Here is a 57,671-nt window from a genome sequence, read left to right as displayed (position 1 = left end):
CCGCCGCCCTGCGCCGCGACGACATCGGCCGCATCACGCCGGGCGCCCGCGCCGACCTGATCCTCCTCGACGCCCCCAGCCACGTACACCTGGCCTACCGGCCCGGCGTTCCCCTGGTCGAGGAGGTGTGGCGGCGCGGCGTACGCGTGGCCTGACGCCCGTCCCCGCCGCCCGCCCGGACGGCGGGGACGGCCCGCCGGAGCTGGTCCGTCCGCCTCCTCGCGCCCCGTGCCACCGCGGGCACCGGTCGACCTGCCGGCCGGTAGGGGTGGCCCGTAGTGGGGGAAGGACGCGGGAGGAAAGAGTTCCCGCGGGTGACAGGAGGCGCGGGACCCGAAGGGGGCGGCCCGGTCCCGGGCCGCCCCCTGGAGGACAAGCGTCACGCGGTGAGGATCACTCCTCGACCGTGAGCCCCTTGCGCAGCCGTACCAGCGTCCGCGACAGCAGCCGGGACACGTGCATCTGCGAGATGCCCAGTTCCTCGCCGATCTCCGACTGGGTCATGCCCGCCACGAAGCGCAGGGACAGGATCTTCCGGTCCCGCGGCGGCAGTTCGGCGATCAGCGGCTTGAGCGACTCGACGTACTCGATGCCCTCGAGTCCGTTGTCCTCGTAGCCGATGCGGTCGGCGAGGGCGCCCTCGGAGTCGTCCTCCTCCGGCTGGGCGTCCAGCGAGGAGGCGGTGTAGGCGTTGGACGCGGCCATGCCCTCGACGACCTCGTCCCTGGACAGGCCGAGGTGCTCGGCCAGCTCGGAGACGGTCGGGGCGCGGTCGAGCCGCTGGGCCAGTTCGTCGCCGGCCTTGGCCAGGTCGAGCCGCAGCTCCTGGAGGCGGCGCGGGACCCGCACGGACCACGAGGTGTCGCGGAAGAAGCGCTTGATCTCGCCGATGATGGTAGGCATCGCGAACGTGGGGAACTCGACCCCGCGCGACATCTCGAAGCGGTCGATCGCCTTGATCAGGCCGATGGTGCCGACCTGGATGATGTCCTCCATCGGCTCGCTGCGGGAGCGGAAGCGGGAGGCGGCGAACTTGACCAGGGCGAGGTTCAGCTCGACGAGCGTGTTGCGTACGTACGCGTACTCGTGGGTGCCTTCCTCCAGCGACTCAAGCCGCGCGAAGAGGGTCTTGGAGAGGGCTCGGGCGTCGGCCGGAGCCACCTCGTCGTAGGCGGGGATGTCCGGAAGCCCGGCGAGGGCGTCGTGCTCGACGCCCGCCTCAAGGTGCTCGATGGGATCCAGATGTTCCGGAGGGGGTGTCGACGTCGCATTCCGGGTACGCGATCCGTCGAGCCGGGGTGACATGATGTCCTCCATCGTTCTCGGCATACGGCTGCCGAAGCCAATTGCGTGCACTGCGGTGTGCGGCGCCTCCAAAGCCGGCCGTGTCGGTTACGTGTTCCTACTAGCCCTACCGGGTTTACCGAGCCCACCGCAAGTGTGTTCTGTGCGGGTATGTCCGTTTGTGTGCGGTTGTTCGGGTGTCGGAGTGCCGTGGGAAGGCGTAGTGTTCGAGGGCGTCAGCAGCAGTCACGACGTCGGGAGAGAGAGACGGCATGGACCGCGGGACGGTCGGCAGCGCACAGTCGGGCCGGCTTCTGGTCGAGGTGCGCGAAGAAGGCCCCAGTGCCGTCGTGACCCCGGCGGGTGAGCTGGATCACCACACCGCCGATCTGTTGCGCGAGCCACTCGAGGAGTGCCTCGCCAAGGGATTCAGCCGGCTCGTCGTCGACTGTTCGCGCCTGGAGTTCTGCGACTCCACGGGACTCAACGTCCTGCTGGGCGCACGGTTGAAGGCCGAGGCCGCGGGGGGTGGCGTACATCTCGTCGGGATGCAGCCGGTGGTGGCGCGCGTGTTCGAGATCACGGGGGCCGAGGCGGTCTTCACCCTCCACGACACGCTCGAGGCGGCCCTGTCCGACGAGTCCGACTGAACCGGCGCCCTCGGGCGCGGCGGCGGGTCTCGCGCGGCCTCAGGTGCCGGCGTTCTCACCCTGCCCCGTGTTTCGTGGCGAATACAGGGGTGTTCCACCGGTCCGGTCGGGCAGGAGACACCCTGACTGCGACTGTGACTGAGAACGACGTTGAAACATGAACTGGTGAATCGGTGAGGTGAAGCGCTGATGAGCACCACCCGGCCCTACTCGCCGGGCGACCGCGGTCCGGAGCCCAGCGGCGCTTCCGGGGCGTCCGAGGGGGGCGTACCCGGGCCCGGTGAGCCCGGTGGAGGCGACGCGTCCGCTCCTGGGACCGGCGTGCCCGCGCCCGCGGCCGTGGCCGGCCGCCAGGTCCGCAAGCTGAGCTTCGACGACCAGAGCGGCGTCGTCCCGCTCGCCCGCGACTTCACCCGCCAGGCGCTGTACGCCTGGGGCTGGCTGCCGTCGGCCACCGCCGACCAGCGTGCCGCCGCCGAGGACGTGCTGCTCGTCGTCTCCGAGCTGGTCACCAACGCGTGTCTGCACGCGGAGGGCCCGGACGAGCTGTGGATCACCTGCGAGAAGAAGGTGATCCGTGTGGAGGTCTCCGACCGCGGTACGGGCCAGCCCGCGCCGCGCACGCCGCACCGCGCCGGGCGTCCCGGCGGCCACGGCATGTTCATCGTCCAGCGGCTGTGCCTGGACTGGGGCGTCGTGCGGACGCCCGGGGTCGCGGGCAAGCGCGTGTGGGCGGAGCTGGGCGCACCGGCGTAGCGCCGGGCGCGTCCCCCTCGTCCCGCGGGCGCCTGCGCCCGCGCCCTTCCCTCGCATCCTTACGACCCCGCCGCGGGCCTCGGGCCCTGGCGCGCCGGGTCTCCTCCCGTCGTCACGGATTCCCTCCCGGGCCCTTCAGGCACCGGGAAGCCACGCGTGCCCGCGGCTGTGGCACCACGGCGCCCCGCCCGCGGCCGAGCACGCGCGGCGGCACGGAAAACGCCCGGAGGGCCACCGCATCCGCCTGGGACGGGTGACCCTCCGGGAGCAAGGTCCGGCCGGGGGACGTCTCAGCGGACGTCGCCCATGAGCTCCTTGACGCGCTTGCGGTACATCCAGATCGCCACACCGGCGACCACGGCGAGCGTGGCCTCGAGGGCGACGATGCCCGTCTTGTTGAGGTCGACGCCGGCGATGGAGAGCAGACCGGTCGTGGCGTCACCGGCGGTGACGGCCAGGAACCAGACGCCCATCATCTGCGAGGCGTACTTCACGGGCGCCATCTTCGTGGTGACCGACAGGCCGACCGGGGAGAGCAGCAGCTCACCGCAGGTCTGGACGAAGTAGATCGCCACCAGCCACATCGCGGCCGCCTTGTGACCGCCGTCGGCGATCGCCAGCGGGGCGAGGAAGAGGAAGAAGGACGCGCCGACCAGGACCAGGCCGAACGAGAACTTCACGATCGTGCTCGGCTCCTTGCCGCGGCGCGCGAGCGCCAGCCACACGGAGGCGAAGACCGGGGCCAGGGCCATGATGATGACCGGGTTGACCGACTGGTACCAGGAGACCGGGAACTCCCAGCCGAGGACGCTGTTCTCGGCCGAGGAGTCGGCGAAGATCGACAGCGTGGAGCCGCCCTGGTCGTAGATCATCCAGAACACGGCCGCGGCGACGAAGAACCAGATGTACGCCGACATCTTCGACTGCTCGGCGCGGTCCAGCGACCTGTCGCGCTTGATGCGGGTCAGCACCAGCACCGGGATGATCACGCCGAGCAGGGTCAGCGGGACCAGGATCCAGTTCAGCGTGTAGTGGCCGGAGAAGCCGACGATCGCGTAGAACACCACGGCGATCGCGGCCCAGAACGCGGCCTTGCGCAGCGTCGAGGTCTTCTCCTCCACCGACAGCGGCTTCGGGACCACGCTGGAGTGGGGGGCGAGGTGGCGGCTGCCGATCAGGAACTGGGCCACACCGAGCGCCATGCCGACCGCGGCGAGCGCGAAGCCCAGGTGCCAGTTGACGCTCTCACCGATGGTGCCGATCGTCAGCGGCGCGACGAAGGCACCGAGGTTGATGCCCATGTAGAAGACGGTGAAGCCACCGTCGCGGCGCGGGTCGTCGGGACCGTCGTAGAGCTGGCCGACCATCGTCGAGATGTTGGCCTTCAGCAGACCCGAGCCGATGGCGACCAGGCCGAGGCCCGCGTAGAACGTGCCCGAGGAGGGCAGCGCCAGCGTCAGGTGGCCGAGCATGATGACGCCGCCGGCGATGGCGACGGTCTTGCGGGGACCCCAGACGCGGTCACCGAACCAGCCGCCCGGCATCGTGAGCAGGTACACCAACGACAGGTACACCGAGTAGATCGCGGTCGCGGTGCCGGCGTTGAGGCCGAGGCCGCCCGGAGCGACGAGGTACAGCGGGAGCAGAGCCCTCATGCCGTAGTAGGAGAAACGCTCCCACATCTCGGTCATGAAGAGAGTGGCCAGTCCGCGGGGGTGGCCGAAGAAGGTCTTCTCGGAACCGGGGGTGCCCGGGCGGACCGAGTCCTTCGTCAGGCTGGACGCCATGGTCGTTCCTTGCTGTCGGGACGCGCTCATGAGGCGATGCGCGCCCGGTGGGGGGCAGCCGGCACCGGCGGTCTCACCCGTCCCACCCCACGCCTGAGGGATTGCGCTCCGGATCACGAAGCGTCGGACGGCGACCACCGGGATCCACGCCTCCGCGCGCTTCACTGCACGCGACGAGGCCCGGCCACAGGTCATTCCTTTCAAGGCCGGCCGTGGACCGGCCCGCACGCAAAACAGACCTTCAGCGTCGAACTCTCGCCAAAGGTCCTCTGAGTGCTACAGGCGCTGATTCACCATACGGCAGGACACCGCCCGGTATGGAAGGACTTGAGACGCGGATCACAGGCGGCGGTGGAACCGGGAACGGCCTTTCGAAGGTCCATCCCAGGATGACACCCCACAGCCGCAGGTCCGTATCCGGGGCCGCGGGCCGCCCCGCGCGGCATGTGTCCGGCATGTCCACGGGTAAGAGCCCCCGCGGTCGATCACACCCCGGACGTTGCTCCGAGCGGACTACCATCAGCTCATGACCCGTGTACTGCTCGCCGAGGACGACGCGTCCATCTCGGAGCCGCTGGCCCGCGCCCTGCGCCGGGAAGGGTACGAGGTCGAGGTGCGTGAGGACGGCCCCACGGCACTCGACGCCGGGATGCAGGGCGGCATCGACCTGGTGGTGCTGGACCTCGGGCTGCCCGGCATGGACGGGCTGGAGGTCGCCCGCCGGCTGCGCTCCGAGGGGCACGCCGTGCCGATCCTCATCCTGACCGCCCGCGCCGACGAGGTGGACACCGTCGTCGGCCTGGACGCGGGGGCGGACGACTACGTCACCAAGCCGTTCCGGCTGGCCGAGCTGCTGGCCCGGGTCCGGGCCCTGCTGCGGCGCGGCGCCGCCGAGCCCCAGCAGCCGCCCGCCACGCACGGCGTGCGCATCGACGTCGAGTCCCACCGGGCCTGGATGGGCGACGAGGAGCTCCAGCTCACCGCCAAGGAGTTCGACCTGCTGCGGGTCCTGGTGCGCGACGCCGGCCGGGTCGTCACCCGCGACCAGCTCATGCGCGAGGTCTGGGACACCACTTGGTGGTCGTCCACGAAGACCCTCGACATGCACATCTCCTGGCTGCGCAAGAAGCTGGGGGACGACGCGGCCAATCCCCGCTACATCGCCACCGTGCGCGGCGTGGGCTTCCGCTTCGAGAAGAACTGAGCCCCCCGGGGCCGTACGCGCTTTACGTAGGGGAACATGCGCCGCCGACTGATCCAGTCCACGCTCGCCGTGGTGCTCGTCGTGATCGCCGTCTTCGGCGTCTCCCTCGTCATCGTCGAGACCCGCACGATCAGCAGCACCGCCCAGGAGCGCGTGGACCTGGAGGCGGTCCGGCTGGCCAGCATCGTGGACAGCAGGCTGCTCGGCACCGGGACCGTCGACGCGGGCTTCCTGCGCGAGCAGGTCGCGGACGCCCGGTACGCCGTGATCCGCATCCCCGGCAAGCCGGTCATCGAGGTCGGCAGCAAGCCCGACGGCGACGTGATCCGCGGCCGGGCCACCGGCGAGGAGGGCGAGACGGTCCTCGTGGAGGAACCGCGCTCCTCGGTGACCCGCGAGGTCGGCAGGACGCTGCTGATCATCGGCCTGGTGGCGCTGCTCGCGGTGATCGCCGCGGTGCTGCTGGCGATCCGCCAGGCCAACCGCCTCGCCTCCCCGCTCACCGACCTCGCCGAGACCGCCGAGCGCCTCGGCTCCGGCGACCCCCGCCCCCGGCACCGGCGCTACGGCGTCCCCGAGCTGGACCGGGTCGCGGACGTGCTCGACGCCTCCGCCGAGCGCATCGCCCGGATGCTGACCGCCGAACGCCGCCTGGCCGCCGACGCCTCCCACCAGCTGCGGACACCGCTGACGGCGCTGTCCATGCGGCTGGAGGAGATCACCCTCACCGACGACCCGGAGACGGTGAAGGAGGAGGCGACGATCGCGCTGTCGCAGGTGGAGCGGCTGACGGACGTCGTGGACCGGCTGCTGACCAACTCACGCGACCCCCGCAGCGGCTCGGCCGTCACCTTCGAGCTGGACGACGTCATCCAGCAGCAGATCGCCGAGTGGCGCCCCGCCTACCGCAGCTCCGGCCGCGCGATCGTCAGCTCCGGCAAGCGCCATCTGACGGCCGTGGGCACGCCGGGCGCGGTCGCGCAGGTGCTGGCCGCGCTGATCGAGAATTCCCTGATGCACGGCGGCGGCACCGTCGCCCTGCGCACCCGCGTCACCGGCAACCAGGCGGTGGTCGAGGTGACCGACGAGGGACCGGGCGTCCCGGCCGACCTCGGGGCGCGGATCTTCGAGCGCACCATCAGCGGGCGGAACTCGACCGGCATCGGCCTGGCCGTCGCGCGGGACCTCGCCGAGGCGGACGGCGGCCGGCTGGAGCTGCTCCAGTCCCGGCCCCCGGTCTTCGGCCTGTTCCTGTCCCGGACGCCGCCGCCGAAGAAGTCCTCGGACCAGGGCCCCACGGTGCGCTGAGCGCTGCCGTCAGCGGCGCGCGGCCGAGGCGTCGGTGCCGCGGATCACCGTCGGGTGCTCGTGCTCCATGAAGGTCTCCGCCCGCACCGGCTCGGGCGCCGGCAGCGCGCGGAAGACCCAGGTGCGGTAGGACCAGAAACGGAACAGGGTGCCGAGACCGATGCCGAGGAACTTGAAGATGTTGCTCTGCAGCGGGCTGTCCCAGCCGAAGCCGTACGTCGCCGTGTAGAGCACGCCGTTCTCGATCACCAGGCCGACCACGCTGAACAGCAGGAACAGCGTCATCTCACGGGTGCGCCCGCTCTTGTCGCGGTCCCGGTAGGTGAAGTAGCGGAAGCCCAGGTAGTTGAAGACGATCGCCACGACGGTGGCGACGATGCTCGCCCGCACGACCTGGAGGTCGGTGACGTGCCGGACCAGGTTGAAGACGAGGAGGTTGACCAGCACTCCCGCGCCGCCCACCGCTCCGAACTTCACGACCTCGCGGACGAGCCGGTCGATCCGCTGCCGCAGCGGGCCGCCGGACGCCGGGGGCGCGGGGGGAGCCGGGGGAGCCGTATGAGCACCCGAGGAACCATGTCCCATGGTCGTGCAGGCCCCCGTCCGTCGGTTGGCGTCGATCCCGTCATGCTAACCACCCGGGCACGCGATCTTCCTGCGGGCGCGGTCACGGCGCGGGAAGAGGGCCGGGGGCGGCCGGGGAAACGGCCGGTAAACCGGTGTGCCCGGCGCGGCCGATACGCTAGGGGTGTGACGTTCCCGGTAGTCGGCATGGTCGGCGGGGGTCAGCTCGCTCGTATGACACACGAGTCGGGCATCCCGTTGGGCATCAGGTTCAAGCTTCTCAGTGACACCCCTCAGGATTCCGCGGCGCAGGTCGTGAGCGATGTCGTCATCGGCGACTATCGCGATCTGGACACGCTGCGCGCGTTCGCGAGGGGCTGCGACGTGATCACTTTCGATCACGAACATGTACCCACCGAGCATCTACGGGCCCTGGAGGCGGACGGCATCCCCGTGCGTCCCGGGCCCGACGCGCTCGTGCACGCCCAGGACAAGGGGGTGATGCGCGCCAGGCTCGACGCGATCGGCGTCCCGTGCCCGCGGCACAGGATCGTCTCCGATCCGCAGGACGTGGCGGCGTTCGCGCGTGAGGGCGACGGCTTCCCCGTCGTCCTCAAGACCGTGCGCGGCGGCTACGACGGCAAGGGCGTGTGGGTGGTGGACTCCGTGGAGGAGGCCGCGGAGCCCTTCCGCGCCGGTGTGCCCGTGCTGGCGGAGGAGAAGGTCGACTTCGTCCGCGAGCTGGCCGCCAACGTCGTCCGCTCCCCGCACGGCCAGGCGGTCGCCTACCCCGTCGTGGAGTCCCAGCAGGTCAACGGCGTCTGCGACACGGTGATCGCGCCCGCCCCCGGTCTCGACGAGGACCTGGCGCTCAGGGCCGAGGAGATGGCCCTCAGCATCGCCAAGGAACTCGGCGTCGTCGGCCACCTCGCCGTCGAGCTGTTCCAGACCCGCGACGGCCGCGTCCTCGTCAACGAGCTGGCGATGCGCCCGCACAACTCCGGCCACTGGACCATGGACGGCGCGATCACCTCGCAGTTCGCCAACCACGTCCGCGCCGTCCTTGACCTGCCGCTCGGCGATCCGCGCCCGCGCGCCAAGTGGACCGTGATGGCCAACGTCCTCGGCGGCGACTACCCGGACATGTACTCCGCGTACCTGCACTGCATGGCCCGCGACCCCCAGCTCAAGATCCACATGTACGGCAAGGACGTGAAGCCCGGCCGCAAGGTCGGTCACGTCAACACCTACGGCGACGACCTGGACGACGTGCTGGAGCGCGCCCGTCACGCTGCCGGCTACCTGAGAGGCACCATCACCGAATGAGCCCTGTTGTTGGCATCGTCATGGGGTCGGACAGCGACTGGCCCGTCATGGAGGCCGCCGCCAAGGCGCTCGACGAGTTCGAGATCGCCTACGAGGTCGACGTCGTCTCCGCGCATCGCATGCCGCGCGAGATGATCGCGTACGGCGAGCAGGCCGCCGGACGCGGGCTGAAGGCGATCATCGCCGGGGCCGGCGGCGCCGCCCACCTGCCCGGCATGCTCGCGTCCGTCACCCCGCTGCCGGTCATCGGCGTGCCCGTGCCGCTGAAGTACCTGGACGGCATGGACTCGCTGCTGTCGATCGTGCAGATGCCCGCCGGCGTCCCGGTCGCGACCGTCTCCGTCGGCGGCGCCCGCAACGCCGGTCTCCTCGCCGCCCGCATCCTCGCCGCCCACGACGAGGAGCTGCTGGGCCGGATGCGCGAGTTCCAGCAGGACCTCAACGACCAGGCCACCGAGAAGGGCAAGCGCCTGCGCTCCAAGGTCGAGGGCTCGGCGGCCGGCTTCGGGTTCGGAAAGTGACGGAGGGGACGCGGATGACCTCGCTGGACCGGGCCCGGGAACTGCTGCGCGAGTTCCCCGTCGTCGACGGCCACAACGACCTGCCCTGGGCGCTGCGCGAGCAGGTCGCCTACGACCTCGACGCCCGTGACATCGCCGAGGACCAGTCCGCCCACCTGCACACCGACCTCGCCCGGCTGCGGTCCGGCGGGGTCGGCGCGCAGTACTGGTCGGTGTACGTCCGCTCGGACCTGCCGGGCGCGCTCACGGCGACGCTGGAGCAGATCGACTGCGTACGGCAGCTCATCGACCGCCATCCGAAGGAGCTGCGCGCCGCGCTGACCGCCGCCGACATGGAGGCGGCCCGCGCGGAGGGCCGAATCGCGTCGCTGATGGGCGCCGAGGGCGGCCACTCCATCGACAACTCGCTCGCCGCCCTGCGGGGGCTGTACGCGCTCGGCGTGCGCTACATGACCCTCACCCACAACGACAACGTGGCGTGGGCGGACTCGGCGACCGACGAGCCCGGTGTCGGCGGCCTGTCGGCCTTCGGCCGCGAGGTCGTGCGGGAGATGAACCGCGAGGGCATGCTGGTCGACCTCTCGCACGTCGCCGCGACGACGATGCGGGACGCGCTGGACACCTCCAGCGCGCCGGTGATCTTCTCGCACTCCTCCGCCCGCGCCGTCTGCGACCACCCGCGCAACGTCCCGGACGACGTGCTGGAGCGGCTGCCCGCCAACGGCGGCATGGCGATGGTGACGTTCGTGCCGAAGTTCGTGCTCCAGGCGGCCGTGGACTGGACGGCCGCCGCGGACGAGAACATGCGCGCGCACGGCTTCCACCACCTCGACACGAGCCCCGAGGCGATGAAGGTCCACCACGCCTTCGAGGAGCGCAACCCGCGCCCCGTCGCCACGGTCTCCACGGTCGCCGACCACCTCGACCACATGCGCGAGGCGGCCGGCGTCGACCACATCGGCATCGGCGGCGACTACGACGGCACGCCGTTCCTGCCCGACGGCCTCGGCGACGTCTCCGGCTATCCGAACCTCATCGCCGAACTCCTCGACCGCGGCTGGTCCCAGGCGGACCTCACCAAGCTGACCTGGAAGAACGCGGTACGGGTGCTGGGCGCGGCCGAGGACGTGGCCCGCGGCCTCCAGGCCACCAGGGCCCCGTCCAACGCGACGATTCAGTCGCTGGACGGCTGACCGGCGAGGGCGGGGTAGTCGGTGTAGCCGGTCGCCCCGCCCACGTACATCAGATAGCGGTCCCGCACCTGGTTCAGAGGTGCGCCCAGGCGCAGCCGGGTCACCAGGTCGGGGTTGGCGAGGAACGGCCTGCCGAGGGCGATGAGGTCGGCCCCGGCCGCCAGCAGCCGCGCGGACGCCTCCTCGATCGCCGGGCCGGAGATCTCCTCCAGCACCGGGTTGGCGACCAGCGTGCCCGGCCACGCGGCGCGGACGGCGTGGAACACCGGGTCCCCGGGGTCGGCCGTGACCAGGTGCAGGTAGGCGAGGCCGAGCCCGCCGAGCCGTTCCGCGAGTGCCGGGTGGATCTCCTCCGTCCGGCCCTCCTCGATGCCGTTGACGGTGTTGCCGGGGGAGACCCTGACCCCCACCCGGTCGGCCCCGATCTCGGCGGCCACGGCCTCGGTCACCTCGGCCGTGAACCGGATGCGCGCCTCGGTCGAACCGCCGTAGCCGTCGGTGCGGCGGTTGGTGTTGCGGGCCAGGAACTGGTGCAGGAGATGGCCGTTGGCCGAGTGCACCTCCACTCCCTCGAATCCGGCGTCGAGCGCGTTGCGGGCGGCCCGGGCGAAGTCGGCGACGGTGGTGCGGATGTCCTCGGCGGTCATCTCCCGGGGCACCACCGCCGGCCGGTGCCCGTCCGGCGTGAAGATCGTCCCGGGGAGCGGCACGGGCGAGGGCGCCACCGGCGTCAGTCCGCTGGTCGCGGGGTGCCCGACCCGGCCGCCGTGCTGGAGCTGGAGGAACATCCCGCCGCCCCCGGCCTCGCGCACCGCCTCGGTGACCCGCCGCCAGCCGGCCACGTGGCGTGCGGTGTGGATCGCGGTGATGTTCGGATAGGTCTGCCCGACCGCGTTCGGCGTGGCGGCCTCCGCGATGATCAGGCCCGCCGAGGCCCGCTGGGCGTAGTACTCGGCCATGAGCGGGGTCGGGGTGCCGTCGGCCTCGGCCCGGTTGCGGGTCAGCGGGGCCATCAGCAGACGGTTGGGGAGGGTCAGGGGGCCGAGGGACGCGGGGGCGAGGAGTTCCGTGGAGTTCGTCATGTCCGTACGCTAGAACCTGACACTGATGTCAGAATCAAGCCCAGGGGAGACCGGACGATGCGGATCGGTGAGCTGTCCCGGCGCACCGGCGTCAGCGAGCGCTCGCTGCGCTACTACGAGAAGCAGGGGCTGCTCGCGGCCGAGCGGACGCCCGGCGGGCACCGCGAGTACCCGGAGCGGGCCGTCGACCGGGTCGTCCGGATCCAGGAGCTGTTCGCGGCCGGGCTGTGCAGCAGCAGGATCGCGCAACTGCTGCCCTGCATGCGGGACACGGACGGCGGACCCTCCGCGGTGGCCACTCCGCGGCTCGTCTCCGACCTCACCGCCGAGCGCGAGCGCATCGACCGGACCATCGCCGACCTGATCCGCTCCCGGGACACGCTGGACGAGGTCATCGAGGCGGCCCGGGGCGGCTGAACGCCACCCGCGCCGGGCCCGTCGCCGTACCCCCGAACGCCCCGCCCACCAGGAAGCCACTTTCCCCCCGTGCGACGGTGACGCTAACCGACGACGACGGTACGGGAGCCCGCGCGATGGCAGACCTCCAGGACGACCTGCACACCAGTACCGGGGCCGGCGGGTTCGGCGACCTGTCCGTGCCGCCGCCCGCGGAGGTCTTCCCGCCCGAGCCCTACGCCCCCGTCTCCGACCCGGACGACGAGCCGCTGACCCGGGCCCGCGCCGTGCTCGCCGCGCACCCCGTCGCCGACGGCTACTGCGGGCTGCCCCGGGCGCTGGGGAGCCTGTCCTGGTACGACCTGGAGCTCGGCGAGGGCAGTCTCGACACCGACGTGCCCCGGCTGCGCGAAGGGCACGTCGGCGCCCTGTTCTGGTCGCTGCACCTGCCCGAGGACACCGACGGGGACCGTGCCGTCGCCGCCGCGCTGGAGCAGCTCGACCTGGTCCGGACGGTCGTCCGCGACCACCCCGAGGGCCTCCGGCTCGCCCACGACGCCGGGCAGCTCATCGACGCGCGCAACTGCGGCCGGGTCGCCGTGCTGCCCGGGCCCGCCGGTGCCGCCGCGCTCGGCGACAGCCTCGCCGTCCTGCGCTCCCTGCACGCCCTCGGCCTGCGCGTGGTCACCCTCACCGGCGCGTCATGGGCGGGCGAGGAGGGACTGACCCGGTTCGGCGAGGAGGTCGTGCGGGAGATGAACCGGCTCGGCGTGCTCGCCGACCTGTCCGGCGCCGGTGCGCGGACCGTCCGCCGCACCCTCGCCGTCTCCAGGGCGCCGGCCGTGTGCACCCGCTCAGCCGCGCGTGCCCTGCGCCCGCACCCGGCCAACCTCCCCGACGACCTGCTCGTCGAACTGGGCGCGGCCGGGGGCCTGTGCATGGTGCCGCTGACCGCCGAGCAGACCGGCCCGACCGTGCGCGACGTCGCCGACCACCTCGACCACGTCCGCACCGTGGCCGGCCCGCGGAGCGTCGGCCTGTCCGGCACCTACGACACCGGCGCCGCCCACCCGCTGGAGCTGGGTGACGCGGCCGGTTACCCCAGGCTCATCGCCGAGCTGCTGCGCCGGGGCTGGGAAGAGTCCGACGTGGCCCTGCTGACCTGGGGCAACGTCCAGCGTGTGCTGCGCGGCGCGGCCTTCACCGCCCGTGCCGCGCAACTCCGCCGCCCGCCGTCGACGGCGACCGTCGCCGAGCTGGACGACTGAGCGGCACCGCGGTCAGGAGTGCTCGATCCGGCACAGGCAGAACGGATGCCCCGCCGGGTCGGCGTACACCATGAAGTCCTTCTTCTCCCGGTCCTCCAGGTCCAGCGGCCGCGCACCGAGCGCCAGCACCTTCTCGTGGGCCGCGTCCATCTCCTCCCAGGTCGCGCCGCCGTCGAAGTCCAGGTGGAACTGCTGCGCGTTGCGGTCGGAGCGCGGCCACTCCGGCGGGGTGAGTCCCGGCGCCCGCTGGAAGGCCAGCCGCGGCCCGCCGGGCACCTGGAGCACGACCCAGTCCGGGTCCTGCTCGTCGGGCGTGCCTCCCCCGATCCGCGCGTAGAAGCGGGCCAGTTCGCGGGGTTCGGGGCAGTCGACGACGACGGAACGGAAACGTGCCACCGGGGCCATGAATGATCCTCCTCGGGTCAGCCGGCGCAGAGGCAGAACGGGTGCCCGGCCGGGTCGGCGTAAACGCGGAACGTCCGGGTCCGGTCCTCGGTGTCCAGCGGGCGGGCGCCCAGCTCCAGAACCGCCTTCTCCGCCGCGTCCAGGTCCTTCACCTGGAGGTCGAGGTGGAACTGCTGCGCGCCGTCCGTGGCGGGCCACTTCGGCGGTACGTAGTCGGGGGCGGCCTGGAAGGCCAGCGCCCGGCCGCCCGGCAGCACCAGGTCGACCCACTCGTCCCGGCCGTCGTTCTGCACCTCGATGCCGCCGCCGAGCACGGCGGCGTAGAAGCGGGCCAGCGCGCGGGGGTCGGGACAGTCCAGGACGACGGCGCCCAGCTCGGCCACGGCCATGACTTCCTCCTCGGGGTCCGTGGTTACCTGCATGGGGCGGGTAACCGGTAACGGTTACTGCATGCTGCCGCATTGGCGGTAACGTCGCAAGCATGAGTGACAGATCGCCCGCACCGGGTGGCCTCGACCTGGTCGAGGCCCTGGTGAACACGCTGGACCTGGAGACGGGCGCCGACTCGCTGAGCACGCCGGAGGGCCGGGCCCGCTTCGGTCTGACCAAGGACGAGGTACCGGACGCGCGTGCCCTGCGCGAGTCCCTGCGTGCGGCCCTGCTCGCGCACGCCGGCCACCCCCCGCACCGCGCGGTCGTCCCGCTCGGCGAGCTGCTGGCGGGAGCCCCGCTGGTGGTGGCGGTCGACCCGGCCGACGGTTCCGCCGCGCTCGCCCCGGCGGGGAAGGGCACGTTGTCCGACCGCGTCGCCGCCGCCGTCGCCGAGGCGCTGGTCGCGGACACCTGGAGCCGGCTCAAGGCGTGCGAGGCCGCCGACTGCCACTGGGCGTACTACGACCGCAGCCCCGCCGGACGCGGGCGCTGGTGCTCGATGCGGGTGTGCGGGGCGCGCGCCAAGATGCGCCGCTACCGCGCCAGGGGGGCGTGAGCGCCCGGGGCGCACCGGTCGCCGCCGGGAGCGGTGCGGCAGAACGCGGGCGACGCCGGTCCGGCCGACTGAGCCTCGGCCCGACCGGGGTCCGCCCGCCGGGGCCGGAAGGGCTCAGGCCGTCGGCCGGCCCATCGCCCGGTAGGTCCAGCCGGCCCGCCGCCAGTCCTCCGCGTCCAGGGCGTTGCGCCCGTCGAGGAGCACCCGGGCCGCCGCGACCTCGCCCAGCGCCTCGGGGTCCAGCTCACGGAACTCCCGCCACTCCGTCAGGTGCAGCACGACGTCCGCGCCCCGCACCGCCTCCAGCGCCGAGTCGGCGTAGCCGAGCGTCGGGAACAGCCGGCGGGCGTTCTCCATGCCCTTCGGGTCGTACACCGTCACCTGGGCGCCCTGGAGGTGGATCTGCCCGGCCACGTTCAGCGCGGGAGAGTCCCGTACGTCGTCCGAGTCGGGCTTGAAGGTGGCGCCGAGGACCGCGACGCGCTTGCCGAGGAACGGGCCGCCGCCCAGCGCCTGCCGGGCCAGCTCGACCATCTGGCCGCGCTGGCGCATGTTGATGGAGTCGATCTCGCGCAGGAACGTCAGCGCCTGGTCGGCGCCCAGCTCACCGGCGCGCGCCATGAACGCCCGGATGTCCTTGGGCAGGCACCCGCCGCCGAAGCCGATCCCGGCCCGCAGGAACTTCCTGCCGATCCGGTCGTCGTACCCGATCGCCTCCGCCAGCTTGGCGACGTCGCCGCCGGCGGCCTCGCAGACCTCCGCCATCGCGTTGATGAAGGAGATCTTGGTCGCCAGGAAGGAGTTCGCGGCCGTCTTCACCAGCTCGGCGGTCGGGAAGTCCGTGACGACGAACGGGGAGCCCTCCGCCACCGGCGTGGTGTACACCTCGCGCAGCAGCTTCTCGGCCCGCTCGCTGCGCACCCCGACCACGATCCGGTCGGGGTGCAGGGTGTCCTCGACGGCGAAGCCCTCGCGCAGGAACTCCGGGTTCCACGCCAGCTCGGCGTCGCCGCCGGCCGGCGCGTGCCCGGCGAGGTAGGCGGCCAGCCGGTCGGCCGAGCCCACCGGCACCGTCGACTTGCCGACGACCAGGGCGGGGCCGCGCAGATGCGGGGCGAGCGAGGCCAGCGCGGCGTCGACGTACGACATGTCGCAGGCGTACTCGCCGTGCTTCTGCGGCGTGTTCACGCACAGGAAGTGCACGTCGCCGAAGGCGGCGACCTCCGCGTAGTCGGTGGTGAAGCGCAGCCGACCGCTGGAGCCCTCGATCCCGGCGACGTGCTTGCGCAGCAGGTCCTCGAGACCCGGCTCGTACATCGGGACCTCGCCCCGCTGGAGCATCTCGATCTTCTCGGGCACCACGTCCAGGCCCAGCACCTCGAAACCGAGTTCGGCCATGGCCGCCGCGTGGGTCGCGCCGAGATAGCCGGTACCGATCACGGTGATCTTGAGGGCCATGGGTGCTCCAGAGGTGTACGGCAGGCGTGCGGGCCCGAGCATATCCGGGCCCGGGGCCGGGCCTTTGGGGGCGGCTTTGCCCGCTGTCGTCAACCTCACCTATCCACGACGGTGGGCGGGGCTCTAAAATTTGGGTTACTTAACGGTAGTTAGCGTGCCCAGCATCACAGCGTTTTTGGAGCGTGAGAGACCTTGGCCGGATCGGCTGACTTCGACCTGTACCGCCCGTCCGAGGAGCACGACATGCTCCGCGACGCCGTCCGCGCGCTGGCCGAGGCGAAGATCGCGCCGTACGCCGCCGCGGTGGACGAGGAGGCCCGCTTCCCGCAGGAGGCCCTCGACGCCCTGACCGCGAACGACCTGCACGCGGTGCACGTCCCCGAGGAGTACGGCGGCGCGGGCGCCGACGCGCTCGCCACGGTCATCGTGATCGAGGAGGTGGCCCGCGTCTGCGCGTCCTCCTCCCTCATCCCGGCCGTGAACAAGCTCGGCTCGCTCCCGGTGATCCTCTCCGGCTCCGAGGAGCTGAAGAAGAAGTACATGACCCCGCTCGCCAAGGGCGACGGCATGTTCTCCTACTGCCTCTCCGAGCCCGACGCGGGCTCCGACGCGGCCGGCATGAAGACCAGGGCCGTCCGCGACGGCGACCACTGGGTGCTCAACGGCGTCAAGCGCTGGATCACCAACGCGGGCGTCTCGGAGTTCTACACGGTGATGGCCGTCACCGACCCGACCAAGCGCTCCAAGGGAATCTCCGCCTTCGTCGTCGAGAAGTCCGACGAGGGCGTCTCCTTCGGCGCCCCGGAGAAGAAGCTCGGCATCAAGGGCTCCCCGACCCGCGAGGTCTACCTCGACAACGTCCGCATCCCCGCCGACCGCATGATCGGCGAGGAGGGCACCGGCTTCGCCACCGCGATGCGCACCCTGGACCACACCCGCATCACCATCGCCGCCCAGGCCCTCGGCATCGCCCAGGGGGCCCTCGACTACGCCAAGGGCTACGTCCAGGAGCGCAAGCAGTTCGGCAAGCCGATCGCCGACTTCCAGGGCGTCCAGTTCATGCTCGCCGACATGGCCATGAAGATCGAGGCCGCCCGCCAGCTCACCTACGCCGCCGCGGCCAAGTCCGAGCGCGGTGACGGCGACCTCACCTTCCAGGGCGCCGCCGCCAAGTGCTTCGCCTCCGACGTGGCGATGGAGGTCACCACGGACGCCGTCCAGCTCCTCGGCGGCTACGGCTACACCCGGGACTACCCGGTGGAGCGCATGATGCGCGACGCCAAGATCACGCAGATCTACGAGGGCACGAACCAGGTCCAGCGCATCGTCATGGCGCGCAACCTGCCGTAACGCTCCTCACACGCGGAAGGGCGCCCGGGACGTCGGTCCCGGGCGCCCTTCCGCGTGTGCGCGGGCTCAGTCGTCGAAGCCCTCCGCCACCCGCTTCGCCCGCAGCTCCATGATCGCCCGGCGGCGGGCCAGCCGGTGGGTACGGCGGATCTGGGCCTCCTGGTAGCGGCGCTTGTCCCGCTCGGTCTCCGGGATCACCGGCGGCACGGCGCGCGGCCTGCCGTCGGCGTCCACCGCGGCGAACACCAGATAGGCCGAGCCGACCTGGGTGGCGGGCGCCGACTCGTTCCAGCGCTCGGCCAGCACCCGCACGCCGACCTCCATCGAGGTCCGCCCGGTCCAGTTGACCTGGGCCTTCACATGCACCAGGTCGCCGACCCGGACCGGTTCGAGGAACGCCATCTCGTCCATGGACGCGGTGACCGCGGGGCCGCCGGAGTGCCGGCCCGCCACGGCGCCGGCCGCGTCGTCGACCAGCTTCATGATCACGCCGCCGTGCACCGTGCCCAGAAGGTTGGTGTCGCTGTGGGTCATGATGTGGCTGAGGGTGGTGCGGGACGCCGAGGTCGGCTTGCCCGGGATCTCCGGGGCCGCCGACTCCGCGGCTGCGGCCTGTTCTGCCTGGTCTGTCATGCCCTCCACCTTATGCCGGGCCTGCGCCGGGGTGATTTGTGTCAGCTTCGCAACAGCGCCGCCCCTATTTTCCGACGCCCCTGTCAGCCGCGGTGTCCGGCCCGGCACACTGTTCCGCATGAATGATTGGCCCGAGGGATGGTCCGGTGACAACCGCGCCGGCCGGTACGGACGCGGCAGCGCGAGCGCACAGCCCGAAAGCGCCCGCGTGATGCGTCAGGTCCGCCGGGGCGCGGTGCCGCCGCCCGGCCCGGGCCCGTCGGCCCCGCCGCACGCGGGCGGGGTGCCGCGCCAGCCGTCGTACGTCGACGGCCAGGGCCACGGCGGATACGACAGCGGCTACAACACCGGCCAGGTCTACGGCAGCCCCGGCGGCCGCGGCCCCGCCGGCGGCGGCCCGGGCGGCGGGCGTCCCGCGCCCGACTGGCGGCGCCGGATCAAGTGGACGGCGATCACGGTGGTGACCGCGCTGGTCGTCACCACCGTCGGCACCTACTTCTGGGCCGACTCCAAGCTCAACCGCGAGGTCGACCTCTCGAAGGTCATCGACCGTCCCGAGGCCGGCGAGGGCACCAACTACCTGATCGTCGGCTCCGACAGCCGCGAGGGCATGACCGACGAGCAGAAGAAGGACCTGCACACCGGCTCCGCCGAGGGCAAGCGCACCGATTCCATGATGATCCTGCACACCGGGGACAACGGGTCGACGCTGGTCTCCCTGCCCCGCGACTCCGACGTGGAGATCCCGAGCTTCGTCGGCTCCGAGTCCGGCAAGAAGTACGCGGGCACGGGCCGGCACGTGAAGCTGAACGCCGCGTACGCCGAGGACGGCCCCGAACTGCTCGTGCGCACCGTCGAGTTCAACACCGGGCTGCGCATCGACCACTACGTCGAGATCGGCTTCGCCGGCTTCGCGAACATCGTGGACGCGGTCGGCGGCGTCGAGATCGACATCCCGCAGGACATCAAGGACAAGAAGTCCGGCGCCGACCTCAAGAAGGGCAAGCAGACCCTGAACGGCGAGGAGTCCCTGGCCTTCGTCCGCACCCGGTACGCGCTGGCCGGCTCCGACCTCGACCGCACCAAGAACCAGCAGAAGTTCCTCTCCGCCCTGGCGAGCCAGGTGGCCACCCCGTCGACCGTGCTGAATCCCTTCAGGCTGTACCCGACCATGGGCGCGGGCCTGGACTCCCTGATCGTCGACAAGGACATGGGCCTGTTCGACCTGGCCGGCATGTTCTGGGCGATGAAGAGCGTCAGCGGCGGCGACGGGACCTCCATGAACATGCCGATCTCCGGCAGCGTGGGCGGCAACCTCAAGTGGGACGACGCCAAGGTGAAGAAGCTGGTTGAGCAGCTCAGGAACGACGAGAAGGTCACCGTCTCGGGCAACTGAGCCACAGGCCGCTCACCGCTTGCCGCAGACCACCTCGTCGCCGCGCACCACGGTGCCCGACTTCCGCGGCGGCTCCGCCGGCGCCACCCGCACGACCCGCTCGAAGTCGGCGCCCGCGATGACCTTCAGCAGCGGCCCCTGGCCCTCGACCGGCTTCAGGGCGCTGCCGGGCAGGGCGGTGGCCAGCGACTTCGCCGACTGGTCCCAGCGGGGGTCGAAGGCGACGACGGTCCGCTGGGTCTCGCGGTCCTTGGCGTTCACCGGGGCCCGCGTGGTGCGGAAGCCCGTGGCGGCCAGCGCGTCGTCCACGCGCTTGCCGAGCCCGGAGGTGTGCGTGCCGTTCTGCACCTGGACGCGGATCTGCCTGGGGTCCACCGGCACCCTCACCGGCGCCGGTCCCGCGGGCCGGGGCCCGTGCGCGCCCAGCGGTCTGTCCTCGCGCAGGGCGTCGAAGATCCGCCGCGACTTCACGGGGTCCCACTTCAGGGTCGAGCCGACGCCCTTGACGGCGTAGCCCATCCGCCCGATCGGCACGGTGGTGAACTCGGAGGACGACGGAGAGAAGTTCCGCATCGCCCGCCCGAGCGCCAGCAGTTCGTCGGTGCCGAAGCCCTTGTCGGCCCGCACCGAGCCCAGCACCGCCTGGGTGACGTCCCGGAACTTCAGCGGGTTCAGCAGGATCCCGGACGAGGTCGCCCGGTCGATCAGGGCGGCCAGGAAGTGCTGCTGGCGCGTCATCCGGCTCAGGTCGGAGGCGCCGTCGAGGTGGCGGGCGCGGACGTACTGCAGCGCCTGTCCCCCGGACAGCTCGTGCGTGCCGGCCGGCAGGTCGAGCCCGGTGTAGCTGTCCTTGAGCGGCTTGGCGGTGCAGATCCGCACACCGCCGAGCACGTCCACCGTCTTCATGAAGCTGGTGAAGTCGACCTCCAGATAGTGGTCGATCTTCACCCGGGTCATGCTCTCCACGGTGCGGATGGTGAGCTGGGGGCCGCCCTCGGCGTAGGCCGCGTTCAGCTTCACCGGATGCCCCGAGTGCCGTTCGCCCGTGGTGCCGTCCACGTGCGGGGGCGTCACGGCGTACGAGTCGCGCGGCAGGCTGACCACGCTGGCCCGCTGCCGGTCCTCCGAGATGTGCACGATCATGATCGTGTCGGTGCAGTGGCAGGGCGCGCCGCCGAGCCGGTACTTGCGGCGCTCCTCCTTGCTGATCCGGTCGCGGCCGTCCGTGCCGACCAGCAGGACGTTCATGCCGTCCCCGGCCCGCGGCCGGTTCTTCATGTCCTTGAAGGCGTCGACGCGGGCGATGTCCGAGCCCACCCCCGACAGCACCGCGTGACCGATCCCCGCGGAGGCGAGCACCACCGCCGACAGCGCGGTCACCGTCCGAACGGCCCAGCGCGGCCGTTTGCGCCGGGCGGGTCGCCCCTGCGGGCGGCGGGACGCCCCCGGGCGGGTGCGCCGGGAGGGGCGAGTGCCCTGGGGGGGTGATGCCGGGACCCTGGGGGAGCGGGGCGGCGTGGGCAAGGTGACACCTCCGCGAGGAAGGGCCCCCGGGGACGGGCCGCGGGCCGGGCGTGGGATCCGTGAGCACCGTAGGCCCATACGATCTGCTGCCCGCGGCTGTGACCCCCGCGGCGCGCACCGGTGTCCCCCGTTCGCGGTAACGTGAGCACCGATGAACGCCAAGTCCGACGTGCGGCCGCCCGCCGTTTCCGTGATCATGCCCGTCCTCAACGAGGAGCGGCACCTGCGCGGAGCAGTCCGCGCCATCCTCGCCCAGGAGTACGCCGGCGAGATGGAGGTCGTGATCGCCCTCGGTCCGTCCACGGACCGTACGGACGAGATCGCCGCCGAACTCGTCCGCGAGGACCCCCGCGTCCACACCGTGCCGAACCCGACCGGCCGGACGCCCGCCGCGCTGAACGCCGCGATCGGGGCCTCGCGCCATCCGGTCGTCGTCCGCGTCGACGGCCACGGCATGCTGTCGCCGAACTACATCGCCACGGCCGTACGGCTCCTGGAGGAGACCGGCGCGCAGAACGTGGGCGGCATCATGCACGCCGAGGGCGAGAACGCGTGGGAGGAGGCCGTCGCCGCGGCGATGACCTCGAAGATCGGCGTGGGCAACGCCGCCTTCCACACCGGAGGCCGGGCGGGCCCCGCCGAGACGGTCTACCTGGGCGTGTTCCGGCGCGAGGCGCTGGAGCGGCAGGGCGGCTACAACGAGGAGTTCATCCGCGCCCAGGACTGGGAGCTGAACTTCCGCATCCGCGAGGCCGGCGGCCTGATCTGGTTCTCGCCGGAGCTGAAGGTGTCCTACCGGCCCCGGCCGAGCGTGCGCGCCCTGGCCAAGCAGTACAAGGACTACGGCCGCTGGCGGCACGTCGTGGCCCGCTACCACGCCGGCTCCATCAACCTGCGCTACCTCGCCCCGCCGACCGCCGTGTGCGCCATCGCGGCCGGTGTCGTCGCGGGCGTGGCGCTCACCCCGTGGGCCTTCGTCATACCCGGCGGCTACCTGGCGGCGATCGTCGCCGGGTCGCTTCCGGCGGGCAAGGGGCTGGGGCTGAAGGCGCGGGCGCAGATCCCGGTGGCGCTGGCGACCATGCACATGTCCTGGGGCTTCGGCTTCCTGACCAGCCCCCGGTCGCTGGCCAAGCGGGTCATCGCCTCGCGGCGCCCGGCGGTGCAGCCGGACGCCGACGCCGCCGGCGCCCGGTGACGCCCCTCAGGACCAGGTGAACCCCGGGTTCACGTGCATGCAGGCGCTGGTGTCCGCGCCGTTGAGGGCCTCGGCCGACTCGGGAGTGGTGTCGTCCGGCACGGGCTCCCGGTACTCCGTGCCCTCCCGCCAGTCCGCGCCGACGACGAGCGTGACACCGGAGACGTCGGTGGAGCGCCGTACCGAACTCGCCGGTATCCCCAGGGCGTCGGCGATCCGACGGGCGTCGCCCGCGAGGTCGGCGCTCGGGTAGCGGACGAGCGTGCGCTCCTCGCTGGGCAGCACCGACGGGTCGGCGACGGCCCGGGTGAAGCCCTGCTCCACCAGCGCGGCGGCGACCGTGTCGGCGCGTCCGCCGGCCGCCGGGCGGCTGTCGGTGCGGGTGCCGTTGCGGACCTGCACCGCGATCGCGTCGTCGGCGGCGGCCGGGTCGGCGGTGGGGCCGTCGGGGGCCGGGCCGGCGGGGGCCCCGCCTTTCTCGGCGGGCTTCTTCTCGGTGTCCTTGCCGTCCAGCGCGATGTCCTCGCGGATCAGCCGGAACAACTGCTCCGCGTCCTCGGTCGGCTCCACGCGGGCACCGACGTACCGGTTGGGCATCGTGGTCATGGTGATGCGCTCCGGCTTCACCCGGCGCAGCTCGTTGCTGAGGTCGTACAGCTTCTTGACGGTGTCCAGGCCCGGGTCGACGGTGAGCGCCTCGGTGGCCTGCTCGGCCAGCCGGCGCAGCTTGTTGGGGCTGGAGAGGGTGGCGTTGTCGCGCAGCACGCGGACCATCGAGTTGAGGTACATGTGCTGCGCCTTGGCGCGGGCCAGGTCGCTGCCGTCGTCGAAGCCGTAGCGGGTGCGCAGCCACTGCAGGGCCTGCTCGCCCTTGACCGGGTGGGTGCCCTTCTCCAGCTTGAGCCCCGAGCCGTGGCCCTGGGCGTCGCGCGAGTGGATGTTGGCGTCCACGCAGACCGGGACGCCGCCGACGGCGTCGGCCATGGAGACCACGCCCGCGAAGTCGACCATCACGAAGTGGTCGATGTGGATGCCGGTGAGCTCCTGCCAGGTGGCCACCGTGCAGCCGGGACCGCCGTGGCCGAGGCTCTGGTTGGTCATCACCCGCCCCTCGCTCGCCGGGTAGACCCTGCCGTCGTCCGGGTCGGTGCACTTGGGGATCTCGACCAGGGTGTCGCGGGGCATGCTGACGACCGACATGTTGCTGCGGTCGGCGGACAGGTGCACCAGCATCTGGACGTCCGCGAGCGGGGTGGAGCCGAACGTCTCGCGGGCGCCGCCGAGTTGCTGGTTCTCCTCGCTGTCCCGGGCGTCCGAGCCGATGACGAGGATGTTCAGCGGGGTCTGGCCGGCGGCGTTCGGCGTCGGCGCGGGGACCTTGTTGTCGCCCAGGTTGAGGACGTCCTTCTCGATGTTGTCGTTGAGGTGCCGGTAGTAGAGGTACCCGGCACCGGCCGTGCCGATGAGCAGCACGGCGAGGGCCAGCGCTGTCCAGCGCAGCACCCGCAGACCCCGGCGGGGCGGGCGTATACGGGCCTCGGCGCCGTCCTCGCCGTCGTCCGCCGCCCCCGCTCCGGCCCCCTCGCCGTCCGGCCCGTCCGCGACCGCCTCGTCGCCCTCGGGGGCGTCGGAGGCGTCCTGCCGCGTGTCCTTCCCCCGCACACCGCTCTGCGTCACTTCAGCGTCCTTCCCACCCCTGCCGGACCCGCCGCGGACCCGCCGTCCGTCCCCGGTCGCTCCGTAAGACGTACGACGGGCCGTTCAGGTCAACTGGCGCACTGCACCTGGTCGGCCGTGGACTTGTCCAGATCCGGCGTCTCCACGGAGGCGGCGTTCAGCTTCACGCCCGCGCCCTTGAAGTCCTTGCCGAGGGTGAGCGTCATCGTGGGCATGCCCTGGGCGTTGGTGACGCTCTCGCCCGGCTTCATGGCGGCGCCGGACAGGCCGAGTATCTCGGCCAGTGCGCGGGCCTGTTCGGCCTGCTCGGGGGCGTACTCCAGGGTGGTCTTCGCGACGTCCGCCGGTGCGTTGCCGGCGTTCTCGGACTTGTCGACCCCGGCCTCGGTCTGGAGGTAGGCCAGTTCCTTCTGGGCGCTGCCGGAGGGGGCGCCGCCGTTCATGACGCGGACGCGGATGTCGCCCGGCTCCGACCTGGTGCCCTCCAGGCGGGCGGCGACCGCGGCCGCCTCCTTCTTCTTCTGCTGCTTGACCTCGGTGAACGAGATGTCGTTCGCGATCATGTCGAAGACCTGGGGCGCCTTCGTCTCGTCGATGACGACCGTCGCCTTGATCTTCTCGGCGGGGTTGTCCTTCACCGGCACGGTGGCGAACGTGATGTTCTTCGTCGGGACCTTCTTGAGCTCCAGGGCGATGTCCTTGAGCGTGCCCACGTTGCCGATGGGCTTGTCCACGGTGAGCGCCTCCGTCGCGGCCTCGGCGAGCTTCACCAGCTTGGTGGGGCTGGTGAGGGTGTCGCTGGAGGACATCTTCCGCATGAGCGAGCCCAGGAACTGCTGCTGCACCTTGATGCGGTCCAGGTCGCCCTCGTTGCCGAAGGCGTGCCGGGTGCGGACGAAGGCGAGGGCCTGCTCGCCCTCGACCTTGGACTTGCCCTCGGGCAGGACGAGTTTGGACTTCTCGTCGTTCACGGCGTGCTCCACGCAGACCTCCACGCCGTCGACGGCGGTGGTCAGCGTCTTGACCGCGTTGAAGTCGGCCATCATGAAGTGGTCCGGCTGGATGCCGGTCGCCTCCTTCACCGTGCGCATGGTGCAGCCCGCGTCCCGGCCGTTCTCGCCGAGGCTCCGGTTGAAACGCACGCCCTGCTGGCCGGGGACGACCTTGGTGGACCCGTCCTCCTGCGTGGTCGGGCAGTCCGGGATGTCGACGATCATGTCGCGGGGGATGCTCAACGCGGTCGCGTTGGAACGGTCCTTGGCCACGTGCAGCAGGATGTTGGTGTCGGCGTGACCGACGCTGCCGGCGTCGCCGTAGCCCTCGTTGCCCGCACCGGTGCGCTTGTCGGTGCCGATGATGAGGATGTTGAAGGCCTCGTCCTTGCTGAAGCTGCTGCTGCCCGCGCTGCCGACGTCCGTCGTCGAGACGTTGCCCTCGAGGTGCTTGAGGTAGAGGTAGCCGCCGACGCCGGTCACGAGGATCACGAACGCCGTCGTGCCGCCGGTCCACATCAGGATCTTCCTGCCGGCCGACTTCTTCTTCGCCGGCCGCCGGCCGCGGCGTCCGGGCGCGGGGTCCTCGGGCACGGGACGGCGCCGCCGCTGGGGCGGGACCTCACGGCCGGGCGCGGAGGTGCGGCGCCGGGCGCCGTCGTCGGCGCGGCGTCCGTCCTCGGCGCCGCCTTTGCGCGGGGCGGCCGGGCGGCTTCCCGGAACCGACGGCCCCGGCGCGGACGACGGCATCCGCAGTTCGTATTCACCGGTCCGCGGATTGAGCACCCACTGGTCTGCGGGGTCGATGTCGTCGGCCCGCCCACGTCCTTGCGCGTCCACGGTCTCCCAGTCCTCCGTCGGGGCACGCGGCGCCTTCCCCGGAAGGCGCACGGTAAAGGGGTCAACAAGTGCACGACGCCAGGGCGGACCTCGCAGCGGGGGCACTGGAGCGCTCACACTATCCGCCCAGTTCAGCGTCGAACGACACCGGTGACAAATTCGACTTCCCTACAACAGGGCAATCCGACCCATTTCTGTGACGCCTACCGGCGATAGGGCGCTTACACGTCCCTGCAGGTGCCGGTGTCGGCCCCATTGAGGGCGTCGGTGTCGGCCCGCGCCCGCCCCGCCGCCCGGAACTCCGGCCGCTCCCGTGCCCCGTACCGCTCCTGCCGCCGGGGTCCTCGACGCCGCCCGCGCCCGCGCCCGTGCCGTCCCGGCCGGCGGCGGCCTGCGGGGCGCTCCGCACGTTCCGCCCGCGCCGCACGGCGGCGGAGCGCGGCCCCTCCCCGTGCACACCGCTTCGCGCCATGTCCCTCTCCCCACCGCTCGTGCGGCCGGCGTGCCCGACAGCGCGCCCGGTTCGCACAGTTGGACGTCCCGGGAGCCCGGTTGGATGTACGGCCGCCCCGACGGATCGCTTCCCTACGTACCGCGACAGGGTTGTCCGTGAGGACGCGGGAGAGGGGCGTCAGGTCACTTGGCGCACTGGACCTTGTCCGCCGTGGACTTCTCGACCCCCTCGGGGGTCTGCCCGGACCTGGCGTTGAGCTTGACCCCGGCGCCCTTGAAGTCCTTGCCGAGGGTGAGCGTCATAGTGGGCATGCCCTGGGCGTTGGTGACGCTCTCGCCCGGCTTCATGGCGGCGCCGGACAGGCCGAGTATCTCGGCCAGTGCGCGGGCCTGTTCGGCCTGGTCGGGGGCGTACTCCAGGGTGGTCTTCGCGATGTCCGCCGGGGCGTCGCCCGCGTTCTCGGACTTGGTGACGCCCGCCTCGTTCTGGAGGAAGAGCAGCTCCTTCTGGGCGCTGCCGTCGGGGGCGCCGCCGTTCATGACGCGGACGCGGATGTCGGCCGGCTCGGACTTGGTGCCCTTGAGCCGGGCGGCGACCTCGGCGGCCTCCTTCTTCTCCTTCTGCTTGACCTCGGTGAAGGAGACGTCGTCCCGGATCATGGCGAAGACCTGTTCGGCGGGGCCCTCCTTGAGGACCACCGTCGCCTTGACCTTCTCCGCCGGGTTGTCGACCACGGGCACGGTGGTGAAGGTCAGGTTCTTGGTGTTGAGCTTGCCCAGCTCCAGACCGAGGTCCTTCAGCTTGCCGATGCTGTCCAGCTTGGAGTCGACGGTCAGCGCCTCGGTGCCCGCCTCGGCCAGCTTCACCATCTTCGACGGGCTGGTGAGCGTGTCGTTCGACTTCAGCTTGCGCATCAGCGCGCTCAGGAACTGCTGCTGGATCTGAATGCGGCTCAGGTCGCCGCCGAAGCCCACCGAGTGCCGCGTGCGCACGAACGCGAGCGCCTCCTCGCCCTCGATGGTGTGGGTGCCGGCGGAGAGCTTCAGGTGCGAGTCCGGGTCGTCGATGTCCTTCGCCAGGCACACCTCGACGCCGCCGACCGCCGAGGTCAGCGTCTTGACCGCGTTGAAGTCGGCGACCATGAAGTTGTCCGGCGTGACCCCCGTCAGCTCCGTGACGGTCCGCATGGTGCAGCTCGGCGTACGGCCGTCCTGGCCGAGGCTCGTGTTGAAACGGACGCCGGTGGAGCCGGGGATGACCTTCTTCGTCCCGTCCTCCTGCGTGGTCGGGCAGTCCGGGACGTCGACGATCAGGTCGCGGGGGATGCTGAGCGCGGTCGCGTTGGAGCGGTCCTTGGAGACGTGCAGCAGGATCGTGGTGTCGGCGTGCCCGACGCTGCCCGAGTCGCCGTAGCCCTCGTTGCCGGCGCCGGTGCGCTTGTCGGTGCCGATCAGCAGGATGTTGATGGCCTTGTCCTTCTGGAAGCCACCGGTGCTCGCGCCGTCGTCGGGGGAGGACTGGATGTTGTCGTTGAGGTGCTCCAGGTAGAAGTACCCGGCCGCGGCGGTGCCGAGGACGACGAACGCCAGCGTGCCGCCGGTCCACGCCAGGATCCTCTTGGCCTTCGACTTCTTCGCCGGCCGCCGTCGTCCGCGCCGTCCGGGCGGCGGTTCCTGCGGTGCGCCGCGCCGTCTGCGCGGGGCCGGGACCGGCCGCTCCGGGGCGGGCGCGGAGGCCTGCGCGGTGCGGCCGCGCGCCGCTCCCGGGGCCCGTGCCGCGCCGACCGTGGCGGGCCGGGGGCCCGGGACCGCCGACTGCGGTGCGGAAGTGCTCAGTCGCAGTTCGTATTCGCCGGTGTCCGGGTTGAGTACCCACTGGTCTGCGGGGTCGAAGTCCTCTGCCCGCCCACGGCCTTGCGCGTCCACGGTCGTCCGATCCTCCGTCGGGGCCACGCGGCGCCCTCCCCTCGAGGCGCCCGGTCTCCGTCACTCAGTGCGCGACCGCAGGACAGGCCTGGGGGCCGGGCACACCGGATCGCTCACATTAACCGGCCGGTTCCGTCCACGGCGACGCCAGTGACGTATTCCACGGACCTTACAACTGGGCAATCCGCCGCTTTTCCTGGACAAGTGGCCGCGATTCGGCGCAGGTCTTGCGCGTGCGTTGCGTCGTCTTGGAAGGGGCTTTACCCGCAGATGTCCTCGGCGGCGGTGTTGCCGCTGAACGTCGGTTGCGGGGAATCGGTGCTCCGCGGCTCGGGCGCGGCCGAGGAGCCGGACCCGTCACCGCCGGTCTTCTTCCCGGTCTTCCGGGCGTCGACCGCCACGGGTTCGTCGGTCCGCAGGCGGGCGAACAGCTTTTCCGCGTCGGGCTCCACGAGCTGGTCGCGATTGGGGTCGCCCGGGTACGACTCCCTCGGCACCGTCAGGAATTGCACGCGTTCGGTGGGGATCTCGCGCAGGCCGCGGGCGAGTTCGTACAGACCGCGCAGACTCGCCAGACCCGGGTCGGTCGTGAGGGACGAGGTGGCCGCGTCCAGAACGGGATAGAGCTTCACCGGATTCAGCAGTACGTCATTGCTCTGGACCTTGTTGACGAGCGCGCCGAGGAACCGCTGCTGCCGGTCCATCCGGTCGGTGTCGCTGCCGTCGCCGAGCGTTTTGCGGGCCCGGACGTAACCGAGGGCCTGCTCCCCGTCGAGTGTCACCCGGCCCGCGGGAAGCCTCAGCTTCGCGTCCTTGTCGTCGACGGGCTCGCGCAGGCACACCTCCACGCCGTCGAGGGCGTCGACCATCTTCTTGAAGCCCTGGAAGTCGACGACCACGTGATGGTCGACGCGCACGCCGGTCAGCTTCTCCGCCGTGCGGATGGTGCACGCCGAACCGCCCGCCTCGAAGGCGTAGTTGAACTGGGTGAACACGGGTGCGGTGCGGGAGCCGTCCGGGCGGTGGCAGCCGGGCACGTCCACCATCAGGTCACGGGGGAGGGAGACGGCGGTGGCGCTCTTCCGGTCCGCCGCGAGGTGCAGCAGGATCGTGGTGTCCGACCGCTCGGTGCCGGTGTCCCGCCCGTAGCGCTCGTTGCCGTCGCCCGCGCGGGAGTCCGACCCGATCACCAGGATGTTCTGCGCGCCGCGGACGAGGGCGGCCGGCCGCTCCTTCTCGTACCGGGCGAGTTCGGCGGCCGCCGCCTCGTCGGCGGTGATGTTCCCGCTGAGCTTCGCGTACACCGCCCATCCCACGCCCACGGCCACGACGCCGAGCACGGCGACGCCGCCCCCCGCGTAGCGCAGGCGGCGCCGCCTGCGCCGCCGGCGCAGGCCGCCCCCGGTCGCGGACGCCCCCGCGCCACCGGCCGACGCACCTGCGCTGTCACTCACGTATGCCTCACGCCCCAGCAGTCACACCGCGCCACCTGCGCAAGCTCCCCCGATCATCCCCCGCCCCCACCTCCGACCCCGCCCCCGACTGGGCCGAACGGGGCACGCCCCTCCCCTCCGCGGGCGCCGAACCGCCGCGCCACGCGCAGCCGCGCCGCCTCAGCCGTGGGCTCCCGTGGTGCCTAGCCGCGGGCAGTCGTGCCTCCCCCGGTGCCCGAAGGGCCTGGGAGGTACCCCCAGGGCGGCACGGGTGGGCGGTGGGGGTCCCCCCCCGCTCGAGCGAAGCCGAGAGTGGGGAGGCACCCCTCGGCGCAGGGCCAGGCGGCCCACCCCCACCCCGACGCCGGTCACCCCACAACCCGGGCCCACGCACCGCCCCCCCGCACCGACACCGCCCGCCAGGCCCCCCGGGTCACGCCGACGTCCCCACCCCGACGCCAGTCACCAACGCAACCCCCGTCGGCGCAGCCACCCCTCACCGCGCCGTGACGGAAACCCGCTCCGCCTCGATCCGCTGATCCACGACCCCGTCCCCCGCCGCCTCCAGATGCCGGCACAGCACCACCGACCCCCCGACGGCCAACGGCCCGTACAACCCCGCGTTGAGCCCCTCCCACGTGTCGTACGGCAGCCCCGACAGAATCCGGGCCCCTGGCCCCGTGAGCCCCAGCTCGGACGCCGCCTCCGCCCGGGCCCGCTCCACGACCTCCGCCCCGCTGAACTCCCGCCCCGCCACGATCAGCGCCGGCGCCTCCGGATCCACCGGCGCGTACGCCACGAAGCGGTCGCCCTGCCCCGGCACCTCCGCCGCGTAATCGGCGAAGCCCTCGGGCACCTGCGGGAACCGCCCGCCCAGCGGCCGCAGCGCCAGCGCGATCCGCGGACCGGAGCACGCCCGCGCGGCCTGGAGCGACTCCGGATCCGGTCCGCTCACCACCACGTCCGCCGCCGCGGCGTCACCGGCCATGTCGGCGACGACACCCACCGACGAGCAGGCCAGCAGCCACACCGCCGTCTGCCAGTGCGCGGGCAGCAGCAGCGCGACCCGGTCGCCGGGCTCGACGGACAGCTCGTCCTGGAGCAGGTTCGCCGTCTTGGCCACCCAATTGGCGAAGGTGGCGACGGACAGTTCGACGCGTTCGCCCGTGGCGTCGTCGTAGAAGGTCACCAGGGGACGTCCCGGGTCCGCGGCGAGCGCGGAAGTCAGCAGGTCGGCAGGGGTGCGGTCGGTCGCGTTCACCCGTGCAAGCGTACGCGGGGCCGCTCACGCGCACCCGTCCGACGGGACATCGGACAGCCACTGGTTCGGGTGAGAGAACCCTACGGACCGTCAAGTCCTCTATGGACAAATTTGTCCGATCATGTTCAGGATGAGGGGCATGCGTGGATACCTTGCTTCCTCCATCGGCGTCACCTGCGCGGCCGCACTGGCACTCCCGCTGGCCGCGGCCCCCACGACGGCGACGGCAACCACCGGAAGAGCGTCCCCCGCCCAGGGGCCGGGAACGGCACCGGCCGAGGCCCACGTCCCCGGCGGCACCCAGTCCCTGCCGCTCGCACCCCTCGCCGGCGACCGCGCCGGCGCCGCCCAGCAGGGCGTCCCCCGCCGCGACACCCGGCACTTCTCCCTGGTCGGCGTCGTCTGGGACGACGCGGTCGCCGAACTCCACGGCCGCGTCCAGGTCCGCACCCGTTCCGTCGCCACCGGCGCCTGGTCCGGCTGGCGGGACCTGGAGACCCACAACGCCGAGCACGCCGCCGACCCCGGCACCCCCGAAGGCCCGTCAGGCCGCGTACGCGGCGCCACCGCACCGCTGTGGGTGGGCGAGTCGGACGGCGTGGAGGCCCGGGTCCGGGCGGTGGACGAGACCGGCGACAAGGGCGCCGTCCCCGCCGTGACCCCCCTCCCGGCCGGCCTGCGCCTCGAACTCGTCGACCCCGGCAAGAGTGCCCCGCCACAGCCCGGCACCGGCGCGGCGGCCCCCGGCACGGGTGACCGCGCCGCACCGACACCCGAGTCGGACCCGGCCTCCGCCGCCAACGCCGGCCTCGCCCCCCTCGGCGCCACCGAGATCCCGGCACCGACCCGCGACCGGACCGAGAGCGGGCTCCTCGCGCTCGGCGGCGCCCTGACGGGGCACCAGCGGACCACGCCGCACGTCGGCCCGCGCCCGAGCATCGTCACGCGGCGCGGCTGGGGCGCGAACGAGAAGCTGCGGGAGAAGAAGCCCGTCTACACGAGAACGGTGAAGGCGGCCTTCGTGCACCACACGTCGACCGGCAACAACTACACGTGCTCGCAGGCTCCTTCGGTCATCCGCAGTATCCAGCGCTACCACGTCGACAGCATGGGCTGGCGGGACATCGGCTACAACTTCCTCGTCGACAGGTGCGGAAAGATCTACGAGGGCCGGGCCGGGGGAGTGGCGAAGGCGGTCCTGGGCGCCCACACCCTGGGCTTCAACGCCGACAGCACGGGCATCGCCGTCCTCGGCACCTACGACTCCGAGAAGCCGTCGCCCGCCGCCGTCAAGGCCGTCGCCCGGCTCACCGCGTGGAAGCTCGGTCTCCACGGCGTGAATCCGCGCGGCCAGACATACCTGAAGTCCGGCGGTGGCAATCTCTACCGAAAAGGCAGGAACGTACGACTGAACGTCATCTCGGGTCACCGTGACGGCTTCGCCACGAGCTGCCCCGGAAAGCAGCTCTACGGCAAGCTCGGCACGGCCCGTTCCTCGGCGGCGAAGTACCAGGGCCGCTGAGGCGGGCGCACCGCACGGCCGTCGAATGCGCCAGGGAACGGTCTGCATACACTGGCCGGCCGAAAGACAGTTCGGCCGGTCCCGGCAGGAAGCAGAGACGACAGGTGACAGAAGCGATCCTCCTGGTCGGCGGCAAGGGCACCCGGCTGCGCCCCCTGACGGTGCACACCCCGAAGCCCATGGTCAGGGCGGCCGGGGTGCCGTTCCTCACGCATCAGTTGGCGCGGGCGAAGGCGGCGGGCGTCGAGCACATCGTGCTCGCCACGTCGTATCTGGCCGAGGTCTTCGAGCCGTACTTCGGCGACGGCTCTTCGCTGGGACTGCACCTCGAGTACGTCACCGAGGAGGAACCGCTCGGCACGGGCGGCGCGATACGCAACGTGGCCTCCCGGCTGCACTCCGGGCCCGACGAGCCGGTGCTCGTCTTCAACGGCGACATCCTGACCGGGCTGGACATCGACGCGCTGGTGCGCACCCACGAGACGACGGGCGCGGACGTCTCCCTGCACCTGACGAAGGTGACGGACCCGAGGGCGTACGGCCTGGTCCCCACGGACGACACGGGCCGCGTGCTCGCCTTCCTGGAGAAGCCGCAGACCCCGGAGGAGATCGTCACCGACCAGATCAACGCGGGGGCGTACGTCTTCCGCCGCTCGGTCATCGACACCATCCCGGCGGGCCGCCCGGTCTCGGTCGAGCGGGAGACCTTCCCGGAGCTCCTGGCGACCGGGGCGCACCTGCAGGGCATGGTCGACTCCACCTACTGGCTCGACCTGGGCACCCCGGCGGCCTTCGTACGCGGCTCGGCGGACCTGGTCCTCGGCCGCGCCCCGTCCCCGGCGGTGCCGGGCCGCTGCGGGGACCGCCTGATCCTGCCCTCGGCCACCGTCGCGCCCGACGCCAAGCTGGCCGGCGGAACGGTGGTGGGCGAGGGCGCCTTCGTCGCGGAGGGGGCGCGCGTCTTCGGCAGCACGATCCTGCCGGGCGCCGTCATCGAGCCGGGCGCCGTCATCACCGACTCCCTCATCGGCACCCGCGCCCGCGTCGGCACCCGCACGGTCCTGACGGACACGGTCATCGGCGACGGTGCGGTCATCGGCCCCGACAACGAGCTCCGCTCGGGAGTACGCGTCTGGTGCAACGCCCACATACCTCCGGCATCCCTCCGCTTCTCCCCGGACAACACGTAACCGGACGCCGCCCGAGCCGCACGCAGCCGTACCGCCTCAGCCGCGGCAGTCGAGCCTTCCCCAGTGCCTGAAGGGCCTGGGAGGTACCCCCAGGGCGGCACGGGTGGGCGGTGGGGGTCCCCCCCCGCTCGACCGAAGCCGAGAGTGGGGGAGGCACCCGTCAGCGCCGGGCAGCGCACCCCACCCCGCGCCCGTACCCACGCCGGGCACCCAGTGGGCGCCGACCACCGCACCCCAGCCCACCGCGCCCCCTCACAACCGCTCGATCCCCCGCGGAGCCATCCGCGGCGCCCGCCGCCCCGGCCCCCGCCCGCTCAGCAGCACCAGCCGGGCCGCCCGGTGCCGCTGCCCGGCATACGGCTCCAGCAACCTCAGCATCACGGAGTCGTCCGCGTCCCGGTCCCCGCCCAGGACGTACCCCACGATCCCCGGCAGATGCAGATCGCCCACCGTCACCGCGTCCGGCGCCCCATGACTGCGCTGCACGGTCTCCGCGGAGGTCCACGGCCCGATCCCCGGCACCAGCTCCAGCCGCGCCCGCGCCGCCGCCGGCTCCATCCCGGCCGCCTCCTCCAGGCGCGCGGCGACCCGCACGGCCCGCAGGATCGTGGACGCCCGCTTGTCGTCCACCCCGGCCAGATGCCACTCCCAGGACGGGATCAGCGCCCACGTCCGCGCCGAGGGCATCACACACATCCGCCCGGGCGCGGGCCCCGGCGCGGGCTCCCCGAACTTCCGCACGAGCACCCGCCACGCCCGGTACGCCTCCAGCGTCGTGACCTTCTGCTCCAGCACCGACGGGATCAGCGACTCCAGCACCAGCCCGGTCCGTGTCAGCCGCAGGCCGGGCCGCCGGTGCGCGACGTGGGCCAGCAGCCGGTGCCGCGGCACGAACGCGGACGGGTCGTCCTCGGCGCCCAGCATCCGCGGCAGCTCCTCCAGCAGCCACTCCGCCCCGGGCCCCCAGGCCTCTCCCCGCACCTCGCCGCCGCGAGCGGCGACCCGCAGCGTGCCCGGCCCCGCGGGCGTCAGGCTGGCCCGCCACACGGAGCCGTCGGGCATCGCCCGGAACGTCGGATCCCCCGGCCCGCGCCGCAGCGGGCCGAGGACCAGCCCCAGCTCCAGCGGCCCGTCCGGCTCCCACACCCGCACCTTCCCGGGGGCGACGGGCCGCCGGGGTGCCGGCACCGGGCCCGCGGGCACGACGGTCTCCCCGCCGCGCACCGTCGTACGCGTGGGCCGGGGAGCGAAGCGTCCTGCCACGGTGAACCCTCGGGAAGCAAGGAGAAAGGGGCCTCACGGAACGAGAGGCCCCTACGAGGGTAGAGCGTCACCGGCGCGTGTCACCGGACCGGCGTCACCGCACCTCGATGAACGCCTCCGCGTCGCGTTCCGCCCGCGGCCGCGGCTCCTCGGCGGGATGGCCGACCGCGACGGCACCCATCGGGTCCCAGTCCGCCGGCAGCCCCAGCACCTCCCGCACGACGTCCCGGCAGAACATCGTCGAGGACACCCACGCGGAGCCCAGCCGCTCCCCGGCGAGCGCGACGAGCAGGTTCTGCACGCCCGCGCCGGCGGCGACCACGAACATCTCCCGTTCGGCCCCGTCGCGGCGCGCGTCCCCGTAGGTGTGCGAGCCGTCCATGACCAGGCAGGGCACGACGAGGTACGGCGCGTTCCGCAGCACGTCGCCGCGCCGGATCCGCTTGGTGATGGACTCCTCGCTCTTTCCGTCCCGCTCGAGGTCCGCGATCCAGGCGTCCCGCATCGCGTCCAGCAGCCGGGTGCGGGACTCGGCCGACTCCAGCAGCACGAACCGCCACGGCGTCGTGTGGTGCGGCGCCGGCGCCGTGACCGCGGCGGCCACCGCCCGGCGTACGGCACCGGGGTCGACCGGCTCGTCCGTGAACGCCCGTACCGTACGACGCTGGGTGACCGCCTGCCGGACCGCCTCCGAGGTGCCGAGCCGGAACATGTCGTCGCGGGCCCCGCGCACCATGGCCCGCGCGCCCTTGCCGTCGTCCCCGGCCACCACGTGGGGCAGCCCGCTGACGACGGCCACGGGCAGCCCGGCGGCCTTGCCCTTGACCAGGTCGCCCGCGGCGGCGAGCTCGTCGGCGGTGGCGACGACGGTGGCGGCGAGCGGATTGCCGTGCGCGTCCGTGCCCCCGCGCAGGTCGTCGAGGACCCGCACACCGGCGGCGCCGATCGCCACGTCGGTGAGCCCGGCGCGCCAGGGCCGCCCGAAGGTGTCGGTCACGATCACGCCGACGTCGACCCCGAGCAGGTCCCGCAGCCCCTCGCGGACGGCCCGCGCGGACGCGTCCGGGTCCTCGGGCAGCAGCAGCACCGTCCCGGCCGGGGTGTTGGAGGCGTCGACGCCGGCCGCCGCCATGACCAGGCCCTGCCGGTTCTCGACGATGCGCAGCGGCCCGCGCCGGGCCACCACCCGCACGGTCTCCGCGTCGATCGCGGCCTCCCGGTCGGCGGCCCGTACGACGCGGCCCTCGGCCTTGGACACGATCTTCGAGGTGACGAGGAGCACGTCCCCGTCGGCCAGCCCGGGCTCGGCCGCCGCGATCAGCTTGGCCAGGTCGTCGCCCGGCTGCACCTCCGGCAGACCGGGGACCGCCCGGACCCGGTAGCCGGGAGCACCGTCGCTCACGCCTGACGCACCTCCTCCGCCAGCGCGAGCGCCTCCCGGGCCATCCGGGCCGTCGCGTCGAGGTCGGTCATCATCAGCGGCACGGCCCGGCACAGGATGCCGGCCGCCTTGACCCGCGTCACGGCGTCCGCGTCGACGGTGTCGACCAGCCAGCCGTCGAGCAGGCCCGATCCGTAGTGCTCGGCGACGGCGGCGGCCGTGGACTCCACGCCGACCGCCGCGAGGACCTTGTCGGCCATCCCGCGCACGGGCGCGTCCCCGACGATCGGGGAGAGGCCGACCACCGGGACGCCCGCGTCGGCGATCGCCTCCCGGATGCCGGGCACGGCGAGGATCGTGCCGACAGAGACGACCGGGTTGGAGGGCGGGAAGAGGATGACGTCCGCCTCGGCGATGGCCTCCAGGACGCCGGGCGCCGGCTTCGCCTGCTCGGCGCCGACCGGAACGACCGCTTCGGCGGGGACGGAGGCCCGCAGCCGTACCCAGTACTCCTGGAAGTGGACGGCCTTGCGCTCGCCGTCCAGCTCGACGGCCACGTGCGTCTCCACGCGGTCGTCGGTCATGGGCAGCAGGCGCACGCCGGGCTGCCAGCGGTCGCACAGCGCCTCGGTGACCGCGCTGAGCGGATACCCGGCGCCGATCATCTGCGTCCGCACGATGTGCGTGGCGAAGTCCCGGTCGCCCAGACCGAACCACTCGGGGCCGACGCCGTAGGCCGCGAGTTCCTCCTTGAGGTGGAAGGTCTCGTCGGCGCGCCCCCAGCCCTGCTCCTCGTTGATGCCGCCGCCGAGCGTGTACATCACCGTGTCGAGGTCCGGGCAGACCTTCAGCCCGAAGAGGTGGATGTCGTCGCCGGTGTTGCCGATGACCGTGATGTCCGCGTCCGGCGCGGCCCGCTTCAGACCACGCAGGAACCGGGCACCACCGATGCCGCCTGCCAGAACCACAATGCGCATGGCCTCAGTCTCGCAGGCGGGTACGACACCGTGTCAGCCAGTCGTCACAGCACACCGGCGGCCGCGCCGCTGTCCGCGCCGTGCCCGGCGGCCGAGCAGCGGGCGGAGTGCATCGGCATCTCGGTCAGGCCCGGGTAGTAGACGTGCAGACTGACCGCGGGCTCCAGCGCGTCGTTGACGACCTCGTGCACGTACCCCGGCGCGAACACCTTCTGCCTCCCGGCGGCCAGCGCGCGCGTGCCGCGTGCGGTGCGCTCGGTGAGCGTGCCCTCCAGGACCGTCCACACGCCGCAGGAGGGGCCGTGGTCGTGCGGTCCGCTGCCCTGTCCGGGCACCCAGGACAGCAGCCACACCTCGTATCCGGGGCCGGTGCGCAGCCGGTGGTACCAGCGGGTCGTCGCGTCGTACCGGACGAGGTGCGCCCACTGGGAGCGGTCGGCGGCGAGGGAGCGGAGCAGCCCGGCGAACTCGGCGACGGTGGCCGGGTGCTCGCGCGGCGCCTGGAGGAGGTGGGGTACTTCGAGGATGTCGCCGGCGATCTGGAGGTCGCTGTCGCTGTTCATGGGTGCGGTGGTTCCTCGGCGGGAGAGTGCGGGGGAAGCGGTACACGGACGGACCCCTGGTGGGGGCGTGGGATCACACGGCCGGGCCGAGTGGACCCGGGGAAGGCCGGAGCGGAGGTGGGCTCAACAGCCGGAACAGCGGCAACAGCTACAGCGAGCCCGGGCAGCACCGTGGGACCCGGCGATGCGGGTCGAGGCGAGTGCCAAGTTCGCGAGCATGCCCACAAGGACAGCGGCTCACACCATCAGTGTCAACTCGATGCCCGGTATGTGGGACATGCTTCACCTCATCCGGTTCATCTCGCGGATGAAAGGTTTGCTCGGGCGGGTTCGGGGACACATGCGGCACAAGCCGGGCGCACAACCCCCGTTGCGATCCCGTGATCCGAATGTGATCAGGTTCGCTTCGGTCTGTGTGTCGGAACGAGATCGAACGCGGGTGCGTCCTCCTCCGTACAGGTCCGTGCGGGGCGGGAGGCGTCGGCGGGCCTCGTCGGTGCGTCAGTGTTTATACCGATTTGAACACTTTCCGCACGCCCTTGGTTCCGCAGAGTGAATAAGGGGCCCAATAGCAGATCTCGGCTTGACTCGCCCGGAGCAGCACACTTGTAATTTCACTCGTGTCGTTCAGCCCGAATCGATAACGGCTGGATCACGGGGACGCGAAGAACAGACGAGGGGCGCACATGACCGAGCTGGTGCAGCAACTGCTGGTCGACGACGCGGACGAGGAGCTCGGCTGGCAGGAGCGCGCACTGTGCGCCCAGACCGACCCCGAGTCCTTCTTCCCCGAGAAGGGCGGCTCCACCCGGGAGGCCAAGAAGGTCTGCCTCGCCTGCGAGGTCCGCTCCGAGTGCCTCGAGTACGCCCTCGCCAACGACGAGCGCTTCGGCATCTGGGGCGGCCTGTCCGAGCGGGAACGCCGCCGGCTGAAGAAGGCCGCCGTCTGACCCCGCGTCCGGTACGAGGCCCGGCGGACGGCCCGCGTCCCCACGCGCACAACGGCATGAACGGCCCCTCGCAGGTGGGTTGTCCACAGGCGGCGGGCCGTCGTCATGCCCAGCCGATAGTGTGGGCGCTCGTCCGAGACGCCCCGCCATCCCCAACGGGCACGGGTGTCCACCGCAGTCCATCGAACCGGGGCCCGTACCTCGATGTCCGTGCACAGCCACCCGGCAGCCCAGCAAGACACCGCTGCCGCACCTGAGTTCCCGCGCCACGTGGTGACCGCCGTCCTCGTCTCCCACGACGGAGCCCGCTGGCTGCCCGACGCGCTCGCCGGGCTGCTCGGCCAGGAGCGCCCCGTCCAGTACGCCGTGGCCGCCGACACCGGCAGCGCCGACGACTCCGCCCGACTGGTCGGAGAGGCCCTCGGCGACGACCGCGTCCTCCACCTCGCCCGGCGCACCGGCTTCGGCCAGGCCGTCGAGGAGGCCACCCGCACCGCCCCGGTCCTCACGCCCGACGACCTGGCGTACCTGCGACGGCCCAGCGGCTGGGACCCCGCCACGCGCACCTGGCGCGACGACGCCTACGACCTGCCCGAACTCCCCCACGGGGAACCGGTGCAGTGGCTGTGGCTCCTGCACGACGACTGCGCCCCCGAACCCGACGCGCTCGCCCAGCTGCTGCGCGTCGTGGACAACGAGTACGAACTCGGCCGCGAGGACGTCGCCGTCGTCGGCCCCAAGCTCCGCGGCTGGTACGACCGCAGGCAACTGCTGGAGGTCGGCGTCTCCATCGCCAACTCCGGCCGCCGCTGGACCGGTCTGGACCGCCGCGAGCAGGACCAGGGCCAGCACGACCACGTCCGGTCCGTCCTGTCGGTGTCCACCGCGGGCATGCTGATCCGGCGTGACGTCTTCGAGAGCCTCGGCGGGTTCGACCGCCGGCTGCCCCTGATGCGCGACGACGTCGACCTGTGCTGGCGCGCGCACGCCGCCGGGCTGCGCGTCCTGGTCGCCCCCGAGGCCGTCGTCCGCCACGCCGAGGCGGCCTCCCGCGAACGCCGCGCCGTCGACTGCGCGGGCCGCACCACCGCCTCCCCGCACAAGGTGGACAAGGCGGGCGCCGTCCACACCCTGCTCGTCAACGTCCGCACCGCCGCCCTGCCCTGGGTGCTGCTGCGCCTCGTCGTCGGCACCCTGCTGCGCACGGTCGCCTACCTCGTCGGCAAGGTCCCCGGCCAGGCACTCGACGAGATACGGGGCCTGCTGAGCGTCCTGCTGCGGCCCGAACGCGTCATCGCCGGACGGCGCGAACGCGGCCGCCCGCAGATCGGCAAGGACGAACTGCGGGCCCTGTTCCCGCCCCCGGGCGCCACCATCCGCGTCACCGTCGAACAGGTCGCCGGCGGTCTCCTGGGCGGCTCCGACGCCGAGACGGCCACGGGCGCCGGACGGCACGGCGGCGCCATCGAGTCCGGACCGGGCGGCGACGACGCCGACTTCCTGGAGATCGAGCAGTTCGCCCGCCTCAAGCGCATCGCCCGCAAGCCCGGCCCGGTGCTCTTCCTGATGCTGCTGCTCGCCGCCCTGGTCGCCTGCCGCGCGCTGTTCGGCGGCGGCGCCCTGGCGGGCGGCGCCCTGCTGCCCGCCCCGCCCGGCGCCGGCGACCTGTGGTCGCGGTACGTGGACGCCTGGCACACGGTGGGCACGGGTGGCACCGCGTCCGCCCCGCCCTACCTGGCGATCGTCGCCACGCTCGCCTCCCTGCTGCTGGGCTCCACCGGACTCGCCGTCACCCTGCTGCTCGTCTGCTCCGTGCCCCTGGCCGGAGTCACCGCGTACCTCGCGTCCCGGCCGCTCGTGCCCTCCCGGCTGCTGCGCGCATGGGCGGCGACCGCCTACGCCTTCCTGCCCGCCGCCACCGGCGCCCTCGCCGGCGGTCGGCTCGGCACCGCCGTCCTCGCCGTGCTGCTCCCGCTCGTCGCTCGCGCGGGCGTCGCGGCCGCCGGCCTGGCCGGCGCGTCCGGCGCCCGCGGAAGCTGGCGCGCCACCTGGGCGTACGCGCTCCTGCTGACCGTCACCACCGCCTTCACGCCCGTCGTGTGGCCCATCGCCCTGCTCCTCGGCGTCGGCGTGCTGGTCCTGCGCCGCGACGACATCGCGGCGTACGGGCTGCGGCTGCTCGCCCAGCTCGGCGTGCCGCTGCTGCTGCTCGCGCCCTGGTCGCTGACGCTGCTCCCCTTCGGCTTCTTCGACGAGGCCGGCATGGAGTACGGCTCGTCGGCCGCCTCCGCGCTCGACCTGCTCGGCGCCAGCCCCGGCGGCCCCGGCACGGTCGGCGGACTGGTCCTCATCGGCATCGTGCTGGCCGCGCTGGCCGCCCTGCTGCGCTCCGAGCGGCAGACGGCGATCCGGACCGCCTGGGCCGTCGCCCTGGTCGCCCTCGTCTTCGCGGTCCTGTCCAACCGCTCCGCCTGGGCGGGCCCCGCCACCCTCGTCTACGGCATCGCCCTGCTGTCCGCAGCCGTCCTGGGCGCCGACGGGGCTCGCCTGCGCGTGGCGGAGCAGAGCTTCGGCTGGCGCCAGCCGGTCGCCGCGCTCATCGCCCTCGCCTCGGCCGTCGGCCCGCTGATCGCCGCCGTCGGCTGGATGGCAGGCGGCGCCGACGGCCCGGTTCAGCGCCGCGACCCGTTGCAGGTGCCCGCCTTCGTCGCCGAGGACAGCGTCACCCGCGACCAGGCCCGCACCCTCGTCCTCGACAGCGACTCCGCCGCCCACGTCAGCTACATGCTGGTCCGCGGCGCCGGGGCCCGCCTCGGCGACGCCGAACTGGCGGGCGAGGGCAACAGCCGCCTCGACAAGGTCGTCGCCAACCTCGTCGCGGGCTCCGGCGCCGACCAGGCCGGCCAGCTCGGCGGCTTCGCCGTGCGCTACGTCCTGGTGCACAAGGGCGCACCCCGCGACATCGTCCGCGTCCTGGACGCCACGCCGGGCCTGAGGCGGCTCAGCCAGCAGGACGGCAGCGGACTGTGGCAGGTGGACCGGAACGTCGCGCGCGCGGCCGTCGTCTCCGGCGACGGCTCCGCGACGGGCGAACCGCAGCCGGTCGCCGCCGGACCGGTCGAGATCCACACCAAGATCCCGGCCGGCTCCGAGGGCCGTGTGCTGCGCCTCGCCGACACCGCCGCCGACGGCTGGACGGCCACCCTCGACGGCAAGCCGCTCACCCGCACCACGGTCGACGGCTGGGCCCAGGGCTTCAAGCTCCCCGCGTCCGGCGGCCGGCTCGACGTCACCTACGACGACCCGTTCACCCGCACCGCCTGGCTGTGGACCCAGGGGCTGCTCGCCGTCGTCCTGGTCGTCCTCGCCCTGCCCGGCCGGCGCCGCGACGTCGACGACGACCTGCCCGAGGAGCCGCTCGTCCCCGCCGAGCCCGCAGCCGGCGAGGGACGCCGGGCGCGACGGCTGCGCGCCCAGGCGGAGGCCGAGGCGGAGACCGGCCCGGACACCGGGGCCGCGCCGCCCGTCGAGGCCCCCGCCCCGCCGCAGCAGCCCCCGGTGGCGGTCCCCGGGCAGCAGACCTACGACGCCTGGGACCAGACCGGCGGCCAGGGCGCCGAGTACGGCTCCTACGGCACGTACGGCACCGACCAGTACCAGGACGCCCAGCAGTACGACCCGGCCGCCTACGGGCAGCAGCAGCCGTACCCGGCGCAGCCCTACCAGGGCGCCCAGGACACGCAGGGCGCTCCGTACGAGGCCGGCCCGTACGACCCGTACGCCTACGGCGAGCCCGCCGGCGGCTACGGCCAGGCGTACGACCCGGCCTACGGCCAGGGCGGATACGACACCCCGTACGACCCTTCCCAGGCCCACCAGCCCCACGGCACCGGCAGTGAGCGTCCCGACGGGAGCCAGCAGTGAACCGCACCACCCTGTCCCTGATCGCCGTCGCCACCGCGCTCGCCGCCGTCACCGGGTTCGCGGCGCTGTCCGCGCCGGACCCCTCCGGCACGGACACCGCGTCCGCGTCCGCCGCCCGGCTGCCCGTGGAGCGCACCAGCCTGACGTGCCCGGCGCCCAGCACCTCCGACCTGGCCGAGACGGCGTACACCTCCTTCACGCCGGTCACCAAGGGCGCCGAGGCCGAGGGCAAGGCCGAACTGGAGGCCGCGGCACAGAAGCCGGACGACGCCGGCGGGGACGGCGAGAAGGCCGAGGACGAGGACGACGCCGAGAAGGCCGAGAAGCCCGCCGTCCAGCCGAAGGAACCCGGAACACCGGCCACCGCGAAGACCACCGGCGCCGACACGCCCGCGCTCATCGGCACCGCCGAGGGCAGCCACGCCCCCGGCTGGACCGTGCAGCAGACCACGGAGGTCGCCGCCGGTTCGGGCCGGGGCCTGCAGGGCGTCAACTGCACCGCTCCGGACACGGACTTCTGGTTCCCCGGCGCCAGCACGGCACCCGAGCGCACCGACTACGTGCACCTGACGAACCCCGACGACTCGCCGGCCGTCGTCGACGTCGAGCTCTACGGCAAGGACGGCGCCGTGGAGTCGACGGTCGGGGAGGGCGTCACGGTGCCCGCCCACGGCACCGAGTCGCTCCTGCTGTCCACGCTCGGCGACACCCAGGAGGCCGACCTCACCGTGCACGTCGGCGTGCGCAGCGGCCGGGTCGGGGCCGCCGTCCAGGCCCTCGACGACAAGACCGGCGGCGACTGGCTCGCCGCGGCCGCGGACCCGGCGGGCAGCCTGGTGCTGCCGGGCATCCCGAAGGACGCCACGGCCGTACGCCTGCTGCTGTTCACGCCCGGTGGCACCGACGCCGACCTGAAGGTGCGGCTCGCCTCGCCGACCGGGCAGATCACCCCCGCCGGGCACGAGACGGTGCGCGTGAAGGCGGGCATGACGACGGGCTTCGACCTCGGCGACGTGACGCGCGGCGAAGCCGGCTCGCTGGTGCTGACGCCGACGGACCGGTCCGTGCCGGTCGTGGCCGCCCTGCGGGTGGTGCGCGGCAAGGGCGACGCGCAGGAGACGGCGTTCATCCCCGCCTCCCGCCCGGTCGGCGCGCGCGCCACCGCCGTCGACAACCGCGCCAAGGGCACCGTCCTCTCCCTGACCGCGCCCGTCAAGGAGGCGAAGGTGAAGGTCACGGCGTCGGCGGGCAGCGAGGGCGGCACGACGGCGAGCCGGACCTACACGATCAAGGGCGGTACCACCCAGGACGTGGAACTGCCGGTGCCCGCGGGCCTGAAGGGCACCTACGCGCTGACCGTCGAGCCCGTCTCCGGCGGTCCCGTCTACGCGGCGCGGACCCTGACCCAGCCGGAGAACGACAAGGCGGCGGCCTTCACGGTGCAGACCCTCCCGGACGACCGGGGCATGGTGGCGGTCCCGAAGGCGGAGGAGGACCTGACGGTGCTCCAGAGGTGAGGGGCCCGGGCCCTCAGTCCTCCCCGTAGCGCGGGTCCACCGTCTCCGGCGTGAGCCCGAGCAGTTCGGCGACCTGCTCGACGACCACCTCGTGCACCAGGGCGGCCCGTTCGTCCCGTCCCTTGGTGCGGAGCTCGACCGGCCGGCGGTAGACGACCACCCGGCCCCGCCGGCCGTCGCGCGAGGGCTCCGCACCGCCGAGCGGCACCGCCTCGTCGTTCCAGCCCTGCGCGGCGCCGTCCAGCCGCGGCACCTCGAGGACGTGGAAGTCGACGTCGGCGAGCTGCGGCCAGCGCCGCTCCAGCCGTTCGACGGAGTCCTGCACCAGGTCCGCGAACAGGTCGGCGCGGCTGGCGGCGAGCGGTACCTGCGGAGGCGCGATCGGACCGCGCATGCCCCGGCCGTGGCGATCACGACGGCGGGGTCCTGGGCGGCCGGCCTCACGGGGCGTCACGGGGTTGTCCATCACTGGTGAAGGGTAGTCCTCACCGGTCCGGCGCGCCGTCCGCCCGCGCGACACACCGGCGCGGCGCACGGCATGTCGCGGGACGACCATTCCAGCCAAGGTTGGGCTCGATTCCGTATCTCTCCGTGACCGTCGATCTCGCCGCAAATGTCACTGTTTGTATGAGCCTATGACCGACCCAGTACCTGTTCGGTATCTCGAAAAGCCGCGTCGCCGCAGGTCACGCAGGGGTCCACAGGGGCGCCTGTGGTCCGTTTCACACCGCGACACGGGGGTGAGACCTGGTGGAGGGTCGTCGCGGCCCGCTCAAGAGTGCGGTACCGTCCAACATCGTGAGCCCTGTACGTCGCTGTTCGCGCACCGCCTGCGGCCGTCCCGCCGTCGCGACGCTGACGTACGTCTACGCCGACTCGACCGCGGTCCTCGGCCCGCTCGCCACCTACGCCGAACCCCACTGCTACGACCTGTGCGCCGAGCACTCCGAGCGCCTCACCGCCCCGCGCGGCTGGGAGGTCGTGCGACTGCTCGACGGTTCGGCCCCGGCCCGCCCGAGCGGCGACGACCTGGAAGCGCTCGCGAACGCGGTGCGCGAGGCCGCCCGCCCCCAGGAGCGCGCGGCGGGAGCCGGGGGCGGGGCCCGCCCGGCCGATCCGATGGAGGTCGCGCGGCGCGGCCACCTCCGCGTCCTGCGTTCACCGGACAACTGAGTCCCCGCCGATCCTCCGGCACCCCTCCCGCACCTCCCGGCGCATGCGTTTCCCCGCGCACACCCATTGCGTCTTCTTGACGTGGACACGATCATTCCGAAAGCGGTGAGAAATCGCTTTCGCATGACGGAATCCTGGGAGGCGCCCGTGTACGTCCAGGAACTCGAACCCGTCGCCGATTCCCTCGGCCTGTCCGCCGCCGTGGCGGCCCTGCCGCTGGTGATCGTCCTCGTCCTGCTCGGCGGCGTCCGCATGAGAGCCCATCTGGCGGGCCTCATCGGCCTCCTGGCCGCCGTGCTCGTCGCCCGGCTCGCCTACGGCATGCCGCTGGAGCAGACGCTCTCCGGCGCCGCCCAGGGCGCCGTGTTCGGGCTCTTCCCCATCCTGTGGATCGTCGTCAACGCCCTGTGGGTCTACCGGATGACCGTCCGCACCCGGCACTTCGACGTCCTGCGCCGCTCCTTCGGACGGCTCTCCGACGACCCGCGCATCCAGGCCCTCGTCGTCGCCTTCTGCTTCGGCGCCCTGCTGGAGGCCCTCGCCGGGTTCGGCGCGCCCGTCGCGATCTGCTCGGTCATGCTCGTCGCCCTCGGCTTCGACCCCGTGCGCGCGGCGGTCGTCTCGCTGGTCGCCAACACCGCGCCGGTCGCCTTCGGCGCGATGGGCACCCCGGTGGTGACGCTGGCCCAGGTCACCGGGCTGCCGCTGGACGACGTCGCCTCCGTGGTCGGCCGCCAGACGCCCCTGCTCGCCCTCGTCGTCCCGCTGCTGCTGGTCGCCCTGGTGGACGGACGGCGCGGGCTGCGCGAGACCTGGGCGCCCGCGCTGGCCTGCGGGGCGGCCTTCGCCGTCGCCCAGTTCGCCGCCTCCAACTACGTCTCCGCCCAGCTCGCCGACATCGGCGCCGCGCTGGCCGGCGCCGGCGCCCTGGTCGCCGTGCCGGGGGCCCGCAAGCCGGCCGCCGAACCCGTCCGCGCCCGCGTCCTCACCGGCGTGCGCAGCGAGGAACTGGACGAGCCCGACCCCCGCCGGGAGGTCGTGCGGGCCTACGCGCCGTACGCGCTGATCGTCGCGGTCTTCTCCGTCGCGCAGATACCCGCCGTCAAGGACGTGCTGGCCAAGGCCACGCAGACGTACGACTGGCCGTTCCTCGACGTGGCCGGTCCGGGCGGCGAGCCGGTCGGCGGCAACGTCTTCTCCTGGCCGGTCGTCTCCACCGGCGGCACCCTCGTACTGGTCGCCGGCGCGGCCACGGCCGTCGTCCTCGGTGTGCACGCGCGCGTGGCGGTCCGGGAATGGCTCGCCACCGTGCGCGAACTGCGGTTCGCCATCCTCACGGTGACCTCCGTGCTGGCCCTCGCCCACGTCATGAACCTCTCCGGACAGGCCGCCACCATCGGCCACTTCGTCGCCGCGGCAGGTGCCGGACTCGCCTTCCTGTCGCCGGTGCTCGGCTGGTTCGGTGTCGCCGTCTCCGGTTCCGACACCTCGGCCAACGCGCTCTTCGGCGCCCTCCAGGTGACCGCCGCCCGTGAGTCGGGCCTCTCGCCCGAACTGCTCGCCGCCGCCAACAGCTCCGGCGGCGTCCTCGGCAAGATGATCTCCCCGCAGAGCCTCACCATCGCCTGCGCCGCCGTGGGCCTCGCGGGCCGCGAGGGGGACCTGCTGCGCAAGGTGCTGCCGTGGAGCGCGGGCCTGCTGCTGGTCATGTGCCTGATCGTCGTCGGACAGTCCTCCCCGGTGCTGGGCTGGACGCTGCCCTGACCCGGGTCGGTGCGTACCGGTAGTTTGTGGGCACCGACAGGACTTTCAGGAAGGTTGGCCGTGGCTGCTGATCTGTCGCAGATCGTGAAGGCGTACGACGTACGCGGTGTGGTCCCGGACCAGTGGGACGAGTCGCTGGCCGAGCTGTTCGGCGCGGCCTTCGTCGAGCTGACCGGCGCGGACGCCGTGGTCGTCGGGCGCGACATGCGGCCCTCGTCGCCCGGCCTGTCCGGCGCCTTCGCGCGCGGGGCGGCGTCCCGCGGCGCCGACGTCACCGAGATCGGCCTGTGCTCCACCGACCAGCTCTACTACGCATCCGGCGCGCTGGACCTGCCGGGCGCCATGTTCACGGCCTCGCACAACCCGGCCCGCTACAACGGCATCAAGCTGTGCCGCGCGGGCGCCGCACCGGTCGGCCAGGACACCGGCCTCGCCGAGATCCGCGCCATGGTGGAGCGCTGGAGCGAGACCGGCGCTCCCGAGCCGACGCCCCGTCAGGGCACGCTCAGCCGGCGCGACACGCTCGCCGACTACGCGGCCCACCTGCGCTCCCTCGTCGACCTCACGGCCATCCGCCCGCTCAAGGTGGTCGTCGACGCGGGCAACGGCATGGGCGGGCACACCGTCCCCTCCGTGTTCGAGGGCCTGCCGCTCGACGTGGTGCCGATGTACTTCGAGCTGGACGGCACCTTCCCCAACCACGAGGCCAACCCGCTCGACCCGGCCAACCTCGTCGACCTCCAGAAGCGCGTCCGCGAGGAGGGCGCCGACCTCGGCCTCGCCTTCGACGGCGACGCCGACCGCTGCTTCGTCGTCGACCAGAACGGCGACCCGGTCTCCCCGTCGGCGATCACCGCCCTGGTCGCCTCCCGCGAACTCGCCCGCAACGGCGGCAAGGGCACGGTCATCCACAACCTGATCACGTCCTGGTCCGTGCCCGAGGTCGTCAGGGAGATGGGCGGCACCCCGCAACGCACGCGCGTGGGCCACTCCTTCATCAAGGCCGAGATGGCGAGGACCGGCGCCATCTTCGGCGGCGAGCACTCCGCGCACTACTACTTCCGCGACTTCTGGAACGCCGACACGGGAATGCTGGCCGCCCTCCACGTCCTCGCCGCCCTCGGCGGACAGGAGGGCACGCTGTCCGCGCTGGTCGCCCGGTACGACCGCTACGAGGGCTCCGGCGAGATCAACTCCACCGTCGGCGACCAGGCGGCCCGCCTCGCCGCGATCCGCGCCGCGTACGAGGGCCGCGACGGCATCACGCTGGACGACCTCGACGGGCTCACCGTCACCGCCGCCGACTGGTGGTTCAACGTCCGCCCCTCCAACACGGAACCCCTCCTCCGCCTGAACGCGGAGGCCCGCGACGAGGCGACGATGCGCAAGGTCCGCGACGAGGCACTGGCCCTCATCCGAAACTGACCACGCCCCGCCGCCCGCAGCCGCGCCCAGCCGTAGCTGCGGGCAGTCGTGGCTCCCCCCGTGCCTGAACGGCCTGGGAGGTGCCCCCGAGGGCGGCACGGGTGGGCGGTGGGGTCCCCCCGCGCGAGCGCAGCCGGAGAGCGGGGGAGGCACCCGGCCCGCACAACCCGCCCCGCACGCCCACGCCCCGCCCCGACCCCGGGCATACGCCCATCGACCGGCGGTACCCTGACCAGCACATCCACACACGCCCCACCGTCCCCGAAGGGAACCCCCATGCCGCTCGAAGCCGGCCTCCTGGAGATCCTCGCCTGCCCCGCCTGCCACGCCCCCCTCAAGGAGCAGGACGCGGAGCTGATCTGCACCGGTCAGGACTGCGGCCTGGCGTACCCGGTCCGCGACGGCATCCCCGTCCTCCTCGTAGACGAGGCCCGCCGCCCCGCGTAGCCGACGGCCAGGCGCCCCGAGCCGTCCGGCACGTCCCGGCACCCGGCGACCAGGCGCCCGCGCAACCGAACGAACGCCCCGGCGATCGGAGACTGCCGCCATGCTCGACGAATCGCTCCTCGACGCCCCCGACGGCCTCGCCGAGGCCGACCGCCGCGGCCTGCTCCGCGGCGCGGCCGAGGCAGGAGCCCGCGTGCGCACCGCCGCCCGGCTCGCCGCCGAGGCCGGCGTCGGCAACCTCGAACCGGACGGCCGTCCCCGCGCGGTCCTCATCGCGGGTCCCGGCGCCGCCCCCACCCAGGCCGCCGACCTCCTCGGCACCCTCGCCGGCGCGGGCAGCCCCGTCATCCGCCTCGCCCCCACCGGCGTCGCGGCCGCCGCGGGCGCCCTGCGCTGGGAACTGCCCGGCTGGGCGGGCTCCGTGGACCTCCTGCTGATCGCCACCCCCGACGGCACCGAGCCGGGCCTCGCCCTCCTCGTCGAACAGGCCTACCGCCGCGGCTGCACCGTCGTGGCCGTGGCCCCCGACCGCTCCCCGCTCACCGAGACGGTCAACGGCTCCCGCGGCCTGTTCCTCCCGATGGCGACGGCCCCCTACGACCACGACGAGCCCCTCGCCGGCGCAGCCCCCGGCGTCCTGTGGGCGCTGCTCACCCCGCTGCTCGCCCTGCTGGACCGCACGGGCCTGCTCGAAGCGCCGCCGGAGGCCGTCGAGAAGGTCGCCGACCGCCTCGACCGGGTCGCCGAACGCTGCGGGCCCGCCGTCGTGACGTACAGCAACCCGGCGAAGACCCTGGCGGCCGAACTGGCCGACTCCCTCCCGGTCATCTGGACCGAGGGCACCTCCGCCGGACCGGCGGGCCGCCGCTTCGCCGCCGCGCTCGCCGAACTCTCCGGTACCCCCGCGGTCGTCGCCGAACTGCCCGAGGCACTGGCCGCGCACAGCGCCCTGCTCGCGGGCCCGCTCGCCGCGGCCGCCGACCCCGACGACTTCTTCCGCGACCGGGTCGAGGAGGCGCCCGCCCTGCACGCGCGCGTGGTGCTGCTGCGCGACCGCCCCAGCGGCGGTCTCACCGCCGCGCCCTCCGCCCGCGACCTCGCCCTCGGCCACGACACGCCGATCAGCGAACTCGAACCGGAGCCCGGCGGCGACCTGGAGAACCTCGCCGAACTGATCGCCATCACGGATTTCGCCGCCGTTTACCTGGCGCTCGCCTCCGGCGCCTGATCTCGTACCCGACAGGACAGCGCACCCGGACCCGCGCCCGAGGACCGCGCATCAGGACAGCGCATCAGGACACCCGCACAGGACCCGCGCGCCGGACCCGTACCCGCCCGCACCGGCAGAGAGAACTCATGGACCGCCTCGACAACACCGTCCGCCCCTACGCCTGGGGTTCCACGACCGCGATCCCGACCCTGCTCGGCACCGAGCCCACCGGCGAACCGCAGGCGGAGATGTGGATGGGAGCCCACCCCGGCGCCCCCTCCCGCACCGGCCGGGGCACCCTCGACGAGGTCGTCGCCGCCGCCCCCGAGAAGGAACTGGGCGAGGCGTCCGTCGCCAGGTTCGGCCCCCGGCTGCCCTTCCTCCTCAAACTCCTCGCCGCCGGCGCCCCGCTCTCCCTCCAGGTCCACCCCGACCTCGCCCAGGCCCAGGAGGGCTACGCGGACGAGGAGCGCCGCGGCGTCCCCCTGGACGCCCCGCACCGCAACTACAAGGACGCCAACCACAAGCCCGAACTGGTCTGCGCCCTCACCGAGTTCGACGGCCTGTGCGGCTTCCGCGACCCCGCCCTGACCGCCGGGCTCCTCGACGGACTCGGCGTCGCCTCCCTCAAGCCGTACGTCGACCTGCTGCGCGCCCACCCCGAGGACGCCGCCCTGCGCGAGGTCCTCACCGCGGTCCTCACCGCCGACCCCGAGGAGATGTCCCGCACGGTCGCCGAGACCGCGGCCGCCTGCGACCGGCTCGGCGGCGCCTACGCGCCCTACGCCGGCATCGCCCACCACTACCCGGGCGACCCCGGCGTCCTCGCCGCCCTGCTCCTCAACCACGTCCGGCTCCAGCCCGGCGAGGCCATGTACCTCGGCGCCGGCGTCCCGCACGCCTATCTGAACGGCCTCGGCGTCGAGATCATGGCCAACTCCGACAACGTCCTGCGCTGCGGCCTGACCCCCAAGCACGTCGACGTCCCCGAACTCCTGCGCATCGTCCGCTTCGAGCCCGGCGACCCCGGTGTCCTGCGCCCGGAGGCGTCCCCCGACGGCGAAGAGGTCTACGACACCCCGACCGACGAGTTCCGCCTGTCCCGCTACGTCCTCCCCGAGGGAGCCGGCCCCCACGACCTCACCCTGCCCGTGGCGCAGATCCTGCTCTGCACGGCGGGCACCGTACGGGCGGGCGAGCACGAACTGGCCGCCGGCCGCTCGGTCTTCGTACCGGCGGGCGAAAAGGCCGAAGTGTCCGGAAACGGCACGCTCTTCCGCGCCACCGTCCGCGTCTGACGCGAACACGGCAGCCGGGCCAGGCACACCCCGTGCCCGGCCGGGCTGCAACAATGACCCACCGCAAAGGGCGGGCAAAGCCGGTCACCGGCCCACCCGTGCGGCGCACACAGGCAGACGTAGGCGAAGGGACAACGCGACACATGAGCGCGTCAGGCGGCACCAAGGCGATCGTGGCGGCACTCTCCGCCAACCTCGCGATCGCGGTATCGAAGTTCGTGGCGTTCCTCTTCAGCGGTTCGTCGTCGATGCTCGCCGAGTCGGTGCACTCGCTCGCGGACTCCGGCAACCAGGCCCTGCTGCTGGTCGGCGGCAAGAAGGCCCAGCGCGAGGCCACCCCGCAACACCCCTTCGGCTACGGCCGCGAGCGTTACATCTACGCCTTCCTCGTCTCCATCGTGCTCTTCTCGGTCGGCGGCATGTTCGCCCTCTACGAGGGCTACGAGAAGATCAAGCACCCGCACGAACTGGAGCACTGGTACTGGCCGGTCGGCGTCCTCGTCTTCGCGATCATCGCCGAGGGCTTCTCCTTCCGCACCGCCATCAAGGAGTCCAACGCCCTGCGCGGACGCCAGTCCTGGAAGGAGTTCGTCCGCCGTGCCAAGGCACCCGAGCTGCCGGTCGTCCTCCTGGAGGACCTCGGCGCGCTCGTCGGCCTCGTCCTCGCCCTCGGCGGCGTCGGGCTCGCCCTGCTCACCGGCAACGGTGTCTGGGACGGCATCGGCACCCTGTGCATCGGCGTCCTGCTCATCCTGATCGCGCTCGTCCTCGCCGCCGAGACCAAGTCCCTGCTGCTCGGCGAGTCCGCCGGCCTGGAGGACGTCCGCAAGATCGAGGCCGCGATGGTCGACGGTGACACCGTCACCCGCGTCATCCACATGCGCACGCTCCACCTCGGCCCCGAGGAACTGCTCGTCGCCGCCAAGATCGCCGTCCGGCGCGACGAGACGGCCGCCGGGATCGCCGTCGCCATCGACGCCGCCGAGGCCCGCATCCGCGAGGCCGTCCCGATCGCCCGCGTCATCTACCTCGAACCGGACATCTACAGCGAGGCCGAGGCCGCCAAGGGCCCCGACCGCGAAGCCACCCCGGGCGGCCCGGCCACCGGCCACCACTGACGCCCACCACGCTCCCCGACCGGGGCCCGCCGAACTCCTCGGCGGGCCCCGGTCCCGTTCCGGGCCCGCCGGGAACGGCCGGAAGTCTTCGGAGCCGGACTGGGGACGGCGCGGTTCCCCGGTGTAGCTTGGGACGGAGCCAGACGTCGCTGCTGATGGCGGTCGGGCGGCCCGCGGACGGGCCGGCCGAGGGAGAGAGGGCCTCCGACGGACTGCGCTGCGTGTACGCGGGCATGCCAGTGTCCTCTTCGGGGCACCCCTGTGTCCGCCGCCGCGCAGGTCAGCCGTACCCACCTCGACCCGAACCCGAGGAGCAGCCCGTAATGACGACTGTCGACAACCGGCAGGACTTCAAGGTCGCCGACCTTTCCCTGGCCGAGTTCGGCCGCAAGGAGATCACCCTCGCCGAGCACGAGATGCCCGGCCTGATGGCGATCCGCAAGGAGTACGCCGAGGCCCAGCCGCTGGCCGGCGCCCGCGTCACCGGCTCCCTGCACATGACCGTGCAGACCGCCGTGCTCATCGAGACCCTGGTCGCCCTCGGCGCCGAGGTCCGCTGGGCGTCCTGCAACATCTTCTCCACCCAGGACCACGCCGCGGCCGCCATCGCCGTCGGCCCGAACGGCACGCCCGACAACCCGCAGGGCGTCCCCGTCTTCGCCTGGAAGGGCGAGACGCTGGAGGAGTACTGGTGGTGCACGGAGCAGGCGCTGACCTGGCCGAACACGCCCACCGGCGGTCCGAACATGATCCTGGACGACGGCGGTGACGCCACCCTCCTCGTCCACAAGGGCGTCGAGTACGAGAAGGACGGCAAGGTCCCCTCGCCCGACACCGCCGAGTCCGACGAGCACCGCGTCATCCTCGAGCTGCTCACCCGCACGGTCGCCGAGAGCCCGCAGAAGTGGACCCAGCTCGCGTCCGAGATTCGCGGCGTGACCGAGGAGACCACGACCGGTGTCCACCGCCTGTACGAGATGCACCGCGACGGCACCCTGCTGTTCCCGGCGATCAACGTGAACGACGCGGTGACCAAGTCGAAGTTCGACAACAAGTACGGCTGCCGCCACTCGCTGATCGACGGCATCAACCGCGCCACGGACGTGCTGATCGGCGGCAAGACCGCGGTCGTGTGCGGGTACGGCGACGTGGGCAAGGGCTGCGCCGAGTCGCTGCGCGGTCAGGGCGCGCGGGTGATCGTGACGGAGATCGACCCGATCTGCGCGCTCCAGGCGGCGATGGACGGCTACCAGGTCACGACGCTGGACGAGGTCGTCGAGACGGCGGACATCTTCGTCACCACGACCGGCAACAAGGACATCATCATGGCCTCGGACATGGCCAGGATGAAGCACCAGGCGATCGTCGGGAACATCGGCCACTTCGACAACGAGATCGACATGGCCGGCCTGGCGCAGATCCCCGGCATCGTCAAGGACGAGGTCAAGCCGCAGGTCCACACGTGGACCTTCCCCGACGGCAAGGTGATCATCGTGCTGTCGGAGGGCCGCCTGCTGAACCTGGGCAACGCCACCGGCCACCCGTCGTTCGTGATGTCCAACTCGTTCGCGGACCAGACCCTGGCCCAGATCGAGCTGTTCACCAAGCCCGACGCCTACCCGACCGACGTCTACGTGCTGCCCAAGCACCTGGACGAGAAGGTCGCCCGCCTCCACCTCGACGCCCTCGGCGTCAAGCTGACCACGCTCCGCCCGGAGCAGGCCGAGTACATCGGTGTGAACGTCGAGGGCCCGTTCAAGCCGGACCACTACCGCTACTGACCGGCCCGCGGCCGGCGCGTGCGCGTCCTGCCCCGACGCGCACCCGCCCGGCAGCCGGCTCCTCCGAGACAGGCCCCCGCACCCCCGTGCCGGGGGCCTGCCCCGTTGGCTCGTCAGCGGCCGGACCGACCCGTCACCACCCAGGACCCCCATGCCCCGCGGCCGTTATTCGCTCCACGATCCGCACGATCACACCCCCCTCGCGGAAGAACACTTCCAGTGCGCCCCCGGCCCCTCCGGCTGGCGCTACGTCTCCCGGCTGACCACATCCGCCGGTGACCACCACGGCTCCGTCGACCTCGCGCTCGACGAACTCGGCCGCCCCATTCGCCTCGAACTCCACGCCGCCGAGTGGCAGGTGCGCGCCGCCGCCCTCGACGGCGTCACCTGGGTGCGCACCGATCCCACCGGCGTCCACGCCACGGAAGGCAACGCGCGCGCCCACGCCTTCACCGGCACGTCCCCCGCCTTCCTCGTGGCCACCACCAGGCTCCTGCGCCTCACCCCCTCCGCACCGGCCACCCGCGTACGCCTGGTCGCCTTCACGGACCCGGTCCTCGCCCCCCGCACCGTCGACCAGTCCTGGGCCCTGGTGAAGAGAGAAGCACACGCCACTGACAGCGGCCCCCTCACCGTGGACGAATACCAGGTCACCGCCCTGGACACGGGCGAACAGCACGCCGTCCACATCGTCGGCGACGTCGTCCTCGCGGCCCCCGGCATCGAGCTGGAGGACCTGGAGTCTCCGCCGTCCGTCTTCCCCTGACCGACGGCGGAGACGACCGTTACGCCGGTGGCACGAACCCGGTGGCGGGGGGCTCGTCCCGCGGACCGGCGGGCGGCCGCGCGGAACCCCGGGGCGACACGCCGGGCGGCGTCACGGGAGAGCCCGGCGGCGGATACGCCACCGGCGGCGCGGAGGGGAGGGGCTGCGGACGGTCCGGCGGCGGTGCCACGGCCGAGGGCGCGCCGGGCGCCTCGCCCGGGGCCGCGCCGCCCCCGAAGGCCCGCCGTGCCTCCCTCACCTGCCGCTCCTGCAGCACCGCCGCGAGATACGCCGCCGGCGGGACACCCTGTGGTGCCGGGGTGCCGGTCCGGGCCGCGACATCGGAGGCGAGACGTTCCGCCATGGCCCACCCCACGCGGGGATCAAGCTGCTGCATCCGCGCCAGGTACTGACGGACGGCGAGCCACAGCCCGTCGGGCACCGCGGACAGGTCGAGCGCGGAGAAGCGCCCCGCCAGCCACGGCGGAGGCGGCGGCGGAAAGCCCGTGGGTCCCACCGGCACCCGCTCCCGCACGACGAGGGTCCCCGCGAACACGTCCCCGAGGCGGCGCCCCCGCTCCGACACCAAGGACGCGACGCAGGCGATGACACCGAGCGTCATGAGGATCTCGACGACCCCGATCAAGCCCCGCACCAGGGCGTGCCGGAACCGGATCGGCCCGCCGTCGTCCCGCACCACCCGCAGCCCGCACGCCATCTTCCCCAGGGACCGCCCGTGGCTCAGCGTCTCCACCGCGATGGGCCCGCCCACCAGCACCAGGACGAAGACGGCGACGGCCAGTGCCGTCCGGGCCGCCACGTCCAAGGAGGCGGTGGCCGCCGTCAGAGCCACGGTGACCGCCACATAGACGGCCACGGCCACCACCAGATCGAGCAGGACGGCCAGCGCCCTGCTGGGCAGCCTCGCGGGACGCAGCTCCAGCGCCACCGCCTCGCCCGTCACCAGCTCACTCACGCCCGCCGCCCTTCCCCTGACTGCCCCCGGTGGGGCCAGTCTGCCAAGCTGAGGACGCACCGCGCCGCGGTAGGACAAGCTGATCCACGACGAGCCGCCGACGACAGCCGAGGAGCAGGCACACCGATGGACCTCGACGTCTTCGTCTCCGCCCACCGCGCGGAGTGGGACCGCCTCGATGCCCTGCTCCGGCGTCGGCGCCGACTGACCGGTGCCGAGACCGACGAACTCGTCACCCTCTACCAGCGCACGGCCACCCACCTGTCCCTGATCCGGTCCAGTGCCCCCGACCCGCAACTGACCGGACGGCTCAGCCAACTGGTCGCACGCGCGCGCGGTGCCGTGACAGGGACCCGCCGAGCCTCGTGGCGCGACGTCACCCGCTTCCTGACCCACCAGTTCCCGGCCGCCGTGTACCGGGCACGCCACTGGTGGGTGCCCACCGCGCTCCTGTCCACCGCCGTCGCCGCACTGCTCGGCTGGTGGATCGGCACCCACCCCGAGGTGCAGTCCACGATCGCGGCCCCCGCCGAACTGCGCGAGCTCACCCGCCCCGGCGGCCAGTACGAGACGTACTACTCCAGCCATCCCGCGGCCTCGTTCGCCGCGCAGGTCTGGACGAACAACGCCTGGGCCGCCGCGCTCTGCCTCATCCTGGGCGTCTTCCTGGGCCTGCCCGTCCTGTGGATCCTGTTCCAGAACATGCTCAACCTCGGCGTCGGGTTCGGCCTCATGTCCTCGGCCGGCCGCCTCGACACCTTCCTCGGCCTCGTCCTGCCCCACGGCCTGCTCGAACTGACTGCGGTCTTCGTGGCCGCGGGCACCGGCCTGCGGCTCGGCTGGACCCTCGTCGACCCGGGCCCGCGAACCCGCCGCACCGCCCTCGCGGAGGAGGGCCGGGCCGCACTCGGCATGGCGATCGGACTGGCCCTGGTCCTCTTCGTCTCCGGCGCCGTCGAAGGCTTCGTCACCCCGTCGGGCCTGCCCACCTGGGCCCGCATCACCATCGGCATCGCCGCCGAGCTGGCCTTCCTCGCCTACGTCTACGTCCTGGGCGGACGTGCCGCTCGCGCCGGCGACACGGGCGACGTGGAGGCCGCCGAACGCAGCGCCACCGTGCCGCTGGCCGCCTGATGTGCATCAGCCCCCACCGAGCTGCTACTGTCCTCTTCGTTCCCGCAAGAGCCGTTGACACGGAGCTCGTGGGGAGGTAGATTCAAACAGTTGCCTGGAGATGGGGTCACCCCAGAGGGCGACGGTGAGCGTCTAACGCTTCCTCCTTGATCATCAAATTTCGGAGAAGCATCCTCCCGATAAATCGGAAATGAACGGCCGGTCAGACCGGCCAAGAACTTCTGATAAAGTCGGAACCGCCGGAAAGGGAAACGCGAAAGCGGGAACCTGGAAAGCACCGAGGAAATCGGGTCCGGAAAGATCTGATAGAGTCGGAAACGCAAGACCGAAGGGAAGCGCCCGGAGGAAAGCCCGCGAGGGTGAGTACAAAGGAAGCGTCCGTTCCTTGAGAACTCAACAGCGTGCCAAAAGTCAACGCC

General features: G+C 72.7%; 49 protein-coding genes (1 of these 49 running past the window's edge). 29 read left to right on the top strand and 20 right to left on the bottom strand.

Annotated elements, in window-relative coordinates:
* On the top strand, positions 1-155 hold the final stretch of the coding sequence (hutI, locus tag ACH499_RS30705; RefSeq protein WP_356205462.1) for an imidazolonepropionase. It extends 1,021 nt beyond the left edge of the window; 155 of the gene's 1,176 nt are visible here — the last part of the coding sequence; its start codon lies off the left edge, out of view; its stop codon occupies positions 153-155.
* A gap of 238 nt (positions 156-393) precedes the next feature.
* On the opposite strand, the gene ACH499_RS30700 is transcribed toward hutI, so the two are convergent.
* The gene (locus tag ACH499_RS30700) at positions 394-1,317 is read right to left on the bottom strand and encodes an RNA polymerase sigma factor SigF (protein WP_356205461.1); all 924 of its coding nucleotides are present in this window, start codon (positions 1,315-1,317) and stop codon (positions 394-396) included.
* Positions 1,318-1,556: 239 nt separating this feature from the next.
* Here ACH499_RS30700 and ACH499_RS30695 point away from each other — a divergent pair, with 239 nt between their 5' ends.
* Both ACH499_RS30695 and ACH499_RS30690 read left to right on the top strand, forming a co-directional pair.
* Positions 1,557-1,934 carry an STAS domain-containing protein gene (locus ACH499_RS30695; protein WP_356205460.1) on the top strand — a complete coding sequence of 126 codons (378 nt, stop codon included), beginning with the start codon at positions 1,557-1,559 and terminating at the stop codon, positions 1,932-1,934.
* A gap of 189 nt (positions 1,935-2,123) precedes the next feature.
* Entirely contained in the window at positions 2,124-2,690 is a 567-nt protein-coding gene (locus tag ACH499_RS30690; RefSeq protein ID WP_356205459.1) for an ATP-binding protein, read from the top strand.
* Positions 2,691-2,980: 290 nt separating this feature from the next.
* Here ACH499_RS30690 and ACH499_RS30685 read toward each other — a convergent pair whose 3' ends face one another.
* On the bottom strand, positions 2,981-4,477 hold the full coding sequence (locus tag ACH499_RS30685) for an MFS transporter (protein ID WP_356205458.1): 1,497 nt from the start codon (positions 4,475-4,477) through the stop codon (positions 2,981-2,983).
* A 526-nt stretch (positions 4,478-5,003) separates the two neighbouring features.
* Here ACH499_RS30685 and ACH499_RS30680 point away from each other — a divergent pair.
* Complete coding sequence (locus ACH499_RS30680; RefSeq protein ID WP_077798502.1) at positions 5,004-5,681, top strand: response regulator transcription factor; 678 nt, start codon at positions 5,004-5,006, stop codon at positions 5,679-5,681.
* 36 nt (positions 5,682-5,717) lie between these two features.
* Positions 5,718-6,989 (top strand): ATP-binding protein, encoded by a 1,272-nt coding sequence (locus ACH499_RS30675; RefSeq protein WP_356205457.1) that lies wholly within the window; start codon positions 5,718-5,720, stop codon positions 6,987-6,989.
* Between the two features lie 9 nt (positions 6,990-6,998).
* Here the strand turns inward: ACH499_RS30675 and ACH499_RS30670 are convergent, their stop codons facing one another.
* Positions 6,999-7,574: a GtrA family protein gene (locus ACH499_RS30670; protein WP_356205456.1), complete on the bottom strand. Its 576-nt coding sequence runs from the start codon at positions 7,572-7,574 to the stop codon at positions 6,999-7,001.
* A gap of 165 nt (positions 7,575-7,739) precedes the next feature.
* Here ACH499_RS30670 and ACH499_RS30665 point away from each other — a divergent pair, with 165 nt between their 5' ends.
* Genes ACH499_RS30665 through ACH499_RS30655 form a run of 3 tightly spaced genes read left to right on the top strand, consistent with a single transcriptional unit; the run spans position 7,740 to position 10,593 of the window.
* Positions 7,740-8,879, top strand: a complete 1,140-nt coding sequence (locus ACH499_RS30665; RefSeq protein ID WP_356205455.1) for a 5-(carboxyamino)imidazole ribonucleotide synthase — start codon at positions 7,740-7,742, stop codon at positions 8,877-8,879.
* The gene (purE, locus tag ACH499_RS30660; protein WP_356205454.1) at positions 8,876-9,400 is read left to right on the top strand and encodes a 5-(carboxyamino)imidazole ribonucleotide mutase; all 525 of its coding nucleotides are present in this window, start codon (positions 8,876-8,878) and stop codon (positions 9,398-9,400) included. Before ACH499_RS30665 ends, purE begins: the two co-directional genes overlap by 4 nt.
* A gap of 14 nt (positions 9,401-9,414) precedes the next feature.
* Entirely contained in the window at positions 9,415-10,593 is a 1,179-nt protein-coding gene (locus ACH499_RS30655; protein WP_356205453.1) for a dipeptidase, read from the top strand.
* Here the strand turns inward: ACH499_RS30655 and ACH499_RS30650 are convergent.
* A complete protein-coding gene (locus ACH499_RS30650; protein WP_399019939.1) occupies positions 10,575-11,675 on the bottom strand; it encodes an alkene reductase in 1,101 nt (366 codons plus the stop codon). The genes ACH499_RS30655 and ACH499_RS30650 overlap by 19 nt on opposite strands.
* A gap of 57 nt (positions 11,676-11,732) precedes the next feature.
* Here ACH499_RS30650 and ACH499_RS30645 point away from each other — a divergent pair, with 57 nt between their 5' ends.
* Both ACH499_RS30645 and ACH499_RS30640 read left to right on the top strand, forming a co-directional pair.
* Positions 11,733-12,092, top strand: a complete 360-nt coding sequence (locus tag ACH499_RS30645; RefSeq protein WP_356205451.1) for a MerR family transcriptional regulator — start codon at positions 11,733-11,735, stop codon at positions 12,090-12,092.
* A gap of 116 nt (positions 12,093-12,208) precedes the next feature.
* The gene (locus ACH499_RS30640; RefSeq protein ID WP_399019935.1) at positions 12,209-13,339 is read left to right on the top strand and encodes a dipeptidase; all 1,131 of its coding nucleotides are present in this window, start codon (positions 12,209-12,211) and stop codon (positions 13,337-13,339) included.
* A gap of 12 nt (positions 13,340-13,351) precedes the next feature.
* Here ACH499_RS30640 and ACH499_RS30635 read toward each other — a convergent pair whose 3' ends face one another.
* Together ACH499_RS30635 and ACH499_RS30630 are read right to left on the bottom strand one after the other, a co-directional pair.
* Positions 13,352-13,744, bottom strand: coding sequence for a VOC family protein (locus ACH499_RS30635; RefSeq protein ID WP_356205449.1), 393 nt, complete (start codon positions 13,742-13,744; stop codon positions 13,352-13,354).
* A gap of 17 nt (positions 13,745-13,761) precedes the next feature.
* Positions 13,762-14,133, bottom strand: coding sequence for a VOC family protein (locus ACH499_RS30630; protein ID WP_356205481.1), 372 nt, complete (start codon positions 14,131-14,133; stop codon positions 13,762-13,764).
* Positions 14,134-14,225: 92 nt separating this feature from the next.
* Between ACH499_RS30630 and ACH499_RS30625 the strand changes: the two genes are divergently transcribed.
* Complete coding sequence (locus tag ACH499_RS30625; protein WP_399019933.1) at positions 14,226-14,732, top strand: CGNR zinc finger domain-containing protein; 507 nt, start codon at positions 14,226-14,228, stop codon at positions 14,730-14,732.
* Between the two features lie 114 nt (positions 14,733-14,846).
* Here the strand turns inward: ACH499_RS30625 and ACH499_RS30620 are convergent, their stop codons facing one another.
* On the bottom strand, positions 14,847-16,190 hold the full coding sequence (locus ACH499_RS30620) for a UDP-glucose/GDP-mannose dehydrogenase family protein (RefSeq protein ID WP_356205447.1): 1,344 nt from the start codon (positions 16,188-16,190) through the stop codon (positions 14,847-14,849).
* A 192-nt stretch (positions 16,191-16,382) separates the two neighbouring features.
* On the opposite strand from ACH499_RS30620, the gene ACH499_RS30615 reads away from it, so the two are divergent.
* Positions 16,383-17,540 carry an acyl-CoA dehydrogenase gene (locus ACH499_RS30615; RefSeq protein WP_356205446.1) on the top strand — a complete coding sequence of 386 codons (1,158 nt, stop codon included), beginning with the start codon at positions 16,383-16,385 and terminating at the stop codon, positions 17,538-17,540.
* A gap of 66 nt (positions 17,541-17,606) precedes the next feature.
* Here the strand turns inward: ACH499_RS30615 and ACH499_RS30610 are convergent, their stop codons facing one another.
* Positions 17,607-18,173 (bottom strand): acyl-CoA thioesterase, encoded by a 567-nt coding sequence (locus ACH499_RS30610; RefSeq protein ID WP_399019930.1) that lies wholly within the window; start codon positions 18,171-18,173, stop codon positions 17,607-17,609.
* Between the two features lie 118 nt (positions 18,174-18,291).
* On the opposite strand from ACH499_RS30610, the gene ACH499_RS30605 reads away from it, so the two are divergent.
* Positions 18,292-19,569, top strand: a complete 1,278-nt coding sequence (locus tag ACH499_RS30605) for an LCP family protein (protein ID WP_356205444.1) — start codon at positions 18,292-18,294, stop codon at positions 19,567-19,569.
* Between the two features lie 12 nt (positions 19,570-19,581).
* On the opposite strand, the gene ACH499_RS30600 is transcribed toward ACH499_RS30605, so the two are convergent.
* A complete protein-coding gene (locus ACH499_RS30600; protein WP_399019928.1) occupies positions 19,582-20,949 on the bottom strand; it encodes an LCP family protein in 1,368 nt (455 codons plus the stop codon).
* Between the two features lie 295 nt (positions 20,950-21,244).
* Between ACH499_RS30600 and ACH499_RS30595 the strand changes: the two genes are divergently transcribed.
* Positions 21,245-22,291: a glycosyltransferase family 2 protein gene (locus ACH499_RS30595; RefSeq protein ID WP_356205442.1), complete on the top strand. Its 1,047-nt coding sequence runs from the start codon at positions 21,245-21,247 to the stop codon at positions 22,289-22,291.
* Between the two features lie 6 nt (positions 22,292-22,297).
* Here the strand turns inward: ACH499_RS30595 and ACH499_RS30590 are convergent, their stop codons facing one another.
* The 5 genes from ACH499_RS30590 to ACH499_RS30570 form a co-directional block, all read right to left on the bottom strand.
* On the bottom strand, positions 22,298-23,968 hold the full coding sequence (locus tag ACH499_RS30590) for an LCP family protein (RefSeq protein WP_399019925.1): 1,671 nt from the start codon (positions 23,966-23,968) through the stop codon (positions 22,298-22,300).
* An 89-nt stretch (positions 23,969-24,057) separates the two neighbouring features.
* Positions 24,058-25,800, bottom strand: coding sequence for an LCP family protein (locus ACH499_RS30585; protein ID WP_399019923.1), 1,743 nt, complete (start codon positions 25,798-25,800; stop codon positions 24,058-24,060).
* Positions 25,801-26,436: 636 nt separating this feature from the next.
* The gene (locus ACH499_RS30580; protein WP_399019921.1) at positions 26,437-28,179 is read right to left on the bottom strand and encodes an LCP family protein; all 1,743 of its coding nucleotides are present in this window, start codon (positions 28,177-28,179) and stop codon (positions 26,437-26,439) included.
* Between the two features lie 260 nt (positions 28,180-28,439).
* On the bottom strand, positions 28,440-29,633 hold the full coding sequence (locus ACH499_RS30575) for an LCP family protein (RefSeq protein WP_399019919.1): 1,194 nt from the start codon (positions 29,631-29,633) through the stop codon (positions 28,440-28,442).
* A 475-nt stretch (positions 29,634-30,108) separates the two neighbouring features.
* On the bottom strand, positions 30,109-30,873 hold the full coding sequence (locus ACH499_RS30570) for a TIGR03089 family protein (protein ID WP_399019917.1): 765 nt from the start codon (positions 30,871-30,873) through the stop codon (positions 30,109-30,111).
* A gap of 139 nt (positions 30,874-31,012) precedes the next feature.
* Between ACH499_RS30570 and ACH499_RS30565 the strand changes: the two genes are divergently transcribed.
* A complete protein-coding gene (locus ACH499_RS30565) occupies positions 31,013-32,395 on the top strand; it encodes an N-acetylmuramoyl-L-alanine amidase (protein ID WP_399019915.1) in 1,383 nt (460 codons plus the stop codon).
* 104 nt (positions 32,396-32,499) lie between these two features.
* A complete protein-coding gene (locus ACH499_RS30560) occupies positions 32,500-33,585 on the top strand; it encodes a sugar phosphate nucleotidyltransferase (protein WP_399019913.1) in 1,086 nt (361 codons plus the stop codon).
* A gap of 252 nt (positions 33,586-33,837) precedes the next feature.
* On the opposite strand, the gene ACH499_RS30555 is transcribed toward ACH499_RS30560, so the two are convergent.
* The 4 genes from ACH499_RS30555 to ACH499_RS30540 form a co-directional block, all read right to left on the bottom strand.
* A complete protein-coding gene (locus ACH499_RS30555) occupies positions 33,838-34,848 on the bottom strand; it encodes a DNA-3-methyladenine glycosylase family protein (protein ID WP_399019911.1) in 1,011 nt (336 codons plus the stop codon).
* A gap of 94 nt (positions 34,849-34,942) precedes the next feature.
* Entirely contained in the window at positions 34,943-36,250 is a 1,308-nt protein-coding gene (locus ACH499_RS30550; RefSeq protein WP_399019909.1) for a coenzyme F420-0:L-glutamate ligase, read from the bottom strand.
* Positions 36,247-37,206, bottom strand: a complete 960-nt coding sequence (gene cofD / locus ACH499_RS30545; protein WP_356205432.1) for a 2-phospho-L-lactate transferase — start codon at positions 37,204-37,206, stop codon at positions 36,247-36,249. Before cofD ends, ACH499_RS30550 begins: the two co-directional genes overlap by 4 nt.
* 44 nt (positions 37,207-37,250) lie before the next feature.
* Positions 37,251-37,769, bottom strand: coding sequence for a cysteine dioxygenase (locus ACH499_RS30540; protein WP_399019907.1), 519 nt, complete (start codon positions 37,767-37,769; stop codon positions 37,251-37,253).
* A 686-nt stretch (positions 37,770-38,455) separates the two neighbouring features.
* Here ACH499_RS30540 and ACH499_RS30535 point away from each other — a divergent pair.
* The 3 genes from ACH499_RS30535 to ACH499_RS30525 all read left to right on the top strand — a co-directional run bounded on the left by ACH499_RS30535 (position 38,456) and on the right by ACH499_RS30525 (position 44,160).
* On the top strand, positions 38,456-38,719 hold the full coding sequence (locus tag ACH499_RS30535; RefSeq protein ID WP_003975777.1) for a WhiB family transcriptional regulator: 264 nt from the start codon (positions 38,456-38,458) through the stop codon (positions 38,717-38,719).
* A 204-nt stretch (positions 38,720-38,923) separates the two neighbouring features.
* Positions 38,924-42,643, top strand: a complete 3,720-nt coding sequence (locus ACH499_RS30530) for a glycosyltransferase (RefSeq protein WP_399019905.1) — start codon at positions 38,924-38,926, stop codon at positions 42,641-42,643.
* Positions 42,640-44,160 (top strand): DUF5719 family protein, encoded by a 1,521-nt coding sequence (locus tag ACH499_RS30525; protein WP_356205429.1) that lies wholly within the window; start codon positions 42,640-42,642, stop codon positions 44,158-44,160. The genes ACH499_RS30530 and ACH499_RS30525 overlap by 4 nt, the downstream gene beginning before the upstream one ends.
* A 13-nt stretch (positions 44,161-44,173) precedes the next feature.
* Here the strand turns inward: ACH499_RS30525 and ACH499_RS30520 are convergent, their stop codons facing one another.
* Positions 44,174-44,626: a metallopeptidase family protein gene (locus ACH499_RS30520; RefSeq protein ID WP_356205480.1), complete on the bottom strand. Its 453-nt coding sequence runs from the start codon at positions 44,624-44,626 to the stop codon at positions 44,174-44,176.
* A gap of 284 nt (positions 44,627-44,910) precedes the next feature.
* Here ACH499_RS30520 and ACH499_RS30515 point away from each other — a divergent pair, with 284 nt between their 5' ends.
* From ACH499_RS30515 to ACH499_RS30475, 9 genes are all read left to right on the top strand, one after another.
* A complete protein-coding gene (locus ACH499_RS30515; RefSeq protein WP_356205428.1) occupies positions 44,911-45,333 on the top strand; it encodes a DUF3499 domain-containing protein in 423 nt (140 codons plus the stop codon).
* Between the two features lie 147 nt (positions 45,334-45,480).
* Positions 45,481-47,097 (top strand): L-lactate permease, encoded by a 1,617-nt coding sequence (locus ACH499_RS30510; protein ID WP_399020031.1) that lies wholly within the window; start codon positions 45,481-45,483, stop codon positions 47,095-47,097.
* Positions 47,098-47,157: 60 nt separating this feature from the next.
* Positions 47,158-48,522 carry a phosphomannomutase/phosphoglucomutase gene (locus ACH499_RS30505; protein WP_399019902.1) on the top strand — a complete coding sequence of 455 codons (1,365 nt, stop codon included), beginning with the start codon at positions 47,158-47,160 and terminating at the stop codon, positions 48,520-48,522.
* A 276-nt stretch (positions 48,523-48,798) separates the two neighbouring features.
* Entirely contained in the window at positions 48,799-48,969 is a 171-nt protein-coding gene (locus tag ACH499_RS30500) for a Trm112 family protein (RefSeq protein WP_020940431.1), read from the top strand.
* A 100-nt stretch (positions 48,970-49,069) separates the two neighbouring features.
* Complete coding sequence (locus tag ACH499_RS30495; protein ID WP_356205426.1) at positions 49,070-50,197, top strand: SIS domain-containing protein; 1,128 nt, start codon at positions 49,070-49,072, stop codon at positions 50,195-50,197.
* Positions 50,198-50,325: 128 nt separating this feature from the next.
* The gene (manA, locus tag ACH499_RS30490; protein WP_399019900.1) at positions 50,326-51,477 is read left to right on the top strand and encodes a mannose-6-phosphate isomerase, class I; all 1,152 of its coding nucleotides are present in this window, start codon (positions 50,326-50,328) and stop codon (positions 51,475-51,477) included.
* Positions 51,478-51,620: 143 nt separating this feature from the next.
* A complete protein-coding gene (locus tag ACH499_RS30485; RefSeq protein ID WP_356205424.1) occupies positions 51,621-52,595 on the top strand; it encodes a cation diffusion facilitator family transporter in 975 nt (324 codons plus the stop codon).
* A 323-nt stretch (positions 52,596-52,918) separates the two neighbouring features.
* A complete protein-coding gene (ahcY, locus tag ACH499_RS30480) occupies positions 52,919-54,376 on the top strand; it encodes an adenosylhomocysteinase (RefSeq protein ID WP_399019897.1) in 1,458 nt (485 codons plus the stop codon).
* Between the two features lie 151 nt (positions 54,377-54,527).
* Positions 54,528-55,142 (top strand): hypothetical protein, encoded by a 615-nt coding sequence (locus tag ACH499_RS30475; RefSeq protein WP_399019895.1) that lies wholly within the window; start codon positions 54,528-54,530, stop codon positions 55,140-55,142.
* Positions 55,143-55,161: 19 nt separating this feature from the next.
* Here the strand turns inward: ACH499_RS30475 and ACH499_RS30470 are convergent, their stop codons facing one another.
* Positions 55,162-56,118, bottom strand: coding sequence for an RDD family protein (locus ACH499_RS30470; RefSeq protein WP_399019893.1), 957 nt, complete (start codon positions 56,116-56,118; stop codon positions 55,162-55,164).
* Between the two features lie 126 nt (positions 56,119-56,244).
* On the opposite strand from ACH499_RS30470, the gene ACH499_RS30465 reads away from it, so the two are divergent.
* A complete protein-coding gene (locus tag ACH499_RS30465) occupies positions 56,245-57,252 on the top strand; it encodes a stage II sporulation protein M (RefSeq protein ID WP_399019891.1) in 1,008 nt (335 codons plus the stop codon).
* Positions 57,253-57,671: the final 419 nt, after the last annotated feature.

The organism is Streptomyces sp. NPDC018947 (genome assembly GCF_044390505.1).
Taxonomy (GTDB): Bacteria; Actinomycetota; Actinomycetes; order Streptomycetales; family Streptomycetaceae; genus Streptomyces.
This window is presented reverse-complemented; position numbering and strand designations above follow the sequence as displayed.

What these genes read in the sequence shown, in the direction of transcription:
- ACH499_RS30700 (WP_356205461.1), bottom strand. Translation starts at nt 1,317, where the DNA reads ATGGAGGACATCATGTCACCCCGGCTCGACGGATCGCGTACCCGGAAT.
- manA (WP_399019900.1), top strand. Translation starts at nt 50,326, where the DNA reads ATGGACCGCCTCGACAACACCGTCCGCCCCTACGCCTGGGGTTCCACG.
- purE (WP_356205454.1), top strand. Translation starts at nt 8,876, where the DNA reads ATGAGCCCTGTTGTTGGCATCGTCATGGGGTCGGACAGCGACTGGCCC.
- ACH499_RS30465 (WP_399019891.1), top strand. Translation starts at nt 56,245, where the DNA reads ATGGACCTCGACGTCTTCGTCTCCGCCCACCGCGCGGAGTGGGACCGC.
- ACH499_RS30695 (WP_356205460.1), top strand. Translation starts at nt 1,557, where the DNA reads ATGGACCGCGGGACGGTCGGCAGCGCACAGTCGGGCCGGCTTCTGGTC.
- ACH499_RS30645 (WP_356205451.1), top strand. Translation starts at nt 11,733, where the DNA reads ATGCGGATCGGTGAGCTGTCCCGGCGCACCGGCGTCAGCGAGCGCTCG.
- ACH499_RS30540 (WP_399019907.1), bottom strand. Translation starts at nt 37,769, where the DNA reads ATGAACAGCGACAGCGACCTCCAGATCGCCGGCGACATCCTCGAAGTA.
- ACH499_RS30530 (WP_399019905.1), top strand. Translation starts at nt 38,924, where the DNA reads ATGTCCGTGCACAGCCACCCGGCAGCCCAGCAAGACACCGCTGCCGCA.
- ACH499_RS30610 (WP_399019930.1), bottom strand. Translation starts at nt 18,173, where the DNA reads ATGACAGACCAGGCAGAACAGGCCGCAGCCGCGGAGTCGGCGGCCCCG.
- ACH499_RS30655 (WP_356205453.1), top strand. Translation starts at nt 9,415, where the DNA reads ATGACCTCGCTGGACCGGGCCCGGGAACTGCTGCGCGAGTTCCCCGTC.
- cofD (WP_356205432.1), bottom strand. Translation starts at nt 37,206, where the DNA reads ATGCGCATTGTGGTTCTGGCAGGCGGCATCGGTGGTGCCCGGTTCCTG.
- ACH499_RS30670 (WP_356205456.1), bottom strand. Translation starts at nt 7,574, where the DNA reads ATGGGACATGGTTCCTCGGGTGCTCATACGGCTCCCCCGGCTCCCCCC.
- ACH499_RS30690 (WP_356205459.1), top strand. Translation starts at nt 2,124, where the DNA reads ATGAGCACCACCCGGCCCTACTCGCCGGGCGACCGCGGTCCGGAGCCC.
- ACH499_RS30675 (WP_356205457.1), top strand. Translation starts at nt 5,718, where the DNA reads ATGCGCCGCCGACTGATCCAGTCCACGCTCGCCGTGGTGCTCGTCGTG.
- ACH499_RS30565 (WP_399019915.1), top strand. Translation starts at nt 31,013, where the DNA reads ATGCGTGGATACCTTGCTTCCTCCATCGGCGTCACCTGCGCGGCCGCA.
- ACH499_RS30680 (WP_077798502.1), top strand. Translation starts at nt 5,004, where the DNA reads ATGACCCGTGTACTGCTCGCCGAGGACGACGCGTCCATCTCGGAGCCG.
- ACH499_RS30650 (WP_399019939.1), bottom strand. Translation starts at nt 11,675, where the DNA reads ATGACGAACTCCACGGAACTCCTCGCCCCCGCGTCCCTCGGCCCCCTG.
- ACH499_RS30520 (WP_356205480.1), bottom strand. Translation starts at nt 44,626, where the DNA reads ATGGACAACCCCGTGACGCCCCGTGAGGCCGGCCGCCCAGGACCCCGC.
- ACH499_RS30485 (WP_356205424.1), top strand. Translation starts at nt 51,621, where the DNA reads ATGAGCGCGTCAGGCGGCACCAAGGCGATCGTGGCGGCACTCTCCGCC.
- ACH499_RS30625 (WP_399019933.1), top strand. Translation starts at nt 14,226, where the DNA reads ATGAGTGACAGATCGCCCGCACCGGGTGGCCTCGACCTGGTCGAGGCC.
- ACH499_RS30475 (WP_399019895.1), top strand. Translation starts at nt 54,528, where the DNA reads ATGCCCCGCGGCCGTTATTCGCTCCACGATCCGCACGATCACACCCCC.
- ACH499_RS30640 (WP_399019935.1), top strand. Translation starts at nt 12,209, where the DNA reads ATGGCAGACCTCCAGGACGACCTGCACACCAGTACCGGGGCCGGCGGG.
- ahcY (WP_399019897.1), top strand. Translation starts at nt 52,919, where the DNA reads ATGACGACTGTCGACAACCGGCAGGACTTCAAGGTCGCCGACCTTTCC.
- ACH499_RS30595 (WP_356205442.1), top strand. Translation starts at nt 21,245, where the DNA reads ATGAACGCCAAGTCCGACGTGCGGCCGCCCGCCGTTTCCGTGATCATG.
- ACH499_RS30605 (WP_356205444.1), top strand. Translation starts at nt 18,292, where the DNA reads ATGAATGATTGGCCCGAGGGATGGTCCGGTGACAACCGCGCCGGCCGG.
- ACH499_RS30630 (WP_356205481.1), bottom strand. Translation starts at nt 14,133, where the DNA reads ATGGCCGTGGCCGAGCTGGGCGCCGTCGTCCTGGACTGTCCCGACCCC.
- ACH499_RS30500 (WP_020940431.1), top strand. Translation starts at nt 48,799, where the DNA reads ATGCCGCTCGAAGCCGGCCTCCTGGAGATCCTCGCCTGCCCCGCCTGC.
- ACH499_RS30635 (WP_356205449.1), bottom strand. Translation starts at nt 13,744, where the DNA reads ATGGCCCCGGTGGCACGTTTCCGTTCCGTCGTCGTCGACTGCCCCGAA.
- ACH499_RS30535 (WP_003975777.1), top strand. Translation starts at nt 38,456, where the DNA reads ATGACCGAGCTGGTGCAGCAACTGCTGGTCGACGACGCGGACGAGGAG.
- ACH499_RS30685 (WP_356205458.1), bottom strand. Translation starts at nt 4,477, where the DNA reads ATGGCGTCCAGCCTGACGAAGGACTCGGTCCGCCCGGGCACCCCCGGT.
- ACH499_RS30495 (WP_356205426.1), top strand. Translation starts at nt 49,070, where the DNA reads ATGCTCGACGAATCGCTCCTCGACGCCCCCGACGGCCTCGCCGAGGCC.
- ACH499_RS30620 (WP_356205447.1), bottom strand. Translation starts at nt 16,190, where the DNA reads ATGGCCCTCAAGATCACCGTGATCGGTACCGGCTATCTCGGCGCGACC.